We start from the raw sequence: 45,305 nt of genomic DNA, 5'->3' as shown, positions 1-45,305 counted from the left end.
GCGTGCTTCAATCGATGCTGGACATGGCACCTGCCTTCGTCCTGCCTGAGCGACGCGAGCGGTCTTATCCTCGATCGGTCAGGCGCCGACCACAGAAATACCCCACCAAGAAAAATGCCAGCCAGCGTTAACTGACTGGCATTAGGCTAATGCCCTGGGTTTATTTACTAATTGCCGGTGTCCTTGAAATTGTCTGGGCTTACTCGATGAAGCAATCCCAAGGCTTCAGCCGGTTAGTCCCATCATTTATTACCTTGATTACAATGGTGGGCAGCTTTTGGCTGCTGGCCGTTGCCATGCGAACCATACCCCTCGGCACCGCTTACACCATCTGGACTGGCATAGGTGCGGTCGGGGCTTTTCTCGTCGGGATTGCTTTATTGGGTGAGCCGGTCAACACAATGAGAATTGCCGCGGCGACATTAATTGCTTCAGGTCTGATATTGATGAAAGTCTCAAGTTCCTGAATCTCAGGCTTCTGATGAGGGGGTTTCTCGGTGAGAGTGAGTTTGCCATATAGCCATATAGAAGTTGCTGGCCTGTAAATTCACCGTTGATTCATAGGCGTGTGCTTTATTGGCAGCAGAGAAGGGGGTTGCGCCGCTGGTAACTAGGTGTCATGAAATTGACATCTTATGGCGTTATATATGGTATTTCATATGTATTCGGGAGCCATTCTCATGTCCAAGCAGCGCGTGCTCTTCCTGTGCAATGCCAATTCCGCCCGCTCGTTGATGGGAGAGGCACTTCTGCGCCATCTGGCCGGTGACCGTTTCGAGGCTTACAGCGCGGGCAGCGAACCCGATGAGCCCCAGGCATTAGCCCTGGCGGTGCTAGAACGGCAAGACATCTCCACCGCAGGCCTGGCCAGCAAGTCGCTGGACGACTTCGCCGGCGAACACTTCAACGCGGTGATCGTGTTGTGTGACAAGGCTCAGCAGACGTGCCGCGACTGGCAGGGCAGCAGTGATGAGCATCTGTACTGGGATATTCGCGACCCGCGCCTGATCAATCGCCAGAATGCCTATGAACAGGCGCTTGCCGAAATTCGCCGACGCTTGTCGCTGTGGCTGGCCATCAAAACGCGTGACGATATCCAGCGCTGACTGCTCCTCATCCACCCTCCGCTATTTTCGACTAGACTTGAGTCAAACTGCTGGTTCCTTTCAGGAGTGGCACAGTCGTCATCGTGCTTCTGATAGTCATGGTATCTGCCGGAGCTTTCACAAGTGGAATTCAAGGATTACTACCAGGTGCTCGGGGTGACGAAGACCGCGACGGCCGAGGAAATCAAGAAGGCTTACCGCAAGCTGGCGCGTAAGTTTCATCCCGATGTCAGCAAGGAGCCCGAAGCCGAACAGCGTATGCAAGAAGTCAATGAGGCCAAGGCGGTGCTGTCCGACCCGGAGAAGCGTCTCGCCTACGACCAGCTGGCTCAGCAATATCGATCAGGGCAGGATTTCCAGCCACCCCCTGACTGGGATGCGGGCTTTGAGTTCAGCGGTCGTGGGTTCGAGGAGGCCGATCTCGGTGAGTTCAGTGACTTCTTTGCCAACCTGTTTGGTCAAGGCGGCCGGGCTGGTCGAGGGGGCCAGGCTGGGCGAGGGGGCCGCGGCTATCAGATGCGTGGCGAGGATCGCCATGCCAAGATCAATATCGACTTGGCGGACGCCTTCCACGGCGCAGCCCGAGCAATCACCCTGCAAGTGCCACAGCTTGATGCCCAGGGCCGTGTGTTCTCTCGGGAACACACCCTCAGCGTACAGATACCCAAGGGCGTCAAGGAGGGCCAACATATTCGCCTTTTGGGCCAGGGCAGTCCTGGTGTCGGGGGTGGGCCGGCGGGTGATCTGTATCTGGAGATCCACTTCACGCCGGATTCGCGTTATCGGGTCGAGGGGCGGGATGTGTATCAAACGGTGCCGGTGACGCCTTGGGAGGCCGCTCTGGGGGCCAGCATCGAAACCCCGACCCCTTCGGGGGCGGTGAAGCTCAAGGTGCCTGCCGGGTCACAAACAGGTCGCCGATTGCGCCTGAAAGGGCGGGGTATCCCAGGGCCGGAGTCGGGTGATCTTTATGTGGAACTAGAGGTGGTGCTGCCCCCGGCCGATACCGACAAGGCACGCGAACTGTACAAGACCATGGCGCATGAACTCGCTTTCGACCCGCGCCAACGCAGGGGAGGTTAGGACATGGAGCAGCAGCGTATCATCAGAGGTGAACTTATCGACGAGGCGACCCTGACTCTTGAGGATCTGGCGCGCGCCTGCTCGGTGGAAATCGACTGGGTCATCGAGCGTATCGAGAGCGGCCTGCTGGCCGATGGTTCGCCCTATGTGGCGAGCTGGCGCTTCACCAGTCATGACCTGACCCGTGCCCGACGGCTGTGTCAGCTGGAACGTGATTTCGAGGCAGCGCCCGAACTCGCCGCCCTTGCGACTGACCTGATCGAGGAGAACCAGCGCCTGAGAGACCGGTTGCGGGCCGCTGGCATGGCGTGATATGCCAGCGGGCCGGGCGTCAGAGGGTTTCCAGTGCCAGGGCGATGCCCTGACCGCCGCCGATACACAGAGTAACGATGCCGCGGCGTTCGCCGTTGCGCTGCATGGCATGCAGCAGGCGGGTGGTCAGCACCGCCCCACTGGCGCCGATGGGATGGCCGTGGGCGATGGCGCCGCCCTCCACATTGACGATATCTTCCGGCAGGCCGAGTTCGCGCTGGCAGGCCAGGGCGATGGCGGCAAAGGCCTCGTTGATCTCCACCCGATCCAGATCGCCCACCGACCAGCCGGCGCGATCAAGTGCCTGCTTGACCGCCGGTACTGGGCCGATACCGAAGTAGCCAGGCTCCACGGCACCGATGCCGAAAGCCACCAGCCGAGCCATGGGGGCGAGGCCCTGCTTTTCGGCCCAGTCGCGTTCGGCGACGATCATCGCCGCAGCGCCGCTGTTGAGCCCGGGCGCGTTACCGGCAGTGATGGTGCCCTCCTTGCGGAAGGCGGGTTTCATCTTTCCAAGTGTCTCGAGGGTAATGTCGGGGCGATTGTGCTCGTCGCGGGCGAAGGTGGTGGTGCCCTTGCGGCTAGTGAGTTCCACACCGGCGATCTCGGCCTCGAAGTGGCCAGCTTCCTGGGCCTTGGAGAAGCGCTGCTGGGAGCGCAGCGCCCAGGCATCCTGATCCTCGCGGGAAATACTGTAGCGGCTGACTAGATCCTCGGTGTGCCAGCCGGAATGCTTGCCGCTGAAGGCGTCGTTGAGACCGTCAAGCAGCATACTATCGTGCATGGTCACGTCGCCCATGCGAGCACCCCAGCGACCCTGGGGAAGCACATAGGGGGCACGATCCATGTTCTCCATGCCGCCGGCCATCGTGCAATCGGCCATCCCGCTCCAGATCTCCATGGCGGCGCTGGCCACGGCCTGGGCCCCGGAGCCGCACACCCGGTTGACGGTCAACGCCGGTACTTCCACGGGAAGCCCGCCGCCGATGCCGGCCTGACGTCCTGAGTTCATGCGACAGCCCGCCTGAATCACGTGCCCCATCACCAGCGACTGCACCTTGTCGGCGGCGAGCCCAGAGCGTGAAAGGGTTTCCTGGATGACCCGTGCCCCTAGGTCGATGGCGGGGGTATCCTTGAGACTTCCGCCATAGGTACCGATGGCCGTGCGAACAGGATGGCAGATGATAACGTCGCGAGATGACATAAGTGCTCTCCTCTGATCGTGCAAACAGGCGGCCGGATCAGCCGCAGATAAAGACATTTCACCTATAGCACTGAGTTGGCACCGGGGCCATGGTAGGCATGAAACATTGGTATTTAGTTGCTGTTATGCCATCGCCTGGGGATCACTCTCACAGGGCAACGCCTCGGGTAGCCTAGCGTGGCCGGGCCAGTACCTGGGTCCAGTAGGAGGAGTACACAGAGTCCGGATCGTCGGCCTTGGCCATACCCATCTCGGTGAAGGTGTCATTCATGATATTACTGCAGTGCCCCGGGCTCTCCAGCCAGCCATCGACCACCGCTTCGATCGACATCTGCCCAGCAGCAATATTCTCGCCCACCGTTCGCCACACATAGCCTCTATTGCTGACTCGCTGTTGGATCCCCACCCCATCCGAACCGGTATGACTGAAATAATCGTTCTCGGCCATGTCCTTGGAGTGCGCCTCGGCAGCCGCTTCGAGCGTACAGTTCCACGTCAGCGCTTGCGTCGCCGTATAACGTTGGTCGCCGCATTGGCGGGCCTGACTGCGCGCCTCGTTAATCAGCGACAGCATCTTGCGCTTGCGCTCGGTCAGTTCGCAGTCGTTTTGGTTGGTGGAGTCACCCCTCGGTACCTCCTCAGTGGCCCATGACCCACTTGGAGCCATGAGCATCAACAGGCCAACCAGTGCCCAGACAGTGGGACGTCTCAGAATGAAGTCAGCCACCGAACTTTTCATTTTCGCCTAGGTTCGGGGTGGCGTCTTTCTTGACGTTGGCCTTGGCGATCTCATAAAGCTGGAACGTCTTGCTCTCCTTGGCCTTCCAGTGCTCACCCATCTGTACCTTGATTTCCAGTAACGCCACGTCTGGGTCGTCCTTGCCGTCGTGAAACCAGGCCGCGATGAAGGGATTCCAGTATTTCTCGATCAGTTCGCGGTCATCGGTCAGGTCGGCCTTGCCCGAGAGCGACACGTACACGCCTTCTTCCTGGTCGGAGAAGCTGAGACAGACGTCCTGATCGCCAGCGGTTTCAAAGACCTTCTCGGCACTGCGGCGGGTGAAGAACCACAGGGTGCCGTCGTACTCATCTTGAACCAAGTGCATCGGCCGGGCACGCGGCACACCGTTGTCCAGCGTAACCAGCATGCCGACTTTGATGTCCTTGATCATTTTCCAGATCTTCTGCTTGTGCTCAGGGCTGGACATAGCTTCTCTCTCCTGTTGAATAGGGGATGGCGGATGGAAAATGACGGTGCCAATGCATCGAACATGACTAGAATCAGCCTAGCCACCATTATCGACCTCGGCAAATCGAAGGGAGCGAGCATGCAACCACTGTTAAATGAAAACACGCAAGTGACGGAATCGGCATTGAGCGCCATTGCCCATATGCCCACCACCAGCCTGTCGGTGTTGATGAATGAGGCCTTCATTCGTCGCCTGAGCGATGCCAATTTCATGCGTGTCGCGGTGCTGCTGGCACATAAAAGTTATGACGAGGGCGGCTGCCCCATCGGGGCGGTGATTATCGACAACGCGACGCGGCGGATTGTCGGCAAGGGACATAACACCCTGGTGCAGGAGAGCCATCCCTATAATCATGGAGAGACCGCTGCCATGCGCGATGCGGGTCGTCTCGACTTCAGCCAGACGACGCTGTTCACTTCCTTGAGCCCCTGCGAGATCTGCGCCACGCTGCTGCATATGCGCGGCGTTTCACGCGTGGTGGTGGGCGATGTCACCAATGCCTCGGGCACGGAAGCGCTGCTGAGCGAGAAGGGCGTTCAGGTCGATATTCTGGAAGATGCCCAAGGCATTGAACTCTACGCGCGCTTCCGCGATGAAAAACCTGAGCTTGAGCGTGAGGACTGGAGGGGTGTGCGGTAGGTTACGAGACTAAGTTAGTTTACGAGATTAAGGTCACTTGATATTGGCACTGTCGATCCGCATCGGCTGACGAAAACTGAGCTGGTTGGGATGCACGCCATCCGGCAACGGATCAGGTTGTAGCAAGACGCCTGGATCTTCCCGTGTCAGTGAATTCGACACGGGAAGATCTCATCTTCAGTCTTCCCTAGTGCGTGGTCACCAGCATGACTACGCTGAGAGCAGCCGAGACCCACATGGCCGGCTTGATCTCCTCGATGCGCCCGGTGAAAAGTTTGATCAGCACGAAGCTGAGAAAGCCGAAGGCGATCCCCAGGGTGATCGAGTAGGTCAGCGGCATCAGGATGATGGCCAGGAACGCCGGGAAGGCCTGGTCGAACTTTGTCCACTCGATCTTGCTGATCGGCGCCAGCATGAACAGTCCCACCAGCACCAGCGCCGGCGCGGTGGCGATACTCGGTACCAGCGAAAGCAGCGGTGACAGGAACAGGAAGGGTAGAAACAGCAGGGCGATGGTCACCGCCACCAGGCCGGTCCGGCCGCCCTGGGCGACGCCGGCGCCGGATTCGATGAAGGTCTGGGCCGCGCTGGTACCCAAGGGAGCGGCAATCATCGAGGCGAAGGCATCGACGGTCATGGAGCGCTTCAGGTTGCGCGGGTTGCCATCCTTGTCCTTGAGGTCGGCCGACTCGGAGAGGGCCATGAAGCACGACAAGGCATCGAAGAAGTTGGTGAATAGCATCACGAAGATGAACGGCAAATAGGCAACCTTCAGCGCTCCCCAGATATCCACCTGCATCACCGCGCTGAAGTCGGGCCAGGCAGCCAGGCCGCTCCATTCCACCACCACGTCACCGCCCCACAGCCGGCCCATGGGCGATGCCAGCAGGGTGGTCAGGGCGATACCCAGGATCAGCGCACCGTTGAAACGCAGGATGACCAGGATCGCCGTCGCCATCATGCCGATGAAGAAGGTGACCATGCTGGCATCCATATTGCCCAGCGTCACCAGGGTGGCGTCGCTGCCGACGATGAAGCCCGCATTCTTGAAACCGATGAAGGTGATGAACAGGCCGATGCCGCAAGTGATCGCATAGCGCAGCGAGGGGGGAATGGCCTCGATGATTGCCTTGCGGACGTTGAACATGGCCAGGATGGCGAACAGCACCCCGGACCAGAACACGCAGCCCAGTGCCACTTCCCAGGAGAGCCCTGCGCCCTGTACCAGGGTATAGGTGAACAGGGCGTTCATGCCCATGCCCGGCGCGACCAGGATCGGGTTACGGGCATAGAGCCCCATGGCCAGGCTGCTCATGAAGCTGATCAGCACCGTGGCCGAGAGGGCGGCGGAGAAGGGGATGCCGGCATCGCTGAGAATCGCCGGGTTGACCACGATGATGTACATGGAGGCTAAAAAGGTGGCGATCCCGGCGAGGATTTCGGTGCGCAGTGACGAGCCGCGACGCGTCACGCCGAAATAGTGGTCCAGCCAGTTGGCAGGCCGGGTGGCCTGCCCATCGGACCGTGCGGTGCTCTTGTCGGCAAGGGAGGAAGAGTTCGGTTCCATATCGGTGATCCCATTGTTGTTGGAATGAGTTGAAAATTGGGTATCGAGCCAAGGGTATTTGCCATGCTGACCAAGTGGTCAGCAAAGGGTGGAGACAGACTAAACAACATTTGACCGCTTGGACAGGTGGCTGTGACCATTGTCGTAGACGACAGCGAATAGCTGAGAAGATAAGAGATGAGACCCAGGCAGTCAGTCCCGGGCGTGTTGACGCCGCCCGCCCGCCCAGGTTTCCAGTACGCTGCGGTCATCGCCCAGCATCATCAGCGCAAACAGACGCTCGCCAAGGGTGCGACAGCGCGCATGACGCCTTGACAGAAGCGGTGTGGCATCGAGGTCGAGCACCACGAAGTCGGCCTCCATTCCGGGTGCCAGACGGCCAATCTCGCTATCCAGCGACAAGGCACGCGCATTGCCCAGTGTCAGGCCGTACAGCCCTTGCCAGGCCGTCAGGGGCTGACCACGCAATTGCCCGACCTGGTAGGCGGCCTTGAGGGTCGCGAGTCCGGAAAGGTCGGTACCGCCACCGACGTCGCTGGCATAGGTCACGTTGAGTCCGGCGTCGCGTGCGGCGTGGCGGTCGAATAGGCCGCTGCCGAGGAACAGGTTGGAACTGGGGCAGAAGGCCAGGTTGGCGCCACGATCCGCCAGCCGACGGCGCATCTCCTGGTCGAGATGGATGCCGTGGGCGAAGGTGCTGCGTGGCCCCACTAGCCCGGACTGCTCGTAGACTTCTAGGTAGTCGCGGCTCTCCGGAAACAGCTTGGCAACCCAGTCCAGCTCCCCGGTGTTTTCGGACAGGTGGGTCTGCAGCCACAGGCTGGGGTCGTTGCGCAACAGCCCACCCGTCGCGTCGAGCTGTTCACGGGTCGAGGTGGGGGCAAAACGTGGCGTCAGGCTATAGCCAAGTCGCGCCTTGCCGTGCCAGTCGCTGATCAGCCGCTCGGCGTCGCGAATGCCGCCCTGGGTATCGTCGCAGAGCGCTTCCGGGGCGTGACGATTCATGTGTACCTTGCCGGCCAGCATGCGCAGGTCGCGCTTGCGGCTGGCAGTGAAGAAGGCATCCACGGAATCGGGGTGGCTGGAGCAGAACACCTGGGCGGTGGTGGTGCCGACCCGCAGCATTTCATCGAGAAAAACATCAGAGAGTGCCAGGGCATGATCGTACTGGGCGAAACGACACTCTTCGGGAAAGGTATAGTCGTTGAGCCAATCGAGCAGCTGGCGCCCGTAGGAGGCCATGATCTCGAGCTGGACGTAATGCACGTGGCTGTCGATGAAGCCGGGCATCAGCAGCTTGCCACGGTGGTCGATCACCTCGATGCCCGGGGGCAGGTCCGGTTCGAGTCGCGCATAGTCATCGATGGCGCGGATGCGGTCATCCTCGATCCACAGGGCACCGTCTTCAATATGGCGAACGCTGCCCTCGGCGGGGGTGTCGTCCTCGCCGGGGTCGGCATCGAAGCTCAGCAGTTCGGCGCGTATCAGGCGCGAGTTGTTGGTCGTCATGATGTCAGGGACTCTTCTGTTCTGGCAGTTGTCGGAGCTGTTCCGGCGGCAGGCCTTCGAGGAGGCGCTGTGAATCCTTCCTTGGACGCTACATTCTTCATCCCTGAAGAATGACCTCCTCTTCGGCCTGCCCCCAGCGCTCCTCAATGCATGCGCTTGGCTTGTCTACGCTGAAGGTTCGTCAAACAGGGCTCGCAGTTGGGCAGGTTCGAGGCCGCGCTGGTCGGGGCGTTCGGCATAGCCCACTAACGGCAGCAGCTCGGCCAGGGCGGCCAGCGCAATGGCATAGGGCGTCTTGTCGCCGCCTGTGCCACCACTTGCCATGCCGATGGGGCAGCGCACCCTGGCGAGTGCCGCTTCGTCATGGCCGGCATCGGTGAGCCGCGAGCGAAAGCTGGCCCATTTGCTATGTGATCCGATCAGGCCGATCGACGCCATGTCGTTACGGCGCAGCAGGGCATCCACGAGTTCGCGATCCTCGGCGTGATCGTGGGTCAACACCAGCGCGTGGCTGTTCACAGGCAAGGCGGCCACAGCGGCCTGCGGGTCGGCCGCGTGGCGACAGATCAAACGCGGCTGCGCCTCGGCCCAGTCGGGGAAGACGCCGTCGCGGCTGTCATACCACAGCACCTGCCAAGGCAGCGGGGCGGCCAGGCGGACCAGTTCGCTACCGACATGGCCGGCGCCGAAGACGGCCAGGGTCGCCGCACTGCCGGGGAAGATGTCCAGCAGCACGTTGACGAAGCCACCGCAGCATTGCCCGCTGCGCCCGCCCAGGGCGAATGCCTCGAGGCTCATGCCGAGCGCTCCTGACCCCAGCCGTTCGCGGGCCGTGTCGATCACCTGGAATTCGAAGGTGCCGCCGCCCAGGGTGTCGTGGACGGCGTCCGCCGTGATCACCATGCGAGCGCCGGGCTCCCGGGGCGTGGAGCCGGCGCTGGTCACCACCGTGGCCAGCGCATGGGGCAGGCCGTCCCGCTGCAGGCGGTGCAGGGCCTCATGCCAGCTTTCGGGGCGCTGGGCGTTCATCACTCGCCACCTTTTTCCAGCGGCCGCGTATTGTGCGGGGCATCGTGCTGGGAACCGTATTGGGCGCGCAGGGCCTCAGCCGCCATCAGCACGCGTTCCGGGGTGGCCGGCGTGTCGAGTCGCGGTGCCTCGGCGTAGTCGGCAAGGCTCGCCAGGGCGTCACGCAAGGCCGACCACACCGCCATGCCGAGCATGAAGGGCGGCTCCCCCACCGCCTTGGAACGATAGATGCTGGCCATGGAGTTGGGATGTCCCTCCAGCAGCTTGACGTTGAAAACCGGTGGCAGGTCGCCGTAGGTGGGAATCTTGTAGGTGGCCGGGCCGTCGGAGATCAGCCGTCCGGCCTCGTTCCACTTGAGTTCTTCGCTGGTCAGCCAGCCCATCCCCTGGATGAAGCCGCCCTCCACCTGGCCGATGTCGATGGCCGGGTTGAGCGAGTCGCCCACGTCGTGAAGGATATCGACCCGGTCGACCTGGTATTCGCCGCTGAGGGTATCCACGCTGACCTCCGCCACGGCGGCGCCGAAGGCGTAGTAATAGAAGGGACGCCCCTGGCCGACGTTGCGATCGTAGTGGATCAGCGGTGTGGCGTAGAAGCCCTTCTCCGAGAGCGAGATACGGTTGAGGTAGGCGGACTGGACCAGCTCGCCCCAGGGAATGCGGCGTTCGCCCTCGCCGTGGCCGGCAATCAGGTGTCCGGCTTCCAGGCGTATGTCTTCGCGGTCAAGCCCCTGATCCGGATAGAGGTGCTCATGGGCGAAGTCGAACAGCCGCTGCTTGAGCTTCATGCAGGCATCGCGGGCCGCCTGGCCGTTGAGGTCGGTGCCGCTGGAGGCGGCGGTGGGCGAGGTGTTGGGCACCTTGTCGGTGCGCGTGGCGGTGATCCGGACTTCCTCGGTATCAAGCCCCAGCTCACGGGCGGCCACCTGGCAGATCTTGGTATGCAGGCCCTGGCCCATTTCGGTGCCGCCGTGGTTGATCATCACGCTGCCGTCAGTATAGACGTGCAGCAGCGCGCCGGCCTGATTGAGATGCTTGGCGGTGAAGGAAATACCGAACTTCACCGGCGTCAGCGCCAGACCGCGCTTGACGATGGGGCTCTCGGCATTGAACTCGGTGACCGCGCGGCGGCGTTCCCAGTAGTCGCTACTGGTCTCGAGCTGGTCGACCAGCTCCTTGAGCAGGGCGATCTGGTCGACCTGCTGGCCGTAATGGGTCGTCTGGCGGTCGGGACGGTAGAAGTTGCGCTTGCGTACCGTCAGCGGGTCCTCGCCGATGCGCCGGGCGATGTCGTCCATGGCCGCCTCGATCACCATCATGCCCTGGGGGCCGCCGAAGCCGCGAAAGGCGGTATTGGATGCGGTATGGGTGCGGGCACGGTGGCCGGTCACGCGGGCATCGCCCAGGGAATAGGCGTTGTCGCTGTGGAACATGGCGCGATCGACGATGGCATCCGAGAGATCCGGCGAATAGCCGCAGTCGCCGATCAAGGTGATCTCGCCGCCCAGGATCACACCCTGGTCGTCGACGCCCAGCCGGTAGCGGTTATGGAATGGATGGCGCTTGCCGGTGGCGCGCATGTCGTCGGCGCGGGGCAGGCGTACCCGGGTGGTGCGGCCGGTGCGTCGGGCAATCAGCGCGGCGATGCAGGCCCAGGGCGAGGCCTGGGTTTCCTTGCCGCCGAAGCCACCGCCCATGCGGCGCACCTCCACGGTCACGGCGTGGAACGGGATGCCCAGTACTTCAGCCACCAGTTTCTGGGTCTCGCTGGGGTGCTGGTTGGAGGTAAAGATCACCACGCCCTCGTCCTCGGTGGGCTGCACCAGGCAGGCCTGGCCTTCCAGGTAGAAGTGCTCCTGGCCGCCGACAAACTGCTCGTCTTCTACGACCAGGGTGGCATCCTTCAGCGCCTGCTCCCAGTCACCGCTTTGCTGGACATGGCTGGGGCGCACGAATTCTTCTCGCTCGGCGGCGACGACCGGGTCCAGGCAGGCCGGCTGCTCGTCGATCTCCACGACTGCCGCCTGGATGGCTTCCCGCGCAGCGCGATGGTTCTCGGCCGCTACGGCGAAGATAACCTGGCCGACGTAGCTAATCTCATCCTCGACGAAGATGGGGTCGCCGGGGAAAACCGGGCCGATATCGGTGTGACCGGGCACATCATTTACTGTAATGACATCCACCACGCCGGGCATGGCGCGGACCTTGTCCAGGTCGAGGCGGGTCAGGCGACCGTGGGCAATCGGTGAGAGGCCCAAGGCCACCTGCAGGCAGTCGGCGGGGGCGCTCAAATCGTCGATGTAGGCCGCCCGCCCGGTGACATGCTTGACCGCGCTCTCATGGGCCTGGGAATGCGGGTGAGTGTTGGTATAAGGAAGGGTGTCGCGGGCCAGGGGGCCGTCGCCCTTGATGCGTCCATCGAGCTCGTGACGGGCAGCCGCCGAGTCGGCGCTGACGTCAGCGGTGGCTTCTTTGTTGGATGCTGGCACGGTTCCGGGCGCCTTAGAATTCGGCGCGGTTCCGGGCGCTGTAGAGAGCTTAGTGAGCGTACGCATGAAGCATCACCTCCCGAGGGCTGTCTGTGGCATCCTGCGCCTGGTTTTCAATAATAAGCACCAGGCGCAGGCGTTCGAGCAGGTTGGCAGCAGAAACCTGGCGATAGTGGGCGCTGCCACGCACATCCGACATGGGCTGGAAATCCTGGGACAGCGCCAGCCGTGCCGCCTGGAAGGCAGCCGCTGAGGGCGCCTTGCCCTCGAGCGCCGCTTCGGCCCGGGCCGCACGCTTGGGAATGGCGGCCATGCCGCCAAAGGCCAGGCGCACGTCGCGCAATACGCCATTATCCTCCAAGCGCCAGGCGAAGGCCCCGAGCACCGCGGAAATATCGTCCTCACGCCGTTTGGACAGCTTCCATACCTTGAGCGTTTCCCCCTCGACAGGGTAGGGCAGGAAGATGGCGTGGATCGCTTCACCCTGCTGCAGGGCTGTACGCTTGTAGTCGAGGAAGAAGTCGTCCAGCGGCAACTCGCGTTCACCCTTCGGGCCAACCAGGCGCAGGCGCGAGCCCAATGCCAGCAGTACCGGTGGGGTATCGCCGATGGGCGAGGCATTGGCCACGTTGCCGCCCAAGGTGCCGCGGTTGCGAATCTGGGAGGAGCCCAAGCGATGCAGCAGGTGGGCGAAGGCATCGAAGTGTTCCTCGAACAGCGGCTCGAGTCGGCTATAGGTTACGGCCGCGCCGATCCACCAGCCGCGACGGCCGTCTTCGAGGGTGGTCTCTTCGATCACGTTCAACTCGGCGACGCGGGTGACATCGATCAGCTGCTCGAAGCGTACCAGGCGTTGGGTGCTTTCCAGCCACAGGTCGGTGGCCCCGGCAACCAGCCGCGCCTCGGGGTGGCGCTCCAGGCACTCGATCAACTCGGCGAGGGTGGTGGGCTGGGCAAAGGGACTTTCACTCATGGCCGGTCCGGCTTTCGGCTCAGGGGCGGCGGCATCCATCCACAGCGGGCGATGCTCGGGGTGCTCGTCCATGGTTAACGCAGCGTCGCGGATTGGGCGGTAGCCGGTACAGCGGCAGAGATTGCCCCCCAAAGCAGCCTCAAGGCGCTGCGGCGTCAATGGTGCCAGCGCCTTGTCTTGTTCCTTGCGCTGCTGCTCGTGAAGGGTGAACAGCGACATGACGATGCCCGGGGTGCAGAAGCCGCACTGGCTGCCGTGGCATTCGACCATGGCGGCTTGGGCGGGGTGCAGCTTTTCACCGTCGGCGAGGCCATCCACGGTTACCAGGTGGCGTCCATGCAGCTGATGGGCAGGGGTGATGCAGGCATTGGCGCTGTGATAGCGCAGCTCGCCTTCGGCGCCGGTTTCACCAATGGCGACGGTGCAGGCGCCGCAGTCGCCAGAGGCGCAACCCTCCTTGGTACCCGTGGCACCGAGGGTTTCGCGCAGCAGTTCAAGCACGCTGGTTTCGGGTGTTGCCTCGCAATGGCGTGGCTGCCCGTTGAGCAGGAAGTCGATCATCGCCGTGTCTCTTGTTGACCTTGTTAAGGGAGCGTTTCTCGCAAGAGCTTGACCAAGTGGTCAGGATTTTTCCAGCATGTGCCAGGATGTCGCACTTTGCAAGTCCGAGAGCGGACTTTGTATGACCGAGTGCAGGCTTTAAAGGCGGGCGGTAGATATTAAGTGTAATGCCAGTCAGCGCTAACTGACTGGCATGGTAGGTACACCTTCAGCCGGTCATTGGCCTACCATGATCGCAGGGCTCATGATCAGGGGGAGAAGTTATGCGGCAACTTATCTTGATGCGCCACGCCAAGGCGAAACGGGGAAGCAAGGAGATGGCCGACCAGGAACGGCCACTCAGCAAGCGAGGCAGACGCCAGGCGGTCGCCATGGCCTATGCGCTGCAGCGCTGGCAGGCCCTGGAGGGCGAGATTTGCGTCAGCAGTGCGGCGCGCACGCGCCAGACCCTTGACGAGATCGCTGGGCAACTGCCCGAGGCTTCCTTGATCGAGCGAGCTCACTTTGACGAGGCGCTCTACACTTTCGACGCCAAGGCGCTGCTTGCTTGGTTGCGGGGGCTGCCCGATGCCACCGAGAAGGTACTGGTGATCGGCCACAATCCAGCCCTGCTGGAGCTGACCCGCTGGCTATGCCCCGACCCGTCTGGCGAGCTACCGACCGGCGCCTTGCTGCATCTAACACTGCCTGATAGGCCCTGGCAGACGCTTATGCGGCACTGTGTCAGGCGGGTGGAAAGCCTGACCCCGGAGGAAGTTAGTTATGCGCTCTTCGAACGCCACGCGCCCGAGTCGCCCGAGTTGGATAAGCTTGGTCTGAAGCGGCGCATCCGTGAGCTGTTGGCGCACCAGTATCGGCGGGTCCGAGCCCTGGAGCCCGGGGTGGTGGCCGGTGCCGATGCGGAATTCCTTCACCAGTACCGAGTCAATTTGCGCAGCAGCCGGGCGATCGGCGAGTCCGTGCTCGCCACGACCAAGGTGCCTGGCCTGAAGAAACGGCTGAAGCGCCTCAAGCGCCGTGCCCAGGCGACCAGCGACTTGCGTGATCTGGACGTCTTTCTGGAGAGCCTGACCGAGACCCCGTCGCCGCTGATGCCTCGCTCCCGCAAGGCCCTGGCGCGCTGGTTGCAGGCCTGCAGGGAGGAGGCGCACGCGGCGCTGTGCCAGCAGCTTGTCCAGCCCGGCTATATCGAGGAGATGCAGGGCTGGCGAGACTTCATCGGCTCCCGGGAATTTAAGCAGGCGCTGGCCGGTCTCTCCGACAAGCGCATCGCGTCGGTGCTGACCGAGCGCCTCGACCGCAACGATCAGGCGCTGGCCGCGCTGACCCCGGAGAGCGATGATGAGGCATTCCACGAGCTGCGCAAGGGGGTGAAACGCATCCGCTACCTGGTCGAGCTGAACCCGAAGCGCCACCGTGGCTTCCTGGCGGGGCTCAAGCATCGCCAGCGTTTGCTGGGTGATTTTCAGGATCTGTGCACCCGTCAGACCTGGGTCGAGGCCTTTGCCGCCGGCGCCCGCAACGCCCCCAGTCGCAAGCAGGAGTGTGATGCCTGGCGCGCTGCCCTGGAGAGGCAAAAGCAGGCCTTGCGAGTGGAGGTGATGGCGTTGGCACCGTTATCTCACGCTCACCTCGAGTCTCTCCAGGCGCTATAGGGCGGCTTTCAGTACGGCGATATCCTGTTCGGACTTTGCTTCAATAAAGTCCGACAATATGCGCACCGCTTCATGACGAAACGTATGGTGGACGTGATCACCACGTGTAGCGATGAATGCCTTGCAATAACGGCAATTAAGAGCGTCGTCCGGCCTCGGGTCGCCTTTCCAGAAGTTGGCTCCCTTACACTCGGGGCAAGCAACTTCCCTTGAACGTTTGAACATCGGATCCTCCTGAAATTTTCATGCGGACTGAAGGTAGCATCCTAATGTGACGGTTCTCTTAACTCGAAGCTCAGTGACCCACGTATCATCAGTGCTGCTGATTGACGCGGGGCTTGTAGGCAGTTTTGAAAGTCCCTTGCTCTGTCGCCATGCTGTAAACGGAGGGAGGAAAATGTTGGCCAGTTGCCTTGAAGGCCATGTGATTTTTGCGATTCAAGGCAGCCAAAAAATTGGGCACAGTATGGACGCAGAGGGAGCCGGGAAGACGGGCAACAAAAAAAGGCAGATCAGTAAGTAACTGATCTGCCTTTCAAAATATTGGTAGCGGGGACCGGATTTGAACCGATGACCTTCGGGTTATGAGCCCGACGAGCTACCAGACTGCTCCACCCCGCATCAACGTGAGATGCATACTACTCTTTTTCTGGATTATGTCAAGCGTGCCTTTAAAACGATTAGCTTATGGTAGTTGCCCGCATTCTGCTGCAACATGGTGATCTTAGGACTATGCTTGATTTACAACTGTAAATAACCATAACGCTGTGGTCGTTGGGGCCTCATTCAGAAGCAAGGCATCGACCGCCAAGATTGTAATAAAAAAGCGCTTGAGCGCTTTTCACTAGAATGGCTTGCCAGCAAGCAAGGTGTTGCCAAGCCATGAGTCATTATCAGGGAGGTAGTCAATGGCCAATCAAGCCCCCGTCGCCTGGGTAACTGGTGGAACTGGTGGTATCGGCACGGCAATTTGTCGTTCTTTGGCAGATGCGGGTTATCAGGTTGTTGCGGGGTACCATAACCCGGACAAGGCGAAAACCTGGCTGGAGACACAAAAAGCCGATGGCTATACCAACATCGCTCTTTCCGGTGTCAATCTGTCCGACCATGATGCCTGTCTAGAAGGTGCTCGTGAGATCAACGAAAATCATGGTCCCATCAAGGTGCTGGTCAATTGTGCCGGTATCACCCGCGACGGCACCATGAAGCGCATGACTTACGATCAGTGGTACCAAGTCATTGATACCAACCTTAATAGCGTTTTCAACACCTGTCGTAGTGTGGTTGAGTCGATGCTTGAGCAAAACTACGGGAGGATTATCAATATTTCCTCGATCAATGGGCGCAAGGGCCAGTTCGGCCAGGTTAACTATGCAGCGGCCAAAGCCGGCATGCATGGTCTGACCATGTCGTTGGCTCAGGAAACCGCCACCAAGGGTATTACCGTGAATACGGTGTCGCCTGGCTATATCGCCACAGATATGATCATGCAGATTCCTGAAAAAGTCCGTGAAACCATTCGTGAAGGTATTCCTATCAAGCGTTTCGGGACGCCGGAAGAAATCGGTCGTCTGGTTACGTTTCTTGCTCACGAAGAGTCGGGCTTCATTACTGGGGCCAATATCGATATCAACGGCGGCCAGTTCATGGGCTGAACCGCGAAGCGCCAACTTTTTCGCTGCATAAAAAAACGGGAGGCCTGGCCTCCCGTTTTGCTGTCTGGCTTTTGCTTCAAGGCGGAGGTAGGCGGACCAGGCGGCCAAGAAGTTCATCCAGTTCAGCGGCTTCGCTTTTCCATAACGCTTCGGAGATGGGCCCAATGGCGAGAAGTTCAGCAAGCACATCGGTCAGCTCGGAGGCTGGGCTACGTGGTTGCATGCGACCTTCGTTGAGCCTTTCCACTTGAATGGCCAGGCGTAGTGGCTCGTCGCGTTGACGTACCCGCCCCATGGCGAGTAATGACAAATGAACACGGTTGCGAGCCAGTGCTTCTTCGACCTCGGGCATCAGGTTATCCACTGAGGTGTTGCCGGCGTCTCGGCGTGCCTTGTTGCGCTTTTCGTGAGCGGCCTGGAAGGGTGGTTTGAGTGGAGTAGTGACCACCGCTTGAGCGATGACCTCCTGAGTAACATCATGGTTGATGAACTCAGCATCCGCTGCCAGATGAGCATTGAGCAAGGGATATAGATCACGCCAGTATTGTACGACCTCACCCACCTCCAGCCGACTCAAGTGCTCGCGTCTTGTGCGGACGATCCCGCTGAACCGTCGCTGCATCCCTTCGCCACGTCGATTGCGTGGCAGTGGCTCAAGCGTCGCAGCTTCCTTGAGCACTTCCTCAAGAATCTCGCTTTCGCTGGCTTGCCTGGGTTGCCAGCTGTCCAGGCGCTCGATCAGTTGCTGCATGGCATCCAGTTGGTCTTGCTGGGGCTTGGCCTGTTGGGCCTGGGCAGTATCGCGCAGCATGAATACTTGATCGCACAGCTGGCGAAATTCCTGCCATAACGTTTGTTCTTCCCCCTTGGGAGCACGCCCCAGTGAACGCCACTGTTTTTGCAGCGCCTTGGCTTGTGTGGCGCGTTCCCGAGGAGTCAATGTCTCATCACTTAAGAGGTGACGAGTAACCTCGATCAGGTCGCGTTTTGTGGTGGCAATGGTGTGCGCGCGTTGGTCAATCAGCGCCTGAAGGTGGTGACGGACCTTGCCGAAGCGTCGCCCAATGGCCTCGGCCTGCTCACGGGGTACCGGTGAATAATGCCGCCATTGTTGGCGCGCCTTGTCGCGAATCTGACGCAGTACATCCGGGTCTGCATCTTCAGCGGGTTGAGCGAGCAGCGTTTCGAGCTGTTCGCACAGGGCTTCACGCGCCGCGAGATTTTGTTGGCGCTCTTCTGCCAAACGTTTACGCCAAGGCGCCAGGCGGGCTTGAATACGGTCCGAGGACTGGCGAAAGCGAGCGGACTGTTCGCGATTGGCCGCCGCATCGCCCAGGTCTTTCCACTCCTTTACCAGTTGACGGTGGCGACGGTCGAGAGCCGCTTCGTCCATCGCTGTATCGTCAGCCAGGGTGTCAATCAACTCGCAGAGCTGTTCACGCTTGGGACCGGCAACGAACCCTCGCCAGTCACGCAGCTCAGCCAGGCGAGCCCCGAGTTTCTTGAGCCTGTTTTTCAATGGCCTGCTGCTGTTGTGGGAAGACAATGCTTCAATTTGGGGCTTGAGGCGTTGATGTAATCTGCTGGCACTCTTGAAGGCGCCGCGTTCGAGAAGCCGCTCAAAGTTGTCAAGCTGCTCGGCTAGGTTGTCGAGCTTTTCAGTGGCGGTAGCGTCCGTGTGCTCGCCTTGTGATGACGTCAGGACTTCTCTGGCGCGCGTGAGCAGTACCGGGGGCGTCAGATGTTCCGGCCACTGGCTCTGTTTGGTCAATGCTTGTAATGCCTTTAGGTCATGCTCGGCAAGTGCATTTTCCACTTCCTTGGCAAGCAGTTGCCAGCGTTCCCAGGCGTGATAATAGCGCTCGTAGTTGTGCATCATGCGGGCATAGCGTTGTTGTTGTGGCTCGCTGGCAGGATGAATGTCGGAGAGCGCTTGCCAGCGATGAGCCAGAAGCTGCTTCTGGGAGCGCAGGCTGGCAATGTCCTGCGTCATCAGGCTGGCACCGTGACAGATGCTTTCCAGGCTTTCTTCCATTCCCTCGAGTAGTTCGCCACGTGTCTGGTCGGCGTCTTCCTGGCGCTGTTGTTCGACCAGGCGTGCTTGCTGCTGGGCTTCGTGATCGCGCAACGTCTTGCGACAGGTCAGGCAGGCATCCTGGTAACGGGCCTCCTGGGTGGCATCGGGGGACGCCTTGAGGGCTTCCCACTCGCGCTGCAAGTGACGAAAACGCCCACCATAAAGAGGCTCCCAGGCCATACGAGCATGCTGCTCCAGGCGGGTGAGCAAGGTTTCACGCTGCTGATATTGGTCATGAAACCATTGGCTGTCGGCCCTTAGCCGTGTAAGTCGCTCACGCGCGGTGCGTATTACCTGGCGGTCACGCCGCGCCTCCTTGAGCAGGCGCTTGAGGTCGGCTTCCTCATGCAAACGTTCGGCGGCACTGTGACGCACCACCGCCACCCCATTATGGCAAGCTTGATAAATAAGATCCTCAGGCGCACTAAGTTGGGCCAAGGCGGTCAGACGCAGGTCGAGGTTGTCACCCTGCAGCGCTACGGTATTGAGCAAACGCGCATCAGCGATAGTCTCAATCAGCGCTTGGCGGCTGGCGAGGTCAGCGTGCCCCGTCTGGCCGCAAAGCTGACGGCTCACCTCGATAAACCAGTCCTCGTCATCTATCCGCGCGGCGTACTCATCAAGCATGGCCTGAAGGTTGCCTAATGCCACCAGGGCTGCCAGTCGAATGGCACCGTCTTCATCCTGAGCCAGTTGTTGCAGTGCCTGGCGTTGTTCGGGGTGTTGTGGATCAAGCCGTGCTAATGCCTCGTGGCGTACGGCGGTGTCGGGGTGTTGCCAGCGTGGGGCAAACAGGCGTCTTAACAGTCCGTGCATGGATCATCCTGCTGAGGAACACGTAGCGTGAAAAAATGACAAGCCGAGCATTTGTTACATTCAGCGGTTGCAGTCGTTGGCGCTGTCGCTTAGCTTTGCCTTACTGGGTAGTGCTTAAGAAAGTGCCAAAGAAAGTGTGAACACCGAACTTGGCATTGCCTGGGTTGAAATCCAAGCCTCAAAACGGCTTTCAATGCACTACGCTTATTTTATCTGAGCTTGATTTTACCTGAACATGACGTGGAGTTCGGCAATGAGCCTAAAAATGGATAGCGCCACCATGGCCTTTACCTTCAAAGGCGGCATGTTGCCGATGACCATCATGGAGTTGAACAGTGCCGACCCGGAGCGCATACGTCGCCAGTTGGCCGGCAAGTTGACCCAGTCGCCAGCGTTTTTCCAGCATACACCGGTGGTGCTCAGTGTGGAAAAGCTGGATGAGCCGCATTTGGCGCTTGAACGTATCTGTGCCGTGTGCCGCGACCACAAGCTGCTTCCCGTCGCCGTCAAGGGAGGACCTGAACCCGTCAAACAGTCGGCCTGGGCACTCGGGTTGGGCTGGTTTCCTCCCAGTGATGGTGGCCGTGGGCGAATTCTGGAAAGTGTGGATGCCGAAATCAGCCAGCCCGTGGAGCCGGCTTCCGCACCGCGATCCGCAGCTGTCAGTGGCGAATTAGCTGCTACGCGCCTTTATCGTGGCACGGTACGTTCTGGCCAGCAGGTCAGTGCTGCCGAGGGTGACCTGGTGGTGATCGGGGCGGTGAATGCGGGTGCCGAGGTGCTGGCGGCAGGCAATATTCATGTTTATGGTGCCTTGCGAGGCCGTGCTCTGGCGGGTATACATGGCGATTTATCAGCAGGTGTTTACTGCCGTGAACTGCATGCCGAGCTGCTTTCGGTGGGCGGCAACTACAAACGTTTGGAAGACATTGATTCAAGACTGCTTGGCGCACCTGCAGAAGTACATTTCTCGGCCGAGCAGCTGGAAATTCGACCGTTGGTATAATAGCGACAGACTTATTAAGTAAGGACGCATATCTTGGCCAAGATCATTGTAGTGACCTCCGGAAAAGGGGGTGTTGGAAAAACCACGAGTGCCGCAGCCATTGCCACTGGGCTTGCCCTGCGTGGCAAAAAAACCGTGGTCATCGATTTCGATGTGGGGCTGCGTAACCTTGATTTGATCATGGGATGCGAGCGCCGGGTGGTTTATGACCTGGTTAACGTGATCCAGGGAGAGGCCGGCCTCAATCAGGCCCTGATCCGTGACAAGCGTGTCGAAAATCTTTTTATCCTGCCCGCCTCTCAGACACGCGACAAGGATGCCCTGACCCAGGAAGGCGTCGAGGAAATTCTCGATACGCTGAAAGAAACGTTCGACTATATCCTGTGCGATTCCCCGGCAGGTATCGAACGAGGTGCTCAACTGGCGATGTACTACGCCGACGAAGCCATCGTGGTCACCAACCCGGAAGTTTCCTCGGTGCGTGACTCGGATCGTATTCTGGGGTTGTTGTCCTCCAAGACGCGTCGCGCCGTGCAAGGCGATGACCCGATCAAGGAACATCTGCTGGTGACCCGTTACAACCCGGAGCGAGTGACCCAAGGCGATATGCTGACCCTGGATGATATCCGGGAAATCCTGGCGATCGATTTGTTGGGCCTGATTCCGGAATCCGAGGCGGTATTGCGGGCTTCCAACCAGGGCGTCCCCGTGACGCATGATGCGGACAGTGATGCCGGTCAGGCATATACCGATACCGTGTCGCGTTTGCTCGGCGAAGACGTACCGCTGCGCTTTCATGAGTGGCAGAAAAAAGGACTGCTGAGCCGTATGTTTGGGGGAGGTCGTCGATGAAACTGCTGGAGTTTTTGAAGCGTGAGCGCAAAAAGTCGGCCTCGGTGGCCAAGGAGCGCTTGCAGATCATCGTGGCTCACCAGCGGAGTCAGCGTGGCCAGCCTGATTACATGCCGATGCTCGAGCGTGAACTGTTGGAAGTCATCCGTCGCTATGTGCATGTGGGGGATGACGCCATTCAAATCTCGCTGGACAGCGAAGATAACTGCTCGGTTCTCGAGTTGAACGTGACCTTGCCTAAAAGTGAAAGGGATTGAGCCGGATAGCCAAGTGAGTTGGGGGAATCGAACTCAAGGGGTGTGCTAGGCTTGGGTTTTATTTGCCTAGCGGAGTGCTTAGTTCATGGCGTCGACCAATGCCGCCCCGGCCAGTTACCTGTGGCACGATTATGAAACCTTCGGGGCTGACCCTCGCCGCGACCGCCCGGCTCAGTTTGCAGGCATCCGCACGGATGCCGACTTCAATGAAATAGGTGAGCCTCTCGAGCTTTACTGCAAGCCTGCCGATGATGACCTGCCGCATCCGATCGCTTGCCTGATCACCGGGATTACACCCCAGAAGGCTCGTCGCCACGGCCTGCCGGAAACCGAGTTCGCCGGGCGTATCGTGGAGTGCATGAGCGAACCCGGCACCTGCGTGGTGGGGTACAACAGTCTGCGGTTCGACGATGAAGTCAGCCGTCAGTTGTTTTACCGTAATTTCATCGATCCTTATGCGCGTGAATGGCAAAACGGCAACTCGCGCTGGGATCTGATCGACGTGGTAAGGGCCTTTTATGCCTTGCGTCCTGAGGGAATCCAATGGCCGCAGCGCGAAGATGGTGCCCCCAGTTTCAAGCTTGAACATCTTACCCAGGCCAATGGCATTGCCCATGAAGGTGCTCATGACGCCTTGGCGGATGTGCGCGCCACGATTGCCTTGGCGCGTTTGCTCAAGTCAACGAATCCCAAACTTTTCGACTATCTTCTGGGGCTGCGTGGCAAGCGTGCCGTGGCGCGGCAAGTGGATTTGCCCGGCGGCAAGCCGCTGCTGCACATCTCGCGTCGTTATCCGGCTGCACGAGCTTGTGGTGCCCTGGTGCTGCCTTTGGCAGAACATCCCACCAATGCTAACGGCATTATCGTTTACGACTTGAGCGTCGACCCCGCCGAGCTCATGGCGTTGAGTGCCGAGCAGATCCGCGAGCGAGTTTTCGTCAGCCAGCAAGACCTGGCAGAAGGCGACACGCGCATTCCGCTCAAGGTGATTCATCTCAACAAATGTCCGGTCGTGTTCCCCGCCGGGGCCTTGAAGGATGTGTCCGGCCCGCAGCAGGGCGCGTATGGCGACATCGTCAAGCGCCTGGGGCTGGATATGGCGATGTGCCGTGCGCACTGGAAAACCTTGCGCGAGGCGAGCGGCGTGGCGGCGAAGGTCATCGAAGTGTTCAGCGCCCCTTACGCAGAGGAAATTCACGACCCGGACCTGATGCTTTATTCGGGTGGGTTTTTCTCGCCGGCGGACCGTCGGGAAATGCAGGCGGTGCGTGCAACGTCGCCCTGGGATCTGGTGGGCAAGCGCTTTGCGTTTCAGGATTCACGGCTGGAGGAAATGCTGTTTCGCTATCGCGCCCGAAACTATCCGGAAACCCTGGAAGGTGAGGAGCTCACCCAGTGGGAAGCCTTTCGCTGGGCACGCATGAATGACGCCGCCCTGGCCGGGTTTACCTTGAAGGACTTCGCCCGTGAAATAGAGCGTTACAATCAGCAGTCACTCAGTCAGTACGAGCGACAGATACTGGAAGAGCTGGTGATGTACGTCGAATCGATCATGCCGGCCCAAGCCTTCGATGCATGAAGGCTTGGGCCGGTGGGTCGTTGCGCTTAGTCGTCAGCGCTTGGCAGGGGTGGACGAGACTCGCGGAATTCCTGCACATCACTGGGGGTGACGCCTGGGTCGAAGCGGATATCCAGCGACTGTTCAAGCAGTGAAGGCCACAGCGTCTGCAGCGTATCCACACTCACCTCCAGGGCCAGAGCGGCATGTTGCTCGCGTCTTTCGAAGTTGATCTCATCGAGAGCCGTGGCTTGCCAATAGCGATTGGCCAGGCTGCCGAGGCTGGTGGCGCGTTGCTGCAATTGGTCATGCACTGCTTGGCGGTACGGTGCCAGATCGGCATCGTCAAGGGCCCCAAGGCGTGCGGTGGCATTTTCCAGGAAGGTGTCCATGTGCTCGGCGATGGCGGCGCTGTCCACATCCGAGGATTGCACCATCAAGGCAATTCCCGGTGCGTCGAGCAGGGGTGAATAGCCGGCATTGACCACGTAACCCAGCTGCTGTTCAGTGCGTAGACGCTGATAGAAGGGTGTGTCCAGCCATTGACCGAGCACGCTCAACGCCGCCTGTTCATGAAGCGAGCGTTCATTGCCCTGCAGGTAACGCAGCACCAGAGACTCGTTGCGCTCACTGTGGGGGTGCAGCAGCGGGGCGTCATCGCCTACCGCAAGCGGGGTCAAAGATTGGATGTCGCGGCGTGTCAGGCGCGGTAACAACATGGCCCTTAGCTGTTCGGCTTGCGCCTGAGCCTGCTCGGAAGTCAGGTTGCCCACCGCCATGGCATCGACATAGAGGTCATCGACAAAGCGTTGGCGAAAATCTTTCAGGCTATGCAGGGTCAAGCCATCGCTGGCTTCTAGCAGTGCTTGAGTGGGCCACTGAGGACGAATCAATGCCTCGCCCAGGGTATCGCTGGCTTGCCGGTATAGCGCATCCTGGGGGGCGTTTTGCCATTGCTGCTGGTAACGGTAGCGTACACGCTCGAAGGTGGCGGGATCGATGTCACCTTCCTTGAGCTGGGTGATCACTTCTTCCATCAAGGGTGCCTGACCATCGCGCCAGCCGGAAAAAGCCAGCGTGATGCCGCGGGCATGCGCATAGGCATTCATCGAGTGCCCCGCCAACCATGCCGGATAAAGCCGCTCGTTAAGACTGTCGTTGAGCCAACCGGCGAGTAGCCGGGCCAGCACCGCTTCTTCCGCGGAGTAGCTGGCGCTGGGGTGTTGCAGACTAATGCGCCATTCGGCCTTGGGGGTGTTGAAGCTATCGTTTTGCAAGTGCCAGAAAGTGAAGGACGGCGCATCGATCAAGGCCGACGGCTTATCATCCTGCCCTTCGATAATCTCCAGGCTTTCAGCGATGAAAGGGTTGGGCTCGGGTAAGGCGAGGCCTGTCAAGGCTTGGCTCATGGCGATGCTCTCGACCTCGTTCCAGGGAGCTTGGAACCAGGGGGAAATGCTATCACCTTCGACTTCGGGGCCGCTGTAGAGGCGAATCAGCGTCTCCGGGCGTAAGGCATCTGCGTAGGCTTTAGTGCGTTCAGGGGTAAAGCCCTCCATGCGGTAGGGGGCGTACTGCACATCCTTCAGCGGATAGCGTGACAGGTTCATCGCCAAATGCGTGGCTTCCTGTTGAGGCGCGCCGCGCTGTTGAAAGCGAAACGCCTGTTCGGCAAGCCGGACTTGTTCTTGATAGCGCCAAGCCTCGAGGCCGTTTTCACGAATCAGTTCAATGGCAGCAAACAGGGTGGCCTGAATGACATCGAGCTGCTCGGCGCCTTCCGGGGTCAGGCTGATCGACACGGAAAACAGCGCATCCTGGCCGTCACTGCGACCAACACCCGCGGAAAGGCCATCGGCGAGGCCGGCCTCGCGCAGCACCGCCAAGAGGCTGCCATCACCTTCATGACCTAACAGATGTGCCACGAGATCCGCTGGCTTGTGCCGGTAGTCGTTGATCGGGTCGGGTACCGGGAAGGAAAAGCGTATTTCACGGTCGTCACGCAGTGACTGCATTTCGGCATAACGGGGTAGGCTTTCTTCAGCAGCCAGAGGCTCTTCAATGACCGGTGCCTCGAGTCCCCGGTCCGTGATCTCGGCAAAACGCTCCACCACCCAGCTTTCCAGGGTATCGAGCGGTTGTGGTGCCACCACTGCCAAGTGCATGACATTCGGGTCGTAATGACTGTGATAAAACTCGATCACCCGTTCGCGTAGGTCGGGTTCGCCGGGGGGTGGGCTTGCCAACGTCTCGCGGCTGCCCACGGCAAAGCGGGTGGTGGGGTGTTCGGGGTTCAGCAATTGATTGAGGACATCGTTTTTTCGACGTCCTTCATCACGAATGCGCGCCATGTACTCCGAATGCACGATGTTGCGCTCACTTTCCAGCCGTTCGGCATTGAATAGCGGCGAAACAAAGAAAGCACTGAAGCGATCCAGGGCGCCGGGCAGCGCCGAAGGCTCTATATCAAAGAAGTAATTGGTGTCCTGCGAGGCGGTAAAGGCATTGTGCGAACCGGCATTTCGGGAAATATAGCTCTGGTAGGCGTCGGCTTGAGGGTAAGGCTCCGTACCCAGAAACAGCATGTGCTCCAGAAAGTGAGCCAGACCCTGCAAGTCCTCGGGATCCTGGGCGCTACCCACCCGGACGTTCATCGAGGCGGCGGCCTTGTCGGCATCGGAGTCGCTGACCAGCAAGGCGGTGAGGCCGTTTTCCAGTTCCAGAACTCGATAGTCTCGGCTGTCGTGAGGGCTGACGATCGGCTTGATTACCTCGGCCAGACCGTCCTCGCCGGAGAAGGCCCAAGCCGAGTCATCGAACCAGGCCGTGCCGGAAAGCAGTGTGCCGGTCAATAGCGTGCCGGCCAGGGTCGCAAAATGACGCCGGGGCCGGCCGGATAAGCGGGCAAGATGAGACATTAAAGCTCCTGAGTCGAAGCCCAGCGCAGCATCGAACCAACCGGATAGGCGCAGTCCGATGACTGATAGGCAGGGTTGTTTACCCTAGTTGATACCGGAAATGCGCCTAACAGTTCCAAAGGCGCGGGAGTCAGCAAGGCGGCGACCTCTTCAACCGGGGTTACAGGGTCGAGCCAAGAAGCGGCCTGCTCCGGAGCAATGATCGCGGGTAAGCGATCAGTCAGCCGGGAAAGCCAGGCGTTGGCCGGCACCGTAATCAGGGCGGTGGAGTCGTTGAATTGCGTCAAGCTGGTGTGATATCGACACCAGATTCCAGCCAGCAGCAGCGGGGCACGACCGACCTCGGTGACCAGGAACGGCTGCTTGGCGCGAGGGCGTGATTTCCATATATAGACGCCGGTGACGGGAATCAGGCAGCGCCGTGCGTGAAAGGCTTCGCGGAACATGCTGCGGCTTTCCAACGACTCCGCACGTGCACAATGCGGTGCATGATCAAGCACGTTCAGCCAGGGCGGTGTCAAACCCCAGAAGAGCGTGGTCAGGCAAGTGACACTGCCTTCACGACGAATAGCCGAAATCGGTTGGCGCGGGGCCAGGTTGGGCGATTCAATCAACGCCTGGCTGAGTTCCAGCATGGGAAGAAGCCGAGTGGGGTTGAACCCATGGACATGCAGGCGTCCGGTCATGAGGGTCTCCTGACGCAACACAGTAATGTAACGATGACCGATGGCTTGGATCAAACCAAGTGCAATAAACCGTGAAATGTGCGTTTCTAGTATCGAAAACACTGTTCGATGTAAGGTATCCTATATCAGTACTTCGTTGCGCTAAAGCGTGGCGAAGCGTTTCCTTGTCGCAGTCGTTCAAATAGAGAAAACCATGGCTCGTCCCAGACAGCATGCGCCCGATGCATTACATGCGCAGGTCATGCAGGCTTGTGATGCCTGGCTTGCCTTGCAACCGGTTCACAACCTGTCGCTGCGTGCGCTGGCCCGAGAAGTGGGCTGTGCGCCCAGTACGCTGCTTAAGCTATATGGCAGCTTCAACAACTTGTTGCAGCACGTCAACGTGGAAACATTGGCACGCCTGCAAAAAACCATTGCCAGCCTTGACGACGATGCCCCGGAGCCCTGGTTGCGCGCCTTGGCACATACCTATTGGCATTTTGCCGAAGCGGATCGTTACCGCTGGCAGCTGCTGTTTGATCATCCTCTGGCTGAAGAAGGCGAGTTGGATCAACGCCAGGGAGACTTGATCGGCGCTTTGTTCATGCAAGTGGAGGCGGCCCTGAAGCGCCACCAGCCGGCACTCGACGACCTCGAAGCCAGTCGGTTGAGTCGTACGCTCTGGGGCAGTGTGCATGGGTTGGTGCAACTGGGGTTGAATGAGCGCCTGGGGTATTGGCAGGGCCAGCGGCTCGAAGTGGATGAATTGCTCGATCAGCTGATGAGTACGGTACTGGCGGGCCTGAATCGCCAGGAAACCCGCGAATGACAGCCTGGTGGCTAGCCGGTTCGCTGGGAGTGGCGGCGTTATTGAGTGCATTGAAGCCCAGTCGTTACTGGCTGCTGCGCGGCCTTCGCCAGTTCCTGCGGCTTCTGATCTTGCTGATTATGCGACTTTGTTATCGTTTGCGGATTCACGGTCTCGACCATGTGCCTCGAGAAGGCGCGGCATTGATCGTGTGCAATCACGTCAGTTTCATGGACGCCCTCATATTGGGCGGCGCCTGTCCTCGGTCGCTGCGCTTTGTGATGGAGCGAGCTATCTTCGAGTCCCCCTGGCTGAACTGGTGGTTTCGTCTGGTCGGCGCCATTCCCATCGAGTCGGAACGCCGCAATCCGGGGTCGTTGCGGCAAACCTTGGAAGCGATCAGCCGAGCGTTACGTAACGGCGAAGTGGTGATGGTGTTTCCCGAAGGAAAATTGACCACGGATGGCGAAGTGCATACCTTCCGACGCGGCCTGGACGCTATTTTGGCGCGTGATCCCGTGGCGGTGATTCCGGCTGGTATCACCGGGCTATGGGGATCCTGGACCTCTCATCATGAAGGGCCCGCGCTGAAAAAGTGGCCGCGCCGCTGGCGCGCCCGTGTCAGCCTGCGCTTTGGCTCGCCGGTAACGCCCCAGGCGTTGGTAAGCCAGGGACGCGCCCGTCAGAATGCGTTGCGGCATTATCTGGAGGCGCGGGTGCGGGTACTGACCAGCATGGCGGATGACGAACAGATCAATTCCTAGCGCGAGCCAGGCGGCTCTGCTGCCAGCAGCGCGCCGAGGTGATCAGGTTGTCGCGAATCTCGAGGATTTCCATCCGCGTGTTACCTACCTGCAAGCAGACGGGGCCTTCGGGGAAAGCTTCCAGATGTTCGAGAATCAGACCATTCAAGGTCTTGGGGCCGTCGGTGGGTAGCTGCCAGCCCAGCGCCTTGTTGATTTCCCGAATGTTGGCGGTGCCTTCGATGACGTTGCTGCCATCCTCCTGCTGATGAATTTCCTGATCTTCCGAGACGTCGGTAGTGAACTCGCCGACGATCTCTTCGAGTATATCCTCCAGCGTGACCAAGCCTTCGACATCCCCGTATTCATCGACAACGATACCGATACGGCGTTTCTGTTTCTGGAAATTGAGCAACTGTGTATGCAGGGGCGTCGATTCGGGGATGAAATAAGGGTCACGTGCTTCCTGAACGATGGCCGCCTTGGTCACTTCGTCACGGGAAAGAAAGCGAGCCGCATTACGCAGGTGCAGCATGCCGATGATGTTGTTGATATCACCTTTGTACACCGGTACCCGGGTGTGCTGGCTGGTGCGTACCTGGGTCAGGATGTCTTCCAGGGAATCATCGAGGTCGATCCCGACGACTTCATGACGCGGCACCATGATGTCGTTCACCGTGACATTTTCCAGATCCAGAATCGACAGCAGCATGGTCTGGTGACGGTAGGGGATCAGGGTGCCCGCTTCATGCACGATCGTACGCAATTCATCCCGGCTCAGATTGTCCCCGCCGCCTTCCACGCTCTTGACCCCGGCCAGCTTGAGCAAGCTGTTGGACAGCACGTTGACCAGCCATACCAGGGGGTAAAGCAGCTTGAGCAGCGGTTCGAGCACCACGGAGGTGGGGTAGGCCACCCGTTCGGGGCGAATCGCGGCATAGGTCTTGGGGGTGACTTCGGCAAAAATCAGAATGGTGATGGTCAATAACGATGTCGCCACCACCGGCCCGGTAACTTCGCCAAAGAAATGAATGGCGATAATCGTGGCAATCGAAGCGGCCAGGTTATTGACGAAGTTGTTGCCGATCAGAATCACGCCAATCAGACGGTCGGGTCGTGCCAGAAGCCGAACGACGCGCTTTGCCCGGCTGTCACCGCTGTTGGCTTGATGGCTCAAGCGGTAACGGTTGATGGACATCATGCCGGTTTCAGAGCTTGAGAAAAAAGCGGAAAGTAAAACAAGCAAAGCTAGCAGGCCGAACAATAACCCCAGGGGGAAGTCGTCGCTCAAGTCGAAAGATCCTCTATGACGTGTCAGGCTTGATTTGTAGGGAGTAAGGGGCAATGTGTCAAGTTAGCGAAACGTCGCCTTGCCCCTGCCCAGGTGTCAGTTTTGGTTGAGCAGAATTTCCAGAACGAACTTGCTGCCGAAATAAGCCAGCAACAAGAGGGCGCAGCCCCACAGGGTCCAGCGTACCGCGCGCATGCCTCGCCAGCCGAACCGATAGCGACCTACTAGCAAGGTAGTGAAAATCAACCAGGCTGCCAGCGAGAGCACCGTCTTGTGCGCCAGATGTTGCGCAAAGATATTATCCAGAAACACCAGACCGCTGACGATCGACAAGGTGAGAAGGAGAACGCCCGCCCACACCAGTTCGAACAGCAGTCGCTCCATGGTGGTCAACGGTGGCAATGACTGGACGATTCCGCGGATATGGTGATGACGCAACGCCTGGTTTTGCAGCCCTACCAGCACGGCCTGTGCCGCCGCGATGGCGAGCATGGCAAACGCCAGGGCGGAGCTGGCCGCGTGGAGCAAGATGCCCGGGGTCAGCCCGGTTTCGCGCCCCTGGCTGGGTAGCCAGGTAGCCATGACGAGCGCCAGGCCGGCCAGGGGGAAAAGCGCGATGGCGGCATTGAGCACCGGCTTGAACAGGCTGGCGACCAGAAGCAGATTGACCACTACCGCCATCAATAAGGTGGCGCTGGTAGTCAGTCCGGGCAACAAGCCGGGCGCTTGAGAGACTAGTTCGATCACTACCGGGATGTGCATCAACAGCCCGAGCGCGCCGAGAAGACGCACTATCCCAGGGTGCGGGGGGACGCGACGTAACAGCGTCATGCCTTGCCAGATGGCGGCGGCAACGTAAAGTACAAAGGCTAGAGTGGCGAAAGGGAGCGCCTGCATTGTGCTATCCGTGCGCCTTGCCAGCGCGTTGCAAATGAATCGGTTATCTGGATCAAGCCTTGTCTGTCAACGGCTATGTATCAAGGCCGTTACTATAACCAATCCTGATGGCGCCGCACAGTCATAGCCCAATGACATCTTCGCAGACCATGGAGACTCGGCGCCACAGGGCGTATAATCACGCCCAAATTATTTCAGGTCGTGATGTGCAAAGCGACGGAGGCAAGCAGCCCCATGTTTGAGAGTCTCAGTGAGCGTCTATCCCAGACGCTGAAGTCGATCAAGGGTCAGGCCCGCCTGACCGATGACAACATCAAGGATACCCTGCGAGAGGTGCGAAAGGCGCTTCTCGAGGCGGATGTCGCCCTGCCGGTGGTCAAGGCCTTTATCGAGCGGGTGCGCGAGCGTGCGGTCGGGCAGGAAGTGTCGAAAAGCCTGTCGCCGGGCCAGCAGTTCGTCAAGATCGTTCAGCAGGAACTTGAAGCGATCATGGGGGAAGCCAACGAAGGGCTTGCTCTGAAAGGCTCCCCTGCGGTGGTGTTGATGGCCGGCCTGCAAGGGGCGGGTAAAACCACCTCGGTTGCCAAGCTGGCGCGCTATCTGCGCGAGCGAGAAAAGAAAAAAGTGCTGGTGGTGTCGGCGGACGTCTATCGCCCGGCGGCGATTGATCAGCTGGAAACCCTGGCCAAGGAAGTCGAGGTGGATTTCTTTCCCTCGCGCTCTGATCAAAAGCCGGTCGACATTGCGGAAGCGGCGATCAAGCACGCCAAGATTCAGTTTCATGACGTGCTATTGATCGATACCGCCGGACGTCTGGCGATCGATGAAGCGATGATGGCCGAGATCCAGGCGTTGCACAAAGCCGTCTCACCGCAGGAAACGCTGTTCGTGGTCGATGCCATGACCGGCCAGGATGCCGCCAATACCGCCAAGGCCTTCAATGAAGCCTTGCCGTTGACCGGGGTCATCCTGACCAAGGCCGATGGTGATGCGCGCGGCGGTGCGGCGCTTTCGGTGCGGCATATCACCGGCAAGCCGATCAAGTTCATGGGGGTGGGGGAGAAGGTCGACGCCCTGGAGCCGTTCCACCCCGACCGGGTCGCATCGCGTATTCTCGGTATGGGCGACATGCTTTCCCTGATCGAGGAAGCCGAGCGTACCGTCGACAAGAACAAGGCCGAACAGCTGGCCAAGAAGGTCAAGAAAGGCGAAGGCTTCGATCTTGAAGATTTCCGCGATCAGCTCCAGCAGCTCAAGAAAATGGGCGGCATGGGCGGTCTGCTGGGCAAGCTGCCCGGCATGGGACAGATGGCGGAAATGGCTCAGGGCCCCGGCCCGGAAAAGGAGTTGGGCAAGCTTGAAGCCTTGATCAACTCCATGACGCCCAAGGAGCGCCGTAAGCCGGACATCATCAATGGCTCGCGCAAGCGGCGTATTGCCGCCGGAGCGGGCTTGCAGGTGCCGGATCTCAATCGTCTGCTCAAGCAGCACAAGCAGATGCAAAAGATGATGAAAAAAGCCGGCCAGAAAGGTGGTATGCAGAAAATGATGCGCGGCATGTCCGGCATGATGGGCGGTGGTGGCCCGGGCGGCCCGGGCGGCCCCGGGGGTATGGGGGGCATGGGCGGCCCCGGGGGTATGCCTCGCCGGTAGGCGTTCGGCTTGACGGCTGTGGGGTTTTCTGGCCGTCAGGCTTTCCAAGCCCTGCGCATTTGCGTAGAATGCTGCCTCTTCATGCGTGGGCCATGCGCGAGTGCTGTGAAAACCGGCCCGGCCGGCCCACATGAAGCAAGCATTACCCATGAAGCACATCTTCAACATGAAGTGCCATTTCAACTATTTGAAGGGCTACTTCACGTTCTCGTAACCTCAACCGAAGGATAGTTATCGTATGGTTACCATTCGTTTGGCACGTGGTGGCGCCAAGAAGCGTCCCTTCTATCATTTGACCGTTACTGACTCACGCAACGCCCGCGACGGTCGTTTCATCGAGCGTGTCGGTTTCTTCAACCCGGTTGCCCGTGGTCAGGAAGAGCGCCTGCGCGTAGATCTGGACCGTGTGACTCACTGGCAGAGCCAGGGTGCACAGGTGTCCGGTCGCGTTGCTGAATTGCTCAAGGAAGCTCGCAAGCAGGCCTGAGCCTGACATGCGAATTCTTGCGCAATCGTTGTATATCATGGGAGCACAGTGAGGTCGTCGATGAATCGTAGTATTACCAACCGATCTGGCGACGAGCATGTGGTGCTGGGCAAGCTGACCAGCCCCTATGGGGTGAAAGGCTGGCTCAAGGTGTATTCCTACACCAACCCCATGGATAGCATTCTGGACTACCCGGAGTGGTGGATACGTCAAGGGCAGAGCCTTTCGCGTTACACCGTCATTCAGGGGCGTCGTCAAGGCAAGGGACTGGTGGTCGAACTCAAGGGTGTGGATGAGCGCGGTGCGGCGGAAGCGCTCGCCGATGCCGACATTCTCATGAGCAAGCAGGAACTCCCCGAGCTTTCCGACGACGAGTTTTACTGGCATGAGCTTGAAGGGTTGACCGTCTTCACTCAGGCCGGCGAGCGGTTGGGGCAAATTATCTATTTGTTCGAAACCGGCGCCAACGATGTCATGGTGGTACGCGGTGACGACGACGCGATCGACAAGCGTGAGCGTTTACTGCCGTTCTTGCCTGAAAAGGTCATCCTGGAGGTGGATCTGGAAAATCGCCGCATGGTGGTGGACTGGGACAGCGAATTCTAGGAAAGGGCAGGCAATGCAATGAATGAGACGATCAGCTGGGTATCCCCGACATGTGGATAGGTGTTGTATCGCTGTTCCCGGAAATGTTCGAGGCGATCAGTCGCCACGGCGTAACCGGTCGGGCAGTGGAAAGGCAACACATCACGCTGGAATTCTGGAATCCGCGTGACTACGCCACGGATCGACACCGCAGCGTGGATGACCGTCCTTACGGCGGTGGCCCTGGCATGTTGATGAAGGTGGATACGCTACGTGCCGCCATTCTTGCAGCCCGTGAACGGGCTGAGCAGGCCACCGGTCAGGCGGCCAAGGTGATCTATCTTTCGCCCCAGGGGCGAAAGCTGGATCAACAAGGGGTCAGGATGCTGGCCGAGGCAGGACCACTGGTCGTGGTCGCCGGACGCTATGAAGGCATCGACGAACGCCTGGTCGAAAGTGACATCGATGAAGAATGGTCAATCGGTGACTATGTACTCAGCGGCGGCGAGTTGCCGGCGATGGTACTGATTGACGCAGCGGCAAGGCTGGTGCCCGGCGTTCTTGGTCATCAGGATTCCGCTGTCGAGGATTCATTCAACAACGGTTTGCTGGATTGCCCGCACTACACGCGCCCGGAAGCAATCGATGGGCGACTGGTGCCGGCGGTACTACTGAGTGGCAACCATGCGGCGATCAAGCGCTGGCGCTTGAAACAGTCGCTGGGGCGCACTTGGCAGCGGCGTCCGGACCTGCTCGATAAGCAGGCCCTCGACGCCGAACAGCGAGCACTGCTGAAAGAGTTTATCGACGAACACGCCCTGTCCACCCGGTAGGTCAGGGCGGCGGTGCAGGGCGATGCCCAGGGCTAACCCGAGGGCGGCACCTGCGTCACCCATGACGACTCCCGCGTAGCTCGTTTCGAGCGCCGGGATCACGGCTCCCGCCAGCCATGCCAGATACAGCCGGCACAACGAGCGGTGAGCCAAGACATTATTCAGGAGTAACAGCATGAGCAGCAAGAACAAGGTGATCCAGGCGATCGAAAACGAGCAGATGTCCAAGCAACTGCCTCCCTTCGCTCCCGGCGATACCATCATCGTTCAGGTCAAGGTAAAGGAAGGCACCCGCGAGCGTCTGCAGGCGTTTGAAGGCGTGGTGATCGGCAAGCGTAACCGTGGTCTGAACTCCGCTTTCACCGTGCGCAAGATCTCTCACGGTGTGGGCGTCGAGCGTACCTTCCAGACTTACAGCCCGCTGGTCGATTCCCTCGAAGTCAAGCGTCGTGGTGATGTGCGTCAGGCCAAGCTTTACTACCTGCGCGAGCGCAGTGGCCGTTCTGCCCGTATCAAGGAAAAGCTGGTTTAATCAGCGAATTTCCGCGGGCGTTGCGGCGCCCGGGCATACAAGACCCCGTCACCGCTTTGCGGGGCGGGGTTTTGTCCGTTGATGAGACGAGAGAGACGCCATGGACAGGATAGAAGCGTTTCTGGATGCGCTGTGGTTGGAGCGTGGTGCGAGTGATCATACTCTGAGCGCCTACCGTAGCGATCTGGTGGCCTGGCAGGCTTACCTCGCCACTCTTGAACAGGATATCCTGCATCCCGATTCCGAGGCGCTGCCTGTCTGGTTTGAACAGCGCCGCGAGTTGGGGTATCAGCTACGCAGCAATGCGCGGCTACTGTCGAGTCTGCGTAGCTTCTATCGTTGGGCGCTACTGCACGCCATGATCCAGCATGACCCCTTGGCGGAGGTGCGTTTGCCGCGCGTGCGCCCGGGGTTGCCCAATATCCTGGATGAAAACGAAGTGGAACGTCTGCTGGCCGCCCCGGATACCGACACTGATCTGGGGTTGCGTGACCGGGCCATGCTGGAGCTGCTGTATGCCTGCGGCCTGCGCGTCTCGGAGTTGGTCGGCTTGACCACCGATGCGCTCAACCTGCGACAAGGGGTTGTTCGGGTGCGAGGAAAGGGCGATAAAGACCGCCTGGTGCCTTTGGGTGAAGAAGCCGGATACTGGTTGGGTCGTTATCTGGACAGGGCGCGCCCCGCGCTGATGGCGGATGTCACGCGCCCGGCGCTGTTCCCCGGGCGAGGTGGCAAGTCGATGACCCGGCAGACCTTCTGGCACCGGATCAAGGTGCATGCCGCTTGCGCCGGAATCAGCCGGCCGTTGTCGCCGCATACCTTGCGCCATGCATTCGCGACGCATCTGTTGAATCATGGGGCCAATCTACGCGTGGTGCAGTTGTTACTGGGTCACAGTGATCTGTCGACCACACAAATTTACACGCATGTCGCCCAGGCTCGCCTGGAAGCGTTGCATGCCGAACATCATCCACGAGGTTGAGCTGATGATTCATCGTTCCTCTATGTTTTTTCTGGCGCTGGCGACTGCCATTTTGCCTTTGTCAGCCAATGCCGATACGGTGCCCGAGCAACTCACGGAAACCTTGAGCGTCAACGGACAGCGCATGCCGGTCGAACGGGTCGAGCCCACGCCGCTCGAGGGTATTTTTTCCGTGCGCCTGGAAAGTGGCGAAACTTTCTATTCCAATGCCTCGGGCAGTCATTTTCTGGTGGGTGATCTTTACGACAATAGCGGTGAAGGGTTGGTCAACCTGACCGAGCAATCGCGCAACCAGGCGCGCGCCGCGGCGATTGACGAGATACCCGAAAGCGAACGCGTGGTATTTCGCGGCACCCAGCCGACCCGGGCCACCGTGGTGGTATTTACCGACCCGACTTGCCCCTACTGCACTCAGCTGCATGAACAGGTGCCCGAGCTCAACGAGCGGGGCATCGAAATTCATTACCTGGCGTTTCCGCGCAGCGGAATGAACGGAGACGCCGCCCGAACCATGCAGCAAATATGGTGCGCGGATAATTCAGGCGATGCATTGACGCGTGCCAAGCAAGGCGAGGCACTGGCTAACGCATCGAACTGCGACAATCCGGTTGCGGCCCAGTATGATCTAGGCATGCAGCTCGGGGTTCAGGGCACGCCGGCATTGATTTTACCCGACGGACAGCTGGTGCCGGGCTACGTGCCGCCCCAGCGTCTGGCCGAGATGCTGAATCTTGACGACTGATAGCCACGGCTAACCAAGAGCACGCGACGTGTCGTAGCAGCCGTCGCGTTATGCCAAAACACTCGTATGTTCACGTTATGCAAAGGGGAAAGACATTGAAACCGGTGAGAGTAGGTATCTGTGGATTGGGCACTGTCGGTGGCGGTACCTTCAACGTATTGACCCGGAATGCGGACGACATCGCTCGCCGCGCCGGACGGCCGATCGTCATTGAGCAGGTCGCTCACCGCAGTATTCACCCAGACTGCGATATCACCGGTATCAAGGCTACAAGCGATGTCTTTGAAGTGGCCACCAACCCGGACGTCGACGTCGTCGTCGAGCTGATCGGCGGCTACGATATCGCCCGTGAATTGGTGCTGACCGCGATCGCCAATGGCAAGCACGTGGTCACCGCCAACAAGGCGCTGATTGCGGTACATGGCAACGAGATTTTCAAGGCTGCCCATGAAAAGGGCGTGATCGTGGCGTTCGAAGCGGCGGTGGCCGGGGGTATCCCGGTGATCAAGTCGCTGCGTGAAGGCCTGGGAGCCAACCGTATCGAATGGGTGGCGGGCATCATCAACGGCACCGGCAATTACATTCTTACCCATATGCGCGATGAAGGCCGCACCTTCGAAGACGTCCTGACCGAAGCGCAGGCGTTGGGCTATGCCGAAGCCGACCCCACCTTCGACGTGGAAGGCATCGACGCTGCGCACAAGCTCACCATTCTGGCGTCCATCGCTTACGGCGTGCCGCTGCAATTCGACAAGGCCTTCACCGAAGGCATTTCACGGATTACCGCTGAAGATATCCAGCAGGCCGACAACCTGGGCTATGTGATCAAGCACCTGGGGATTTCCAAGCGCACCGATCACGGCCTCGAGCTGCGCGTGCATCCCACGCTGATTCCCAAGGAACGTCTGCTGGCCAATGTGCACGGCGTCAAGAATGCCATCGCCATCATGGGGGATGCCGTAGGGCCGACCCTGTATTACGGCGCCGGTGCCGGTGCCGAGCCTACCGCTTCGGCAGTCGTGGCGGACCTGCTCGATGTGGCGCGCGACATCACCACCGACCATCATTACCGGGTACCGTATCTGGCCTTCAGCGGCATTGGCGAAGATGTCGGCAGCCTGCCGATCATGCCCATGGAAGACATCATCACCGCCTATTACCTGCGCTTGCTGGCCGTGGATCGTCCGGGTGTGCTGGCGCGGGTGGCGACCATCCTGTCCGAGCAGGGCATCTCGATCGAGGCCTTGATCCAGAAGGAAGCCACCGAAGGTGAGCTGGTACCGATCATTCTGTTGACCCACCGCACCAAGGAAAAGCAGATGAACGAAGCCATTCGCCAGATCGAAGCGATGGCCGATATCGCCGGGTCGGTGATGCGGATTCGCGTGGAAAGCCTCGACGAGCAGGAGTGAACATGCGCTATATCAGTACACGCGGCCAGGCGCCGGCGTTGTCGTTTGAAGACGTGGTGCTGACCGGTATGGCCAGCGATGGCGGCCTGTACGTGCCCGAGACCATCCCGCAACTTTCCCATGATGACCTGGCCGCCATGGCCGGGCTCTCCTACGCCGAGATCGCCTTTCAGGTGATGCAGCCGTTCGTGGGCGGCGAGATCGACGACGACACTTTCCGCGAGATCGTGCGCGAGGCTTACGCCACCTTCAATCATGACGCCGTGGTGCCGCTCAAACAGCTGGATGCCAATCATTTTCTGCTCGAACAGTTTCATGGGCCGACCTTGGCGTTCAAGGACGTCGCCCTGCAATTGCTCGGGCGGATTCTGGATCACTTCCTGAAAAAGCGCGGCGAGCGCGCGGTGATCATGGGCGCGACCTCCGGCGACACCGGCTCGGCGGCGATCGAAGGCTGTCGCCATTGCGATAACCTCGACATCTTCATTCTTCACCCGCACAACCGTGTCTCGGAAGTCCAGCGTCGCCAGATGACCTCGGTACTGGCCAACAATGTCTTCAATGTGGCCATCGAAGGAAACTTCGATGACGCCCAGGCGATGGTCAAGGCCAGCTTTGCCGATCAGGGTTTCCTGAACGGGACTCGGCTGGTGGCGGTGAACTCGATCAACTGGGCGCGCATCATGGCGCAGATCGTCTACTACGTCGCGTCCGCCGTAGCGCTGGGTGCGCCGTATCGCCAGGTCAGTTTCAGCGTGCCCTCGGCCAACTTCGGCAATGTCTTCGCCGGCTACATGGCTCACCAGATGGGCTTGCCGGTCAAGCAGTTCATCATTGCCACCAACACCAATGACATCCTGCATCGCACCTTGGCAGCCAACGATTTTTCCAAGAAGGAGCTGGCGGCGACGCTTGCGCCCTCGATGGATATCGTGGTGTCGTCCAATTTCGAACGCCTGCTATTCGATGCCTACGGACGGGATGGCAAAGCCGTGGCGGACCTTCTCGAACGCTTCCAGAAAGAACCGACGGCCTTGGCCGATGCGCCCCTGGCCAAGCTGCGCGAGCTATTTTCCAGCCATAGCGTGGATGACGCCACGATTCTGGAAGTGATTCGCGAGGCCCATCATCGCACCGGTGAATTGCTCGACCCTCACACCGCCACCGGCTACCGCGCCGCCGAGCGTGCGCGGGCCGACCAGTCCACGCCGGTGATCACCCTGGCCACGGCGCACCCGGCTAAATTCGCCGAAGCAGTGGTCAAGGCCGGTTTCACCGGGGTGCCATTGCCACCGCACATGGAAGACCTGCTGGAACGCGAAGAACGTTACACGGTACTGCCCGCTGATCTAGCCGCGGTGCAGCGCTTCGTCGCGGAAAATCGGCGTTGAGCGTGATATGACGGCTTCCGGCAACCCGCACTACCATGCGACGCGGCCCCGTCTGGAGCCGCGTCTGCGTGATGCGAATATTTACGCCCGTGCCCAGGCCGAAGGGCTTTCCGAGCTTCAGGCACGCATACTGGCCGGTCGGCTGAATGGTTACGCAGGCGACTTGGCACCTTTGGTGACCCCCAGCTTGCGCTACCTGGCGCATCCGGAAAAACTCGCCGATGGCCGCCGCGCCGCCGAACGTATCGCCCAGGCGGTGGTGGACGGCGAGCACATCGGTATCCTCACCGATTACGACGTCGATGGTATCACGTCGCATGTGGTGATCCGGCGTACCCTGGTCGAGCTGTTCGGGGTGCCGGAAAGCAAGTTGCACAGCCTGATCGGTCACCGTATTCACGATGGTTACGGCATCAGCCTGCCGCTGGTCGAACGTACCCTGGCGCTCAAGCCGGTACCCAGCCTGGTGATTACCGCCGACTGTGGCAGCTCCGATGAGCCGCGTATCGCCCGGCTTAAAGCGGCGGGCATCGATGTGGTGGTCAGCGATCACCATGCGCTGCCGGTGGAAGGCCCGCCACCCTCTGCCCATGCGGTGGTCAACCCCACCCGTGACGATTGCGCCTATCCCGACCCCACCATCGCTGGCTGCATGGTGGCCTGGTTGGTCATGTCGCTGGCACGGGGAGTGCTGATCGAATGGGGGGTGCTGTCGGCAACCACTCCCAAGCTTTCGCCCTGGCTTTCCTATGTTGCCTTGGGCACCGTGGCCGACTGTGTCTCTCTGGGTGAAAGCCCCGCCAACCGGGCCGTGGTCAATTTCGGCCTGCAATTGATCAATCGCATGGATGCCGCCTGCTGGCGGGCCATGGCGGCGCGTCTGGGTGCCGACAGTGTGCCCTTCAACGCCGAAACGCTGGCGTTCCAGATGGGGCCGCGAATCAATGCCCGCTCGCGCCTGGACGACCCCTATGCGGCGCTGCATTTCATGCTCGCGGAAAGCGATGGTGTGGCGCAGCGCCAGCTTGAGGTTCTGGACCAGGACAACCAGTCGCGCAAGGCAATCGAGCTGGACATGGCGGAAGAGGCGCGCGCCCTGGCGGCGACTCCCTTGGCAGCGGGTGACCTGGCGCTGGTGGTGTTTCTGGAAGACGGCCACCCCGGCGTTCAGGGAATCGTCGCCTCGCGTCTGGTGCAGGCCTACGGCCGCCCGGCCATGGTGCTGACCCCCGCCTCGGCACCCGGCATGCTCACCGGCTCCGGGCGTTCCATCGATGCGCTGCATTTGCGCGATGCCCTGCAACGCACCTTCGCCTTGGCGCCGGAAACCTTACCGCGTTTCGGTGGCCATCGTGGTGCGGCGGGAGTGGGGGTTCCGGTGGCTCAACTTGAACGTTTTCGCGAGGCTTTCTTGCAGGCCGTTGGCGAGCAATTGGGAGATACGCAACTTTATCCGCGCGTATGGACCGACGGGCAGCTGACACCGGCCCAGCTGGATCTGGCAACGCTGATCGAGCTCGATGCCCTCGGCCCTTACGGGAGAGAGTTCGACTCCCCCCTGTTCGAAGGCGAGTTTCTGGTCGAGGCGCTCAAGCCGGTAGGGGCCGATGGCACCCACCTGATGCTGGAGCTGTCCAGTGGCGCCGTGACGCATCGGGCGATCTGGTTTCGGGCGCTGACGCCGGGTGAGTTGCCGGCCTTCGGCGTGGGCGACAGCCTCCACTGTGCCTACAAGCTCAACCGCAACCGCTGGCGAGGCCGTGAGACGCTGCAGTTGATGGTCGAGCACGCGGAGCCGAGTTAGGCCTTCCCGCCTGGTATCAGTTGTTAAAACATACGTTGTTAAAGCATAAAAGGATGTTTTTTTCATGCACGAGGATAACTTGCCTCGCGATCCGCATCGGCCTTACGAAGATGTCATGGCGATGCTGTTGGGTACGCTGTTCGTAAGCCTGGGGGTGACGTTCTATACCCATGTGGTGCTGCTTACCGGAAGCACCGCGGGCATGGCGCTATTGCTGACCTACGCCAGCGAAGCGGCGGGGGTGTCGAGTCTAGGCTTTGGTGCCTGGTTCTTTCTGATCAACGTGCCGTTTTATTACCTGGCGATCAAGCGCATGGGGTGGAGTTTCACGCTACGCACTTTCGTCGCCATCGGGCTGGTCTCGTTGTTTTCCGAGCTGACCCAGCGTTGGGTGCAGTTTGAGCAAGTGCCGATTCTGTATGCGGCGGTAATGGGCGGTGCCCTGATGGGCATCGGCATGCTGATGCTGTTTCGTCACCGTACCAGCCTCGGTGGCATCAATATTCTCTCCTTGTACCTGCAGCAGCGTTACGGCCTGCGTGCGGGCTATGTCCAGCTGGGCATCGATGGGGTGATTCTGCTGGTGGCCCTGGCGTTGCTGCCACCGGACCGGGTGGCTTACTCGGTGCTGGGTGCCTTGATCCTGAACCTGATCATCGCGCTCAACCATAAGCCAGGACGCTATACCGGGGAGAGTTGAGCCAAATAAAAAACGGCCCGTCAGTTCTGAACTGACGGGCCGTTTCTTGTGGCGGTTTTTTGAGGTGGTGCCTCAGGCCTCACTCAGCCAGAACCACCAGACAATCGCCACGATTAGACCTAAACCTGCAAGATTTATCAGCCAGCTCATGAGGTCGCCTCCTGTGCTTTTGTGGAGATAGGGGCTTTGGCAGCCGTCGATGCCGAGCTTGTCTTGAACAAGCGCAAGCGGTTGGCGTTACTCACCACGGTGATCGAAGAGAGCGACATGGCGGCACCCGCGATCATCGGTGAAAGCAGCATCCCGGTGAAGGGGTAAAGCACCCCGGCGGCAATCGGGATGCACAGGACGTTATAGCCAAAGGCACCCACCAGGTTCTGCTTGATATTGGTGAGGGTGGCGCGGCTGATCTCGATAGCATCGGCAACGCCGTGTAGCGACCCACGCATCAGCGTGATGCCCGCGCTTTCGATTGCTACATCGGTACCCTGGCCGATGGCAAAGCCGACATTCGCCCGGGCCAGCGCCGGCGCGTCGTTGATGCCGTCTCCCACCATGCCCACAATGGCGCCTGAACGCTGCAAACGCTCGATCTCCGCATGCTTGTCTTCCGGTAATAGGCCTGCGCGAAACTCATCGATTCCCACTTCTCGGGCAATGGCGGCGGCGGTGTGACGGTTGTCGCCGGTCAGCATCACCACTTTCAAGCCGTCCGCTTGCAGGCGTTTGACGGCCTCGATGGTGTCGTGACGCAAGGGGTCGCTGATGCCGAAAACCGCTGCCAGGCGACCGTCCATGGCCAGATAGACCACCGTGCGAGCGTTTTCCTCCCACTTCCGCGAGATGTCACCTGCATCAGTCAGGTCGACCCCCGCCTGCTCGAGCAAGCGCGCATTTCCCAGCAGCAATTCAGCCCCCTGAGTCGTCTGCGCTTTTACCCCACCCCCGGTCACGCTGTCGAAATTATCAATCTCAGAGGTGCTGGCGCCCTGGTCTTCGGCATGGGCGAGCAGGGCATTGGCCAGGGGGTGCTCGGAGCTGCGCTCCAGGGCGGCGACGTACCCCAATACCTGGCCGCTATCCTCGTGAAATATCCGTGTGTCGGTCACGGTGGGCTTGCCCTGAGTCAGGGTGCCGGTCTTGTCGACGACCAGGGTGGTGAGCTTGGTGGCGGTCTGCAGGGCATCGCCGCTGCGTACCAGCACGCCATGCTCGGCAGCTTTACCTACGCCGATCATGGTGGAGATCGGTGTGGCCAGGCCCAGTGCACAAGGGCAGGCGATGATCAGCACCGTGGTGGCGGTGATCAGCATATGCAGCACCTGGGGTTCGGCACCGAAATTGAACCAGGCCAGGGCGGTTAGCACGGCGATGATCATTACCGAAGGCACGAAAATACTCGAGACCTTGTCCGCCAGGTGGCCGATGGGCGGGCGCGAGTTCTGGGCGCTGGCGACCTGCTCGGTGATCTGGCCCAGACGTGTGTCGGCACCCACGCGCGTGGCCCGATACACCAGAGAACCCTTGCCGTTGACCGTGCCGGCGTTGACCTCATCGCCCTGTTGCTTGCTCACCGGCAACGGCTCACCGGTGAGCATGGATTCATCGATATGGCTTTTGCCCTCGGTAACTTCCCCGTCCACCGGCAGGCGCTCGCCAGGACGTACGCGGATGTGATCGTTCTCGCGTACCGCATCGATGTCGAGCTCACGCTCTTCACCATCACGAATCACCCGGGCGGTGCGGCTTTGCAGATCCAGCAGGCGTTTGAGGGCGTCGCTGGTGCGCCCGCGAGCGCGCAGCTCCAACGCATTGCCCAGCAGTATCAGGCCGATGACCATCGCCGAGGCTTCAAAATAGATGCCTAGCGCCATCTCCGGCAGCCAGGGTGCGAATATCACCACCATCATGGAGTAGAGCCAGGCGGTCCCGGTGCCCATGGCAATCAGGGTGTCCATGTTGGCTTGGTGGTGCTTGAAGTTCTTCCAGGCGCTAACGAAGAAGTGGCGCCCCGGCCCCATCAGTATCGCCAGGGTAAGCAGGCCGACAACCAGCCAGAAAAGCCGCCCCAACCCCGCTGGGTGAGGGTGATAGATGAACATTCCGGCCATCAGCGGTACCGCTAGCGCCAGCGACCAGGCGCTGCCCTTGAGGCGTTGCCGGTAGGTTACGGCATCCTTCTGCGCACGCAGGCGCTCGGCTTCACGCATGTCGAGGATAGGCTCGGCGGAATAACCTGAACTGTCCACGGCAGCGATAAGCGCCTGGGTGTCGGCGTTGCCGCGCACCTGCACGGTGTGGGTGCCGAGATTCACCACGGCGGATGTCACGCCGGGTGTTTTCTCCAAGGCTTTTTGCACGCTATTGACACAGCCGGCGCAGGTCATACCGGAAATGGCCAGGCGAATGGTAGATTCAGGCTCGCTCTCGGAAGGCGCTTTCGAGTCGGTTGGCGCTGACGCTGAGCTATCTGAAGTCTGTCTTGACGCCGGTTCCAAAGCCGGCTCTGAAGAGTCCGTGACGGGTGGCGACTCAATCTCGCCTGGGGGAAAGCCTGCATCGACCAGTACCTGATCCAAGCTGGCTTTATCCAGGCTACTGGTCACATCCAGGCGTTTCTCCGCGGGTGTGCCGATAACCTCGGCAGTGGGGTCTTGCGCCTGGATCGCTTCACGCATGCGTTTGACACAGCCTTGGCAATTCATGCCGGGAACCGTGCGCTCAAGGGTATGGCTCATGGAGTGTCCTCGGGAAAGTTTTCGATCAAGCGACAAAGGCTGTGGCCGTCCGGTGTGCCATCGGGCATGTCGGCCCAGGTTTCAAGGGCCTGTTCCATACGTGCCGCAAGTGCCTGGAGTTCGGCGATACGCGCATATATCTGGGGCAACCGCTCGGCCATCAGGTCCCGCACCAGCGGGCAGGGGGAGTCGCCCTGGTCGGCATGCAGCAGAATGTCGCGTATTTCGGTCACGCTGAAGCCCAGGGTGCGTGCCCGTTGAATAAAGTTCAGGCGCTGCAGGTCGGTGTCGCTGAATAGCTGGTAACCGTTATCCGGATGGCGCCGGGGTGAAAGCAGCCCTTCCCGGCTGTAGTGGCGTACGGTTTCAGCGGTGACCCCGGCACGCTTGGCAAGTTCGCTGACTTTCATCGTTTTGCGCGGGAAACCCGGTTGCTTTAGCGCCGGGAGGGATAGCGCGTCGTGCGCAGCACGACTCGGGGTTCCCTGTCCGCGCCTCCTTTAGTGTTGGATGGTGGGTAGTGGGT

41 protein-coding genes and 1 tRNA gene are annotated in these 45,305 nt (G+C 60.2%); 24 read left to right on the top strand and 18 right to left on the bottom strand.

The annotated features are described in order from the left end of the window. Positions 1-149 precede the first annotated feature (149 nt). The 4 genes from DU506_RS14570 (at position 150) to DU506_RS14555 (ending at position 2,501) form a co-directional block, all read left to right on the top strand. On the top strand, positions 150-467 hold the full coding sequence (locus DU506_RS14570; protein WP_114487634.1) for a DMT family transporter: 318 nt from the start codon (positions 150-152) through the stop codon (positions 465-467). 213 nt (positions 468-680) lie between these two features. Beyond that, the gene (locus tag DU506_RS14565) at positions 681-1,106 is read left to right on the top strand and encodes an arsenate reductase ArsC (RefSeq protein WP_114487637.1); all 426 of its coding nucleotides are present in this window, start codon (positions 681-683) and stop codon (positions 1,104-1,106) included. 123 nt (positions 1,107-1,229) lie between these two features. Then, complete coding sequence (locus DU506_RS14560) at positions 1,230-2,189, top strand: DnaJ C-terminal domain-containing protein (RefSeq protein WP_114487633.1); 960 nt, start codon at positions 1,230-1,232, stop codon at positions 2,187-2,189. Between the two features lie 3 nt (positions 2,190-2,192). Continuing rightward, positions 2,193-2,501 (top strand): chaperone modulator CbpM, encoded by a 309-nt coding sequence (locus DU506_RS14555; RefSeq protein ID WP_114487632.1) that lies wholly within the window; start codon positions 2,193-2,195, stop codon positions 2,499-2,501. Positions 2,502-2,520: 19 nt separating this feature from the next. Here the strand turns inward: DU506_RS14555 and DU506_RS14550 are convergent, their stop codons facing one another. From DU506_RS14550 to DU506_RS14540, 3 genes are all read right to left on the bottom strand, one after another. Next, positions 2,521-3,705 (bottom strand): thiolase family protein, encoded by a 1,185-nt coding sequence (locus DU506_RS14550; protein WP_114487631.1) that lies wholly within the window; start codon positions 3,703-3,705, stop codon positions 2,521-2,523. Between the two features lie 172 nt (positions 3,706-3,877). After that, positions 3,878-4,432: a CAP domain-containing protein gene (locus tag DU506_RS14545; RefSeq protein WP_328587985.1), complete on the bottom strand. Its 555-nt coding sequence runs from the start codon at positions 4,430-4,432 to the stop codon at positions 3,878-3,880. Continuing rightward, the gene (locus tag DU506_RS14540; RefSeq protein WP_114487629.1) at positions 4,425-4,913 is read right to left on the bottom strand and encodes a pyridoxamine 5'-phosphate oxidase family protein; all 489 of its coding nucleotides are present in this window, start codon (positions 4,911-4,913) and stop codon (positions 4,425-4,427) included. Before DU506_RS14540 ends, DU506_RS14545 begins: the two co-directional genes overlap by 8 nt. A gap of 120 nt (positions 4,914-5,033) precedes the next feature. On the opposite strand from DU506_RS14540, the gene DU506_RS14535 reads away from it, so the two are divergent. Continuing rightward, entirely contained in the window at positions 5,034-5,594 is a 561-nt protein-coding gene (locus DU506_RS14535) for a nucleoside deaminase (protein WP_114487636.1), read from the top strand. Between the two features lie 33 nt (positions 5,595-5,627). Here DU506_RS14535 and DU506_RS22530 read toward each other — a convergent pair whose 3' ends face one another. The 6 genes from DU506_RS22530 to xdhA all read right to left on the bottom strand — a co-directional run bounded on the left by DU506_RS22530 (position 5,628) and on the right by xdhA (position 13,722). Further along, the gene (locus tag DU506_RS22530) at positions 5,628-5,756 is read right to left on the bottom strand and encodes a hypothetical protein (protein ID WP_268877330.1); all 129 of its coding nucleotides are present in this window, start codon (positions 5,754-5,756) and stop codon (positions 5,628-5,630) included. 25 nt (positions 5,757-5,781) lie between these two features. Beyond that, complete coding sequence (locus tag DU506_RS14530; protein WP_114487628.1) at positions 5,782-7,161, bottom strand: NCS2 family permease; 1,380 nt, start codon at positions 7,159-7,161, stop codon at positions 5,782-5,784. A 192-nt stretch (positions 7,162-7,353) separates the two neighbouring features. After that, positions 7,354-8,670: a guanine deaminase gene (guaD, locus tag DU506_RS14525; RefSeq protein ID WP_114487627.1), complete on the bottom strand. Its 1,317-nt coding sequence runs from the start codon at positions 8,668-8,670 to the stop codon at positions 7,354-7,356. 165 nt (positions 8,671-8,835) lie between these two features. Further along, entirely contained in the window at positions 8,836-9,699 is an 864-nt protein-coding gene (gene xdhC, locus DU506_RS14520; RefSeq protein ID WP_114487626.1) for a xanthine dehydrogenase accessory protein XdhC, read from the bottom strand. Next, positions 9,699-12,254, bottom strand: coding sequence for a xanthine dehydrogenase molybdopterin binding subunit (gene xdhB, locus DU506_RS14515; RefSeq protein WP_235825646.1), 2,556 nt, complete (start codon positions 12,252-12,254; stop codon positions 9,699-9,701). Before xdhB ends, xdhC begins: the two co-directional genes overlap by 1 nt. Then, entirely contained in the window at positions 12,238-13,722 is a 1,485-nt protein-coding gene (gene xdhA / locus DU506_RS14510) for a xanthine dehydrogenase small subunit (protein WP_114487624.1), read from the bottom strand. Before xdhA ends, xdhB begins: the two co-directional genes overlap by 17 nt. Positions 13,723-13,985: 263 nt before the next feature. Here xdhA and DU506_RS14505 point away from each other — a divergent pair, with 263 nt between their 5' ends. Further along, complete coding sequence (locus DU506_RS14505) at positions 13,986-15,377, top strand: CHAD domain-containing protein (protein WP_114487623.1); 1,392 nt, start codon at positions 13,986-13,988, stop codon at positions 15,375-15,377. On the opposite strand, the gene DU506_RS14500 is transcribed toward DU506_RS14505, so the two are convergent. Together DU506_RS14500 and DU506_RS14495 are read right to left on the bottom strand one after the other, a co-directional pair. After that, positions 15,372-15,602: a hypothetical protein gene (locus DU506_RS14500; protein ID WP_114487622.1), complete on the bottom strand. Its 231-nt coding sequence runs from the start codon at positions 15,600-15,602 to the stop codon at positions 15,372-15,374. The genes DU506_RS14505 and DU506_RS14500 overlap by 6 nt on opposite strands. Before the next feature lie 319 nt (positions 15,603-15,921). After that, positions 15,922-15,998, bottom strand: a tRNA-Met gene (locus DU506_RS14495). 287 nt (positions 15,999-16,285) lie between these two features. Between DU506_RS14495 and phbB the strand changes: the two genes are divergently transcribed. Beyond that, the gene (phbB, locus tag DU506_RS14490; RefSeq protein WP_114487621.1) at positions 16,286-17,032 is read left to right on the top strand and encodes an acetoacetyl-CoA reductase; all 747 of its coding nucleotides are present in this window, start codon (positions 16,286-16,288) and stop codon (positions 17,030-17,032) included. A 76-nt stretch (positions 17,033-17,108) separates the two neighbouring features. On the opposite strand, the gene DU506_RS14485 is transcribed toward phbB, so the two are convergent. Further along, the gene (locus DU506_RS14485; protein WP_114487620.1) at positions 17,109-19,925 is read right to left on the bottom strand and encodes a DUF349 domain-containing protein; all 2,817 of its coding nucleotides are present in this window, start codon (positions 19,923-19,925) and stop codon (positions 17,109-17,111) included. 253 nt (positions 19,926-20,178) lie between these two features. Between DU506_RS14485 and minC the strand changes: the two genes are divergently transcribed. The 4 genes from minC to sbcB all read left to right on the top strand — a co-directional run bounded on the left by minC (position 20,179) and on the right by sbcB (position 23,619). Continuing rightward, positions 20,179-20,931, top strand: coding sequence for a septum site-determining protein MinC (gene minC / locus DU506_RS14480; protein WP_114487619.1), 753 nt, complete (start codon positions 20,179-20,181; stop codon positions 20,929-20,931). A gap of 33 nt (positions 20,932-20,964) precedes the next feature. Continuing rightward, complete coding sequence (gene minD, locus DU506_RS14475; RefSeq protein ID WP_114487618.1) at positions 20,965-21,783, top strand: septum site-determining protein MinD; 819 nt, start codon at positions 20,965-20,967, stop codon at positions 21,781-21,783. Beyond that, positions 21,780-22,040, top strand: a complete 261-nt coding sequence (gene minE, locus DU506_RS14470; RefSeq protein WP_114487617.1) for a cell division topological specificity factor MinE — start codon at positions 21,780-21,782, stop codon at positions 22,038-22,040. Before minD ends, minE begins: the two co-directional genes overlap by 4 nt. Positions 22,041-22,125: 85 nt before the next feature. Next, entirely contained in the window at positions 22,126-23,619 is a 1,494-nt protein-coding gene (gene sbcB, locus DU506_RS14465) for an exodeoxyribonuclease I (protein ID WP_114487616.1), read from the top strand. Between the two features lie 26 nt (positions 23,620-23,645). Here sbcB and DU506_RS14460 read toward each other — a convergent pair whose 3' ends face one another. Together DU506_RS14460 and DU506_RS14455 are read right to left on the bottom strand one after the other, a co-directional pair. Continuing rightward, a complete protein-coding gene (locus DU506_RS14460; protein WP_114487615.1) occupies positions 23,646-26,516 on the bottom strand; it encodes an insulinase family protein in 2,871 nt (956 codons plus the stop codon). After that, positions 26,516-27,202 (bottom strand): SOS response-associated peptidase, encoded by a 687-nt coding sequence (locus DU506_RS14455; protein WP_114487614.1) that lies wholly within the window; start codon positions 27,200-27,202, stop codon positions 26,516-26,518. Before DU506_RS14455 ends, DU506_RS14460 begins: the two co-directional genes overlap by 1 nt. A 193-nt stretch (positions 27,203-27,395) precedes the next feature. Between DU506_RS14455 and DU506_RS14450 the strand changes: the two genes are divergently transcribed. Beyond that, a complete protein-coding gene (locus DU506_RS14450) occupies positions 27,396-28,010 on the top strand; it encodes a TetR/AcrR family transcriptional regulator (protein WP_114487613.1) in 615 nt (204 codons plus the stop codon). 119 nt (positions 28,011-28,129) lie between these two features. Next, positions 28,130-28,753, top strand: coding sequence for a 1-acyl-sn-glycerol-3-phosphate acyltransferase (locus tag DU506_RS14445; protein ID WP_415843652.1), 624 nt, complete (start codon positions 28,130-28,132; stop codon positions 28,751-28,753). Here DU506_RS14445 and DU506_RS14440 read toward each other — a convergent pair. Both DU506_RS14440 and DU506_RS14435 read right to left on the bottom strand, forming a co-directional pair. Further along, positions 28,743-30,023, bottom strand: coding sequence for an HlyC/CorC family transporter (locus DU506_RS14440; RefSeq protein WP_114487611.1), 1,281 nt, complete (start codon positions 30,021-30,023; stop codon positions 28,743-28,745). The genes DU506_RS14445 and DU506_RS14440 overlap by 11 nt on opposite strands. A 96-nt stretch (positions 30,024-30,119) precedes the next feature. Next, on the bottom strand, positions 30,120-30,920 hold the full coding sequence (locus DU506_RS14435) for a cytochrome C assembly family protein (RefSeq protein WP_114487610.1): 801 nt from the start codon (positions 30,918-30,920) through the stop codon (positions 30,120-30,122). A gap of 234 nt (positions 30,921-31,154) precedes the next feature. On the opposite strand from DU506_RS14435, the gene ffh reads away from it, so the two are divergent. The 11 genes from ffh to DU506_RS14380 all read left to right on the top strand — a co-directional run bounded on the left by ffh (position 31,155) and on the right by DU506_RS14380 (position 42,041). Next, complete coding sequence (gene ffh, locus DU506_RS14430) at positions 31,155-32,573, top strand: signal recognition particle protein (RefSeq protein ID WP_114487609.1); 1,419 nt, start codon at positions 31,155-31,157, stop codon at positions 32,571-32,573. 238 nt (positions 32,574-32,811) lie between these two features. Then, positions 32,812-33,060, top strand: coding sequence for a 30S ribosomal protein S16 (rpsP, locus tag DU506_RS14425; protein WP_114487608.1), 249 nt, complete (start codon positions 32,812-32,814; stop codon positions 33,058-33,060). Between the two features lie 60 nt (positions 33,061-33,120). Further along, entirely contained in the window at positions 33,121-33,666 is a 546-nt protein-coding gene (rimM, locus tag DU506_RS14420; RefSeq protein WP_114487607.1) for a ribosome maturation factor RimM, read from the top strand. Positions 33,667-33,716: 50 nt separating this feature from the next. Further along, on the top strand, positions 33,717-34,478 hold the full coding sequence (gene trmD, locus DU506_RS14415; protein ID WP_114487606.1) for a tRNA (guanosine(37)-N1)-methyltransferase TrmD: 762 nt from the start codon (positions 33,717-33,719) through the stop codon (positions 34,476-34,478). A 175-nt stretch (positions 34,479-34,653) separates the two neighbouring features. After that, positions 34,654-35,010, top strand: a complete 357-nt coding sequence (gene rplS, locus DU506_RS14410) for a 50S ribosomal protein L19 (RefSeq protein ID WP_114487605.1) — start codon at positions 34,654-34,656, stop codon at positions 35,008-35,010. A 100-nt stretch (positions 35,011-35,110) separates the two neighbouring features. Continuing rightward, positions 35,111-35,992 carry a site-specific tyrosine recombinase XerD gene (gene xerD / locus DU506_RS14405; RefSeq protein ID WP_114487604.1) on the top strand — a complete coding sequence of 294 codons (882 nt, stop codon included), beginning with the start codon at positions 35,111-35,113 and terminating at the stop codon, positions 35,990-35,992. After that, positions 35,967-36,734, top strand: coding sequence for a DsbC family protein (locus DU506_RS14400; protein WP_114487603.1), 768 nt, complete (start codon positions 35,967-35,969; stop codon positions 36,732-36,734). Before xerD ends, DU506_RS14400 begins: the two co-directional genes overlap by 26 nt. A gap of 95 nt (positions 36,735-36,829) precedes the next feature. Beyond that, positions 36,830-38,146, top strand: coding sequence for a homoserine dehydrogenase (locus DU506_RS14395; protein ID WP_114487602.1), 1,317 nt, complete (start codon positions 36,830-36,832; stop codon positions 38,144-38,146). A gap of 2 nt (positions 38,147-38,148) precedes the next feature. Further along, positions 38,149-39,537 (top strand): threonine synthase, encoded by a 1,389-nt coding sequence (gene thrC / locus DU506_RS14390; RefSeq protein ID WP_114487601.1) that lies wholly within the window; start codon positions 38,149-38,151, stop codon positions 39,535-39,537. 7 nt (positions 39,538-39,544) lie between these two features. After that, positions 39,545-41,341: a single-stranded-DNA-specific exonuclease RecJ gene (locus tag DU506_RS14385; protein ID WP_114487600.1), complete on the top strand. Its 1,797-nt coding sequence runs from the start codon at positions 39,545-39,547 to the stop codon at positions 41,339-41,341. 64 nt (positions 41,342-41,405) lie between these two features. Further along, positions 41,406-42,041, top strand: a complete 636-nt coding sequence (locus DU506_RS14380) for a YitT family protein (RefSeq protein ID WP_114487599.1) — start codon at positions 41,406-41,408, stop codon at positions 42,039-42,041. Between the two features lie 146 nt (positions 42,042-42,187). On the opposite strand, the gene DU506_RS14375 is transcribed toward DU506_RS14380, so the two are convergent. Both DU506_RS14375 and DU506_RS14370 read right to left on the bottom strand, forming a co-directional pair. Further along, a complete protein-coding gene (locus DU506_RS14375; RefSeq protein WP_235825644.1) occupies positions 42,188-44,779 on the bottom strand; it encodes a heavy metal translocating P-type ATPase in 2,592 nt (863 codons plus the stop codon). Further along, positions 44,776-45,189 carry a MerR family transcriptional regulator gene (locus tag DU506_RS14370; RefSeq protein WP_114487598.1) on the bottom strand — a complete coding sequence of 138 codons (414 nt, stop codon included), beginning with the start codon at positions 45,187-45,189 and terminating at the stop codon, positions 44,776-44,778. Before DU506_RS14370 ends, DU506_RS14375 begins: the two co-directional genes overlap by 4 nt. Positions 45,190-45,305: the final 116 nt, after the last annotated feature.

The organism is Vreelandella rituensis (assembly GCF_003336665.1).
Classification (GTDB): Bacteria; Pseudomonadota; Gammaproteobacteria; order Pseudomonadales; family Halomonadaceae; genus Vreelandella; species Vreelandella rituensis.
This window is presented reverse-complemented; position numbering and strand designations above follow the sequence as displayed.

Bases quoted from the DNA above. Each gene is read 5' to 3' on its own strand.
- DU506_RS14370 (WP_114487598.1), bottom strand. From the start codon at position 45,189: ATGAAAGTCAGCGAACTTGCCAAGCGTGCCGGGGTCACCGCTGAAACC.
- minE (WP_114487617.1), top strand. From the start codon at position 21,780: ATGAAACTGCTGGAGTTTTTGAAGCGTGAGCGCAAAAAGTCGGCCTCG.
- DU506_RS14445 (WP_415843652.1), top strand. From the start codon at position 28,130: ATGCGACTTTGTTATCGTTTGCGGATTCACGGTCTCGACCATGTGCCT.
- phbB (WP_114487621.1), top strand. From the start codon at position 16,286: ATGGCCAATCAAGCCCCCGTCGCCTGGGTAACTGGTGGAACTGGTGGT.
- DU506_RS14400 (WP_114487603.1), top strand. From the start codon at position 35,967: ATGCCGAACATCATCCACGAGGTTGAGCTGATGATTCATCGTTCCTCT.
- rimM (WP_114487607.1), top strand. From the start codon at position 33,121: ATGAATCGTAGTATTACCAACCGATCTGGCGACGAGCATGTGGTGCTG.
- DU506_RS14385 (WP_114487600.1), top strand. From the start codon at position 39,545: ATGACGGCTTCCGGCAACCCGCACTACCATGCGACGCGGCCCCGTCTG.
- DU506_RS14380 (WP_114487599.1), top strand. From the start codon at position 41,406: ATGCACGAGGATAACTTGCCTCGCGATCCGCATCGGCCTTACGAAGAT.
- xdhA (WP_114487624.1), bottom strand. From the start codon at position 13,722: ATGATCGACTTCCTGCTCAACGGGCAGCCACGCCATTGCGAGGCAACA.
- minC (WP_114487619.1), top strand. From the start codon at position 20,179: ATGAGCCTAAAAATGGATAGCGCCACCATGGCCTTTACCTTCAAAGGC.
- DU506_RS14375 (WP_235825644.1), bottom strand. From the start codon at position 44,779: ATGAGCCATACCCTTGAGCGCACGGTTCCCGGCATGAATTGCCAAGGC.
- DU506_RS14570 (WP_114487634.1), top strand. From the start codon at position 150: ATGCCCTGGGTTTATTTACTAATTGCCGGTGTCCTTGAAATTGTCTGG.
- DU506_RS14450 (WP_114487613.1), top strand. From the start codon at position 27,396: ATGGCTCGTCCCAGACAGCATGCGCCCGATGCATTACATGCGCAGGTC.
- thrC (WP_114487601.1), top strand. From the start codon at position 38,149: ATGCGCTATATCAGTACACGCGGCCAGGCGCCGGCGTTGTCGTTTGAA.
- DU506_RS14550 (WP_114487631.1), bottom strand. From the start codon at position 3,705: ATGTCATCTCGCGACGTTATCATCTGCCATCCTGTTCGCACGGCCATC.
- guaD (WP_114487627.1), bottom strand. From the start codon at position 8,670: ATGACGACCAACAACTCGCGCCTGATACGCGCCGAACTGCTGAGCTTC.
- ffh (WP_114487609.1), top strand. From the start codon at position 31,155: ATGTTTGAGAGTCTCAGTGAGCGTCTATCCCAGACGCTGAAGTCGATC.
- trmD (WP_114487606.1), top strand. From the start codon at position 33,717: ATGTGGATAGGTGTTGTATCGCTGTTCCCGGAAATGTTCGAGGCGATC.
- DU506_RS14455 (WP_114487614.1), bottom strand. From the start codon at position 27,202: ATGACCGGACGCCTGCATGTCCATGGGTTCAACCCCACTCGGCTTCTT.
- sbcB (WP_114487616.1), top strand. From the start codon at position 22,126: ATGGCGTCGACCAATGCCGCCCCGGCCAGTTACCTGTGGCACGATTAT.
- DU506_RS14565 (WP_114487637.1), top strand. From the start codon at position 681: ATGTCCAAGCAGCGCGTGCTCTTCCTGTGCAATGCCAATTCCGCCCGC.
- xerD (WP_114487604.1), top strand. From the start codon at position 35,111: ATGGACAGGATAGAAGCGTTTCTGGATGCGCTGTGGTTGGAGCGTGGT.
- DU506_RS14500 (WP_114487622.1), bottom strand. From the start codon at position 15,602: ATGTTCAAACGTTCAAGGGAAGTTGCTTGCCCCGAGTGTAAGGGAGCC.
- DU506_RS14485 (WP_114487620.1), bottom strand. From the start codon at position 19,925: ATGCACGGACTGTTAAGACGCCTGTTTGCCCCACGCTGGCAACACCCC.
- xdhC (WP_114487626.1), bottom strand. From the start codon at position 9,699: ATGAACGCCCAGCGCCCCGAAAGCTGGCATGAGGCCCTGCACCGCCTG.
- DU506_RS14555 (WP_114487632.1), top strand. From the start codon at position 2,193: ATGGAGCAGCAGCGTATCATCAGAGGTGAACTTATCGACGAGGCGACC.
- DU506_RS14505 (WP_114487623.1), top strand. From the start codon at position 13,986: ATGCGGCAACTTATCTTGATGCGCCACGCCAAGGCGAAACGGGGAAGC.
- xdhB (WP_235825646.1), bottom strand. From the start codon at position 12,254: ATGCGTACGCTCACTAAGCTCTCTACAGCGCCCGGAACCGCGCCGAAT.
- DU506_RS14540 (WP_114487629.1), bottom strand. From the start codon at position 4,913: ATGTCCAGCCCTGAGCACAAGCAGAAGATCTGGAAAATGATCAAGGAC.
- DU506_RS14435 (WP_114487610.1), bottom strand. From the start codon at position 30,920: ATGCAGGCGCTCCCTTTCGCCACTCTAGCCTTTGTACTTTACGTTGCC.
- DU506_RS14460 (WP_114487615.1), bottom strand. From the start codon at position 26,516: ATGTCTCATCTTGCCCGCTTATCCGGCCGGCCCCGGCGTCATTTTGCG.
- DU506_RS14530 (WP_114487628.1), bottom strand. From the start codon at position 7,161: ATGGAACCGAACTCTTCCTCCCTTGCCGACAAGAGCACCGCACGGTCC.
- rpsP (WP_114487608.1), top strand. From the start codon at position 32,812: ATGGTTACCATTCGTTTGGCACGTGGTGGCGCCAAGAAGCGTCCCTTC.
- DU506_RS14535 (WP_114487636.1), top strand. From the start codon at position 5,034: ATGCAACCACTGTTAAATGAAAACACGCAAGTGACGGAATCGGCATTG.
- rplS (WP_114487605.1), top strand. From the start codon at position 34,654: ATGAGCAGCAAGAACAAGGTGATCCAGGCGATCGAAAACGAGCAGATG.